Source organism: Stenotrophomonas sp. PI_27, assembly GCF_027854495.1.
Taxonomy (GTDB): domain Bacteria; phylum Pseudomonadota; class Gammaproteobacteria; order Xanthomonadales; family Xanthomonadaceae; genus Stenotrophomonas; species Stenotrophomonas pavanii.
Window position 1 is genome coordinate 1 of record NZ_JAJNOF010000019.1, and the last position, 56,816, is coordinate 56,816.

47 protein-coding genes, 1 other RNA gene, 1 pseudogene and 1 riboswitch (1 of these 50 running past the window's edge) are annotated in these 56,816 nt (G+C 68.0%); of the genes and pseudogenes, 17 read left to right on the forward strand and 32 right to left on the reverse strand.

All coding sequences use genetic code 11. The annotated features are described in order from the left end of the window. The first annotated feature begins 192 nt into the window (after nucleotides 1–192). From LRM18_RS18675 to LRM18_RS18685, 3 genes are all read left to right on the forward strand, one after another. Nucleotides 193–624 (forward strand): hypothetical protein, encoded by a 432-nt coding sequence (locus tag LRM18_RS18675; RefSeq protein WP_049468180.1) that lies wholly within the window; start codon nucleotides 193–195, stop codon nucleotides 622–624. Nucleotides 625–771: 147 nt separating this feature from the next. Then, a complete protein-coding gene (dusB, locus tag LRM18_RS18680) occupies nucleotides 772–1,767 on the forward strand; it encodes a tRNA dihydrouridine synthase DusB (RefSeq protein ID WP_057494388.1) in 996 nt (331 codons plus the stop codon). Nucleotides 1,768–1,852: 85 nt separating this feature from the next. Beyond that, nucleotides 1,853–2,680: a class I SAM-dependent methyltransferase gene (locus tag LRM18_RS18685; protein WP_005408109.1), complete on the forward strand. Its 828-nt coding sequence runs from the start codon at nucleotides 1,853–1,855 to the stop codon at nucleotides 2,678–2,680. Between the two features lie 644 nt (nucleotides 2,681–3,324). On the opposite strand, the gene LRM18_RS18690 is transcribed toward LRM18_RS18685, so the two are convergent. The 3 genes from LRM18_RS18690 to LRM18_RS18700 all read right to left on the reverse strand — a co-directional run bounded on the left by LRM18_RS18690 (nucleotide 3,325) and on the right by LRM18_RS18700 (nucleotide 7,023). Beyond that, nucleotides 3,325–4,371, reverse strand: a complete 1,047-nt coding sequence (locus LRM18_RS18690) for a metal-dependent hydrolase (protein WP_270955256.1) — start codon at nucleotides 4,369–4,371, stop codon at nucleotides 3,325–3,327. 139 nt (nucleotides 4,372–4,510) lie between these two features. Further along, nucleotides 4,511–5,311: a UDP-2,3-diacylglucosamine diphosphatase gene (locus tag LRM18_RS18695; protein WP_150827554.1), complete on the reverse strand. Its 801-nt coding sequence runs from the start codon at nucleotides 5,309–5,311 to the stop codon at nucleotides 4,511–4,513. Further along, entirely contained in the window at nucleotides 5,308–7,023 is a 1,716-nt protein-coding gene (locus tag LRM18_RS18700; protein WP_270955257.1) for a lysophospholipid acyltransferase family protein, read from the reverse strand. The genes LRM18_RS18695 and LRM18_RS18700 overlap by 4 nt, the downstream gene beginning before the upstream one ends. Nucleotides 7,024–7,357: 334 nt before the next feature. Here LRM18_RS18700 and metK point away from each other — a divergent pair, with 334 nt between their 5' ends. Further along, entirely contained in the window at nucleotides 7,358–8,569 is a 1,212-nt protein-coding gene (gene metK, locus LRM18_RS18705; protein ID WP_005408103.1) for a methionine adenosyltransferase, read from the forward strand. 140 nt (nucleotides 8,570–8,709) lie between these two features. Then, a complete protein-coding gene (locus tag LRM18_RS18710; RefSeq protein ID WP_049468190.1) occupies nucleotides 8,710–9,216 on the forward strand; it encodes an acyl-CoA thioesterase in 507 nt (168 codons plus the stop codon). 87 nt (nucleotides 9,217–9,303) lie between these two features. Here LRM18_RS18710 and ppc read toward each other — a convergent pair whose 3' ends face one another. Both ppc and LRM18_RS18720 read right to left on the reverse strand, forming a co-directional pair. Next, nucleotides 9,304–12,015, reverse strand: coding sequence for a phosphoenolpyruvate carboxylase (gene ppc / locus LRM18_RS18715; RefSeq protein ID WP_270955258.1), 2,712 nt, complete (start codon nucleotides 12,013–12,015; stop codon nucleotides 9,304–9,306). 172 nt (nucleotides 12,016–12,187) lie between these two features. After that, nucleotides 12,188–14,704 carry a prolyl oligopeptidase family serine peptidase gene (locus LRM18_RS18720; RefSeq protein ID WP_270955259.1) on the reverse strand — a complete coding sequence of 839 codons (2,517 nt, stop codon included), beginning with the start codon at nucleotides 14,702–14,704 and terminating at the stop codon, nucleotides 12,188–12,190. A gap of 120 nt (nucleotides 14,705–14,824) precedes the next feature. Then, nucleotides 14,825–14,908, forward strand: a riboswitch (S-adenosyl-L-homocysteine riboswitch). A 36-nt stretch (nucleotides 14,909–14,944) separates the two neighbouring features. Here LRM18_RS18720 and ahcY point away from each other — a divergent pair. The 3 genes from ahcY (at nucleotide 14,945) to LRM18_RS18735 (ending at nucleotide 17,524) form a co-directional block, all read left to right on the forward strand. Further along, the gene (gene ahcY / locus LRM18_RS18725) at nucleotides 14,945–16,390 is read left to right on the forward strand and encodes an adenosylhomocysteinase (protein WP_053462184.1); all 1,446 of its coding nucleotides are present in this window, start codon (nucleotides 14,945–14,947) and stop codon (nucleotides 16,388–16,390) included. A gap of 175 nt (nucleotides 16,391–16,565) precedes the next feature. Further along, nucleotides 16,566–17,039 carry a Cys-tRNA(Pro) deacylase gene (gene ybaK, locus LRM18_RS18730; RefSeq protein WP_057494302.1) on the forward strand — a complete coding sequence of 158 codons (474 nt, stop codon included), beginning with the start codon at nucleotides 16,566–16,568 and terminating at the stop codon, nucleotides 17,037–17,039. Beyond that, nucleotides 17,039–17,524, forward strand: a complete 486-nt coding sequence (locus LRM18_RS18735; protein ID WP_057494301.1) for a hypothetical protein — start codon at nucleotides 17,039–17,041, stop codon at nucleotides 17,522–17,524. The genes ybaK and LRM18_RS18735 overlap by 1 nt, the downstream gene beginning before the upstream one ends. A 75-nt stretch (nucleotides 17,525–17,599) precedes the next feature. Here the strand turns inward: LRM18_RS18735 and LRM18_RS18740 are convergent, their stop codons facing one another. Genes LRM18_RS18740 through LRM18_RS18755 form a run of 4 tightly spaced genes read right to left on the reverse strand, consistent with a single transcriptional unit; the run spans nucleotide 17,600 to nucleotide 20,933 of the window. Next, the gene (locus LRM18_RS18740; protein ID WP_270955260.1) at nucleotides 17,600–18,157 is read right to left on the reverse strand and encodes a DUF3228 family protein; all 558 of its coding nucleotides are present in this window, start codon (nucleotides 18,155–18,157) and stop codon (nucleotides 17,600–17,602) included. A gap of 50 nt (nucleotides 18,158–18,207) precedes the next feature. Continuing rightward, on the reverse strand, nucleotides 18,208–18,939 hold the full coding sequence (locus LRM18_RS18745) for a LytTR family DNA-binding domain-containing protein (RefSeq protein WP_270955261.1): 732 nt from the start codon (nucleotides 18,937–18,939) through the stop codon (nucleotides 18,208–18,210). Then, complete coding sequence (locus tag LRM18_RS18750; protein ID WP_270955262.1) at nucleotides 18,936–19,982, reverse strand: histidine kinase; 1,047 nt, start codon at nucleotides 19,980–19,982, stop codon at nucleotides 18,936–18,938. Before LRM18_RS18750 ends, LRM18_RS18745 begins: the two co-directional genes overlap by 4 nt. 24 nt (nucleotides 19,983–20,006) lie before the next feature. Next, entirely contained in the window at nucleotides 20,007–20,933 is a 927-nt protein-coding gene (locus LRM18_RS18755) for an alpha/beta hydrolase (RefSeq protein WP_270955263.1), read from the reverse strand. A gap of 203 nt (nucleotides 20,934–21,136) precedes the next feature. Here LRM18_RS18755 and metF point away from each other — a divergent pair, with 203 nt between their 5' ends. Both metF and LRM18_RS18765 read left to right on the forward strand, forming a co-directional pair. Then, nucleotides 21,137–21,964, forward strand: coding sequence for a methylenetetrahydrofolate reductase [NAD(P)H] (metF, locus tag LRM18_RS18760; RefSeq protein WP_049468206.1), 828 nt, complete (start codon nucleotides 21,137–21,139; stop codon nucleotides 21,962–21,964). A gap of 40 nt (nucleotides 21,965–22,004) precedes the next feature. Continuing rightward, a complete protein-coding gene (locus tag LRM18_RS18765) occupies nucleotides 22,005–22,586 on the forward strand; it encodes a DUF4124 domain-containing protein (RefSeq protein WP_270955264.1) in 582 nt (193 codons plus the stop codon). A 103-nt stretch (nucleotides 22,587–22,689) separates the two neighbouring features. Here LRM18_RS18765 and LRM18_RS18770 read toward each other — a convergent pair whose 3' ends face one another. The 3 genes from LRM18_RS18770 to LRM18_RS18780 form a co-directional block, all read right to left on the reverse strand. Beyond that, nucleotides 22,690–23,643, reverse strand: coding sequence for a Nudix family hydrolase (locus tag LRM18_RS18770; RefSeq protein WP_064237670.1), 954 nt, complete (start codon nucleotides 23,641–23,643; stop codon nucleotides 22,690–22,692). A 102-nt stretch (nucleotides 23,644–23,745) separates the two neighbouring features. After that, a complete protein-coding gene (gene secA, locus LRM18_RS18775; protein WP_049468212.1) occupies nucleotides 23,746–26,478 on the reverse strand; it encodes a preprotein translocase subunit SecA in 2,733 nt (910 codons plus the stop codon). A 267-nt stretch (nucleotides 26,479–26,745) separates the two neighbouring features. Next, entirely contained in the window at nucleotides 26,746–27,702 is a 957-nt protein-coding gene (locus LRM18_RS18780) for a M23 family metallopeptidase (protein ID WP_053462174.1), read from the reverse strand. 12 nt (nucleotides 27,703–27,714) lie between these two features. On the opposite strand from LRM18_RS18780, the gene LRM18_RS18785 reads away from it, so the two are divergent. After that, nucleotides 27,715–28,164, forward strand: coding sequence for a DUF721 domain-containing protein (locus tag LRM18_RS18785; RefSeq protein ID WP_032956682.1), 450 nt, complete (start codon nucleotides 27,715–27,717; stop codon nucleotides 28,162–28,164). Between the two features lie 281 nt (nucleotides 28,165–28,445). Here the strand turns inward: LRM18_RS18785 and lpxC are convergent, their stop codons facing one another. From lpxC to mraZ, 15 genes and pseudogenes are all read right to left on the reverse strand, one after another. Further along, complete coding sequence (gene lpxC / locus LRM18_RS18790) at nucleotides 28,446–29,357, reverse strand: UDP-3-O-acyl-N-acetylglucosamine deacetylase (RefSeq protein WP_049468216.1); 912 nt, start codon at nucleotides 29,355–29,357, stop codon at nucleotides 28,446–28,448. 205 nt (nucleotides 29,358–29,562) lie between these two features. Next, complete coding sequence (gene ftsZ / locus LRM18_RS18795) at nucleotides 29,563–30,804, reverse strand: cell division protein FtsZ (protein WP_049468218.1); 1,242 nt, start codon at nucleotides 30,802–30,804, stop codon at nucleotides 29,563–29,565. 169 nt (nucleotides 30,805–30,973) lie between these two features. Continuing rightward, nucleotides 30,974–32,209 (reverse strand): cell division protein FtsA, encoded by a 1,236-nt coding sequence (ftsA, locus tag LRM18_RS18800; protein WP_005408083.1) that lies wholly within the window; start codon nucleotides 32,207–32,209, stop codon nucleotides 30,974–30,976. 71 nt (nucleotides 32,210–32,280) lie between these two features. After that, nucleotides 32,281–32,955: pseudogene (locus LRM18_RS18805) on the reverse strand (cell division protein FtsQ/DivIB); the annotation flags it as partial. Beyond that, nucleotides 32,952–33,914 carry a D-alanine--D-alanine ligase gene (locus tag LRM18_RS18810; protein WP_049468221.1) on the reverse strand — a complete coding sequence of 321 codons (963 nt, stop codon included), beginning with the start codon at nucleotides 33,912–33,914 and terminating at the stop codon, nucleotides 32,952–32,954. The gene LRM18_RS18810 and the pseudogene LRM18_RS18805, both read right to left, overlap by 4 nt. After that, nucleotides 33,911–35,347, reverse strand: a complete 1,437-nt coding sequence (gene murC, locus LRM18_RS18815; RefSeq protein ID WP_049468223.1) for a UDP-N-acetylmuramate--L-alanine ligase — start codon at nucleotides 35,345–35,347, stop codon at nucleotides 33,911–33,913. Before murC ends, LRM18_RS18810 begins: the two co-directional genes overlap by 4 nt. 40 nt (nucleotides 35,348–35,387) lie before the next feature. Further along, nucleotides 35,388–36,476, reverse strand: coding sequence for an undecaprenyldiphospho-muramoylpentapeptide beta-N-acetylglucosaminyltransferase (gene murG, locus LRM18_RS18820; protein ID WP_064237667.1), 1,089 nt, complete (start codon nucleotides 36,474–36,476; stop codon nucleotides 35,388–35,390). After that, a complete protein-coding gene (ftsW, locus tag LRM18_RS18825) occupies nucleotides 36,473–37,798 on the reverse strand; it encodes a putative lipid II flippase FtsW (RefSeq protein ID WP_049468228.1) in 1,326 nt (441 codons plus the stop codon). The genes murG and ftsW overlap by 4 nt, the downstream gene beginning before the upstream one ends. 1 nt (nucleotide 37,799) lies before the next feature. After that, on the reverse strand, nucleotides 37,800–38,885 hold the full coding sequence (gene mraY, locus LRM18_RS18830) for a phospho-N-acetylmuramoyl-pentapeptide-transferase (RefSeq protein WP_033834434.1): 1,086 nt from the start codon (nucleotides 38,883–38,885) through the stop codon (nucleotides 37,800–37,802). Further along, nucleotides 38,875–40,269, reverse strand: coding sequence for a UDP-N-acetylmuramoyl-tripeptide--D-alanyl-D-alanine ligase (murF, locus tag LRM18_RS18835; protein ID WP_053462171.1), 1,395 nt, complete (start codon nucleotides 40,267–40,269; stop codon nucleotides 38,875–38,877). Before murF ends, mraY begins: the two co-directional genes overlap by 11 nt. Then, nucleotides 40,266–41,774 (reverse strand): UDP-N-acetylmuramoyl-L-alanyl-D-glutamate--2,6-diaminopimelate ligase, encoded by a 1,509-nt coding sequence (locus LRM18_RS18840; RefSeq protein WP_053505689.1) that lies wholly within the window; start codon nucleotides 41,772–41,774, stop codon nucleotides 40,266–40,268. The genes murF and LRM18_RS18840 overlap by 4 nt, the downstream gene beginning before the upstream one ends. Next, nucleotides 41,771–43,615 carry a penicillin-binding transpeptidase domain-containing protein gene (locus LRM18_RS18845; RefSeq protein ID WP_270955265.1) on the reverse strand — a complete coding sequence of 615 codons (1,845 nt, stop codon included), beginning with the start codon at nucleotides 43,613–43,615 and terminating at the stop codon, nucleotides 41,771–41,773. The genes LRM18_RS18840 and LRM18_RS18845 overlap by 4 nt, the downstream gene beginning before the upstream one ends. Further along, entirely contained in the window at nucleotides 43,612–43,875 is a 264-nt protein-coding gene (gene ftsL, locus LRM18_RS18850) for a cell division protein FtsL (protein ID WP_005415286.1), read from the reverse strand. Before ftsL ends, LRM18_RS18845 begins: the two co-directional genes overlap by 4 nt. Beyond that, on the reverse strand, nucleotides 43,872–44,840 hold the full coding sequence (gene rsmH / locus LRM18_RS18855; protein WP_270955266.1) for a 16S rRNA (cytosine(1402)-N(4))-methyltransferase RsmH: 969 nt from the start codon (nucleotides 44,838–44,840) through the stop codon (nucleotides 43,872–43,874). The genes ftsL and rsmH overlap by 4 nt, the downstream gene beginning before the upstream one ends. Nucleotides 44,841–44,854: 14 nt before the next feature. Beyond that, on the reverse strand, nucleotides 44,855–45,301 hold the full coding sequence (gene mraZ, locus LRM18_RS18860) for a division/cell wall cluster transcriptional repressor MraZ (protein ID WP_004143635.1): 447 nt from the start codon (nucleotides 45,299–45,301) through the stop codon (nucleotides 44,855–44,857). A 324-nt stretch (nucleotides 45,302–45,625) separates the two neighbouring features. Between mraZ and LRM18_RS18865 the strand changes: the two genes are divergently transcribed. Next, nucleotides 45,626–46,402 (forward strand): NRDE family protein, encoded by a 777-nt coding sequence (locus LRM18_RS18865; protein WP_270955268.1) that lies wholly within the window; start codon nucleotides 45,626–45,628, stop codon nucleotides 46,400–46,402. Between the two features lie 429 nt (nucleotides 46,403–46,831). Next, nucleotides 46,832–47,311 (forward strand): DM13 domain-containing protein, encoded by a 480-nt coding sequence (locus LRM18_RS18870; protein ID WP_182067956.1) that lies wholly within the window; start codon nucleotides 46,832–46,834, stop codon nucleotides 47,309–47,311. A gap of 127 nt (nucleotides 47,312–47,438) precedes the next feature. Here LRM18_RS18870 and rnpB read toward each other — a convergent pair. The 4 genes from rnpB to rsmI all read right to left on the reverse strand — a co-directional run bounded on the left by rnpB (nucleotide 47,439) and on the right by rsmI (nucleotide 50,644). Further along, nucleotides 47,439–47,790: RNase P RNA component class A (gene rnpB / locus LRM18_RS18875), an RNA gene on the reverse strand. 80 nt (nucleotides 47,791–47,870) lie between these two features. Beyond that, nucleotides 47,871–48,680 carry a PDZ domain-containing protein gene (locus LRM18_RS18880; RefSeq protein ID WP_270955269.1) on the reverse strand — a complete coding sequence of 270 codons (810 nt, stop codon included), beginning with the start codon at nucleotides 48,678–48,680 and terminating at the stop codon, nucleotides 47,871–47,873. Between the two features lie 118 nt (nucleotides 48,681–48,798). Further along, complete coding sequence (locus LRM18_RS18885) at nucleotides 48,799–49,434, reverse strand: DUF6058 family natural product biosynthesis protein (RefSeq protein WP_270955270.1); 636 nt, start codon at nucleotides 49,432–49,434, stop codon at nucleotides 48,799–48,801. Nucleotides 49,435–49,825: 391 nt separating this feature from the next. After that, nucleotides 49,826–50,644 (reverse strand): 16S rRNA (cytidine(1402)-2'-O)-methyltransferase, encoded by an 819-nt coding sequence (rsmI, locus tag LRM18_RS18890; protein ID WP_270955271.1) that lies wholly within the window; start codon nucleotides 50,642–50,644, stop codon nucleotides 49,826–49,828. Nucleotides 50,645–50,725: 81 nt separating this feature from the next. Here rsmI and LRM18_RS18895 point away from each other — a divergent pair, with 81 nt between their 5' ends. The 4 genes from LRM18_RS18895 (at nucleotide 50,726) to LRM18_RS18910 (ending at nucleotide 54,906) form a co-directional block, all read left to right on the forward strand. Beyond that, nucleotides 50,726–52,447 (forward strand): penicillin-binding protein activator, encoded by a 1,722-nt coding sequence (locus LRM18_RS18895; protein ID WP_049468247.1) that lies wholly within the window; start codon nucleotides 50,726–50,728, stop codon nucleotides 52,445–52,447. Then, the gene (locus tag LRM18_RS18900) at nucleotides 52,437–52,805 is read left to right on the forward strand and encodes a YraN family protein (protein ID WP_270955272.1); all 369 of its coding nucleotides are present in this window, start codon (nucleotides 52,437–52,439) and stop codon (nucleotides 52,803–52,805) included. The genes LRM18_RS18895 and LRM18_RS18900 overlap by 11 nt, the downstream gene beginning before the upstream one ends. 110 nt (nucleotides 52,806–52,915) lie before the next feature. Next, the gene (locus tag LRM18_RS18905) at nucleotides 52,916–53,524 is read left to right on the forward strand and encodes a metal-dependent hydrolase (RefSeq protein ID WP_270955273.1); all 609 of its coding nucleotides are present in this window, start codon (nucleotides 52,916–52,918) and stop codon (nucleotides 53,522–53,524) included. Then, on the forward strand, nucleotides 53,521–54,906 hold the full coding sequence (locus LRM18_RS18910) for an FAD-linked oxidase C-terminal domain-containing protein (RefSeq protein ID WP_206632189.1): 1,386 nt from the start codon (nucleotides 53,521–53,523) through the stop codon (nucleotides 54,904–54,906). The genes LRM18_RS18905 and LRM18_RS18910 overlap by 4 nt, the downstream gene beginning before the upstream one ends. 79 nt (nucleotides 54,907–54,985) lie before the next feature. On the opposite strand, the gene LRM18_RS18915 is transcribed toward LRM18_RS18910, so the two are convergent. Beyond that, nucleotides 54,986–56,816: the 3' portion of an acyltransferase family protein gene (locus tag LRM18_RS18915; protein WP_270955275.1), read on the reverse strand. 191 nt of this gene lie beyond the right edge of the window; only the last 1,831 of its 2,022 coding nucleotides appear in the window; the start codon falls outside the window, past its right edge; it ends in the stop codon at nucleotides 54,986–54,988.

The following is a 56,816-nucleotide window of genomic DNA, read 5'->3' on the forward strand; positions in this document are numbered from 1 at the left end:
GCCGGGCTCTCGGCACCCAAGGTGCCAGATCGGCAAGAGATAAGATCCACCCCACGCGTGGATGAGACGGCCCGGGGGCGCAGGCACCCGGGCCTTTCTTTTGCCCATCCCCCGCTCCTGCGACCGCCGGTCGCATTGCCGGTCCCCTGGCCTGCGCCCACCATCGGCGCAGCTTCCTTGCACGGGCAGGACATGGACGGATTCCCCTGGTTGCTGGTCGCGGCCGCCGGCAGTGCCATCGCGGCCCTGCTGCACATCGGCTGCATCGCCTTCGGCGCCGCGTGGTACAGGTACTTCGGCGCCGGCCCGCGCGTGGTCCGGCTGGCACACGCCGGGCACTGGTGGCCGCCGCTGATGACCGCCGGCATTACGGCCATGCTGGTGGCCTGGACGCTGTACGCACTGGCCGCCGCGGGCTGGCATTCGCCGCTGCCGGCTAGCCGCTGGGTTCTGCCCGCCATCGGTGCCTTGCTGCTGCTGCGCGCCACGATGGGCTTCGGCCTGGCACTGTTCCGCCCCGGCTACAACGGCGTGCGCTTCTGGGTGGTCAGCTCGCTGGCCTGCCTGGGCCTGGGCCTGGCCTTCACCCTGGGCGCCCACCAGGCCTGGCAGCGCCTGGGTTAGCCGCCCACCATCGCGCGGCCCTTGGGGCGACGGAAGCAACCGTCAAGCATCTGCTGATGCCGGTACGGCATGAGGTCGGTGCCGATCGGCCTGAACCGGACCGCGCCCGGCACGGTCGGGCCGCCGCTTGCGCCCTACAATGGGCGCATGCAGATCGGCCCGTACACCATTGCCCCCAACGTCGTGCTGGCGCCCATGGCCGGCGTCACCGACAAGCCCTTCCGCCTGCTGTGCAAACGGCTGGGCGCGGGGCTGGCCGCCTCGGAAATGACCATCAGCGACCCGCGCTTCTGGACCACGCGCAAGTCGATCCACCGCATGGACCATGACGGCGAGCCGGCGCCGATCAGCGTGCAGATCGCCGGTACCGAGCCGCAGCAGCTGGCCGACGCGGCCCGCTACAACGTGGACCATGGCGCGCAGATCATCGACATCAACATGGGCTGCCCGGCCAAGAAGGTGTGCAACGCGTGGGCGGGCTCGGCGCTGATGCGCGACGAGCAGCTGGTGGCGCGCATCCTCGAAGCCGTGGTCAACGCAGTGGACGTGCCGGTCACGCTGAAGATCCGCACCGGTTGGGACTGCGACCATCGCAATGGCCCGCTGATCGCGCGCATCGCCGAGGCCAGCGGCATCGCCGCGCTGGCCGTGCATGGCCGCACCCGCGACCAGCATTACACCGGCCAGGCCGAGTACGCCACCATCGGCGAGATCAAGGCCGCGCTGCGCATTCCGGTGATCGCCAACGGCGATATCGATTCGCCGCAGAAGGCGGCCTACGTGCTGCAGCAGACCGGGGTGGATGCAGTGATGATCGGCCGCTCCGCGCAGGGCCGGCCATGGATCTTCCGCGAAGTCGCGCACTACCTGGCCACCGGCGAGGAACTGCCACCGCCGTCGTTGGCGGAAGTGCGCGACATCCTGCTCGGCCACCTGCATGCCCTGCACGCGTTCTACGGCGAGCCGCAGGGCGTGCGCATCGCACGCAAGCACCTGGGCTGGTATGCCAAGGACCGGCCGGAAAATGCCGCCTTCCGCGCAGTGGTCAACCGCGCCGAAGACCCGCAGAGCCAGATCGCTCTGACCACCGAATACTTCGACCGCCTGATCGCCGGGGAACCGGCGTTGTCATCTGCTGCCTGAGCGTACTGCCACGCCGTCGAGTCGAGCTTGCCCGACAGAATTTCCAGAGCCGTCGAGCATGCTCGACGCTACAAGAGCCCGCCCCATGACCCCGCCGATTTCCTCCCCGACTTACCTGCACGGATTTTCCGGCACCGAACAGCAGCGCCTGATGACCCAGGCCCGGCTGCTGGAATCGAGCATCTTCGGCCAGATCGACTACAGCGGCGCGCGGCGCCTGCTGGAAGTCGGCAGTGGCGTCGGTGCGCAGACCGAGATCCTGCTGCGCCGCTTCCCCGAGCTGCACGTGACCGGCGTGGACCTGAGCGAAACGCAGCTGGCCACCGCGCGCGAGAACCTGGCGCGCACGCCGTGGTGCAGCGACCGCTACACCCTGCAGCAGGCCGACGCCGGCGAGCTGCCGTTCGAGGCACGCAGCTTCGACGCGGCGTTCCTGTGCTGGGTGCTGGAACACGTGCCTTCACCAGCGCGGGTGCTGAGCGAAGTGCGCCGCGTGCTGGCACCGGGTTCGCCGGTCTACATCACCGAGGTGATGAATGCCTCGTTCCTGCTCGACCCGTACTCGCCGCACATCTGGCGCTACTGGATGGCCTTCAACGACTTCCAGTACGACCACGGCGGCGACCCGTTCGTCGGCGCCAAGCTGGGCAACCTGCTGCTGGCCGGCGGCTTCCGCGACGTGCACACCGAGATCAAGACCATCCACCTGGACAACCGCGAACCGGCGCGTCGCAAGACGATGATCGCGTTCTGGGAACAACTGCTGCTGTCGGCGGCGGACCAGCTGCTGCAGGCCGGCTCGGTGGACGAGGAAACCGTGGAAGGCATGCGCCGCGAGTTCCGCCTGGTGCAGAACGACCCCAATGCGGTGTTCTTCTATTCGTTCGTGCAGGGCCGCGCCACGGTGTATTGAGCCGACGCGGCACTAATGGTCCCGCATCCACGCATGGCGTGGATCTACTCAACGGCGCCGGCTGCGGGCGCTGATCGACGCAGTAGAGCTACGCCATGCGTGGCTGCCACCGCCGATGTCCCTTCATCCACGCATGGCGTGGATCTACTCAACGGCACCGGCTGCGGGCGCTGATCGACGCAGTAGAGTCACGCCATGCGTGGCTGCCACCGCCGATGTCCCTTCATCCACGCATGGCGTGGATCTACTCAACGGCGCCGGCTGCGGGTGCTGATCGACGCAGTGGAGCTACGCCATGCGTGGCTGCCACCGCCGATGTCCCTTCATCCACGCATGGCGTGGATCTACCCAACGGCGCCGGCTGCGGGCGCTGAACGACGCAGTAGAGCCACGCCATGCGTGGCTGCCACCGCCGATGTCCCTTCATCCACGCATGGCGTGGATCTACTCAACGCCACCGGCTGCGGGCGCTGATCGACGCAGTAGAGCCACGCCATGCGTGGCTGCCACCGCCGATGTCCCTTCATCCACGCATGGCGTGGATCTACTCAACGGCACCGGCTGCGGGCGCTGATCGACGCAGTAGAGCCATGCCATGCGTGGCTGCCACCGTCGATGTCCCTTCATCCACGCATGGCGTGGATCTACTCAACGGCACCGGCTACGGGCGCATGCCAGATCCGCTGCCACATCGCGGCCAGCCGGCGACCGGCGTCGGCGCGCGCGGCCGGGCTGCGGTAATCCATCCGCACCTGCTCGGGAACGATCGCCCGCCACTGCCCGTCGGCCTGCTCGGCCACGACGAAGTTGAAGGTGTAGTCCGGCTCCAGGCCCATGCGCAGGTCACTCAGCACCAGCCGGCCGTCCACCACCCGTGCACGCATGAAGCCACGGTTGAACCACTGCAGCTGCTGCACCGCCGGGATGTCTCCCGCTTCGCGCAAGGCCTGCACGTTGGACGCATGGCCTTCGAACCGCATCGGCCCGTGGTCGGCCACCAGCGAGCGATCACCCACCACGTAGCCGTTGGGCGTCATCGCCACCACCCGCCACAGCAGGGTGTTGAACGGCATCGGCACCGAGAAGCGCGGCGCATCGCCCAGGCCCATCGCGGCCAGGCTCTGCTGTGCGGCACGGTCGACCTGTGCCTTGGCGATCAGGCCCCAGCCCAGGTAGCCACTGCTGATCAGCAGCGCCACGCCCAGCACCTTGCCCACCCACGGCCGGGCGCGGCCAAACCAGGCCAGCACGCAGCCCAGCAGCAGCCACACCGTGTAACCCGGGTCGATGATGAAGACACTGGAACCCATGGTCGGATGTGGCCGCAACGGCCACCACAGCTGCGTGCCATACACGGTGAACGCATCCAAAAGCGGATGGGTGACCAGCGCCAGCTGGATCGCCCAGAACCAGCGCACCGGTGACTGCGCGACACGGCCGTTGCCGAAGCGTTTGAACAGCCACCAGACCAGCGCCGCCACCCAGGGCAGCACCAGCAGCGAATGGCTGAAGCTGCGGTGCTCGATCATGTTCACCACCGGGTCGGCGGCGGTGAAGCCGAGCCACAGGGCGTCGAGGTCCGGCAGGGTGCCAAGCGCGGCACCGGCCAGCAGGGCCGCGCGGCGATGGCCGGGCGGAGCGATGGCAGCAGCGACGGCGCCGCCGAGCACGATCTGGGTCAATGAATCCATGGCCTGATGCTAGCCGCTTGCGGGCGCGCCGTCTCACTCCCGAACACCGCCTCTGTAGAGTCGACTGCCAGTCGACTGCTCTTCCGTCAGGTTGCGGAAACCGCGCGCTACGCGCGACAGTCGACGCTACGGAAACGGGTCATGCTGCCTGCGACAAGCGCGCGCCTGGCAGTTCCGCCAGGGTCTGGCCGTTGTGGTCCAGCAGGCGCAGCGCGCCATCATGGTCTTCGGCCAGTGCGGTCAGGCTCTCCACCCAGTCACCATCGTTGGCATAGACTAGGCCATCGCGTTCGAGCAGTGCGGCACGATGGATGTGGCCACAGACGATGCCGTCCAGGCCACGCCGGCGCACGTCGTCCAGCCCGGCCTGCACGAAGCGCTCGATGTAGCGTTCAGCGGCGCCGCTGCGCTTCTTCAGGAACTCCGACAGCGACCAGTAGCGCATGCCCAGCCGCCGCCGCACTGCATTCAAGGCCTGGTTGCCGGTCAGGATGCGGTAGTACAGCCAGTCGCCGAACTTTTCCTGCAGGCCGCCGAAGTGGGTCACGCCGTCGTACTCGTCGCCGTGCGCGACCAGCAACCGGCGGCCATCGGCGGTCACGTGGATGGCGCGGCGGCGCACCTGCATGGCCGGCAGCATCACCCCGCAGACGTGGCGCAGCGATGCGTCGTGGTTGCCGGGAATATAGATGATCTCGGTACCGGCACGGCGCAGCGCGTGCAGGGCCTGGATGACGTCGCTGTGCGACTGCCGCCAGTGGGCGCGGCGATGCGCCATCCACCACAGGTCGATGATGTCGCCGACCAGGTACAGCCGTTCGCAGCGCAGCTGCGACAGGAACCGTGCCAGCTCGGTGGCATGGCAATGACGTGAACCCAGGTGCACGTCGGAGACGAACACTGCGCGCCGGTGCGGCGACAGGTTCGCCAGCGTGCTCATGCCGGCGTCCCCGCGTCGCGCAGGTAGCGTTTGCGCTTGTTTGGCCGGATCGCGCACAGGTCCACTTCGATCAGGCCGTCGATCGAATCGCTGAAGTCCGGGTCGACGCCGAACGCAAGGAAACGTGCGCCGCCGGGTTCGCACAGATCGGTGTACTGCCGGTACAGCGTCGGCACGCCGGTGCCGAGCGCGGCCAGGTTGGCCTTGAGCACATCGAAGGCTGCGCCTGCATCCAGCTCGCCGAAACTGGGCGGCGCGGCGAAGTACTGGAACGGACGGTTCGATTCGGCCAGGCCGGCAATGCCGCTGTAGTAGCGCTGGTAGTACGCCACCAGCTGCTCGCGTGCCTCGCGCGGCAGCGCCGCGCTGATCGACACGGCGCCGAACAGGTAGCGGATGCCGGGCCGGCACTGCAGGTAGGCGCCGATGCCCTGCCACAGGTAATCCAGGCTGCGGCTGCCCCAGTAGTCGGGCACCACGAAGCTGCGGCCCAGTTCCAGGCCCTCGGCGATGTGGGTGATCGCATCGTCGGAATAGCGGAACAGGGACGCGCTGTAGAGCCCGGACAGGCCGTGCCGGGCCAGGGCCTGCGCACCGCGCATGATCCGGTAGGCACCGGCGATGCGCTGCGCGGCCGCGTCCCAGATCACGATGTGCTCGTACCGTGGGTCGTAGTCGTCCAGGTCGCGGCTGCGCCCGGTGCCCTCGCCGACCAGGCGGAATGTCAGCTCGCGCAGGCGGCCCAGCTCCAGCAGCAGCGGGGAACCGGCGGGGCAGGTGGCCAGCAGGATCTGCTTGCCATCGGCGGTCTGGCCCAGCTGGGTCGCTGCGGCAATGCCGGCGGCGACCCGCGAAGGCGGCACCGGCGCCGCCAACGGCTCGGGACCGGTGAACGCAGCGGCAGGGTCGGCCGCGCCGTTGCGGCCCAGCGCGTAAAGCGCACGGCGCACGGCCAGCAGCTGCGCGCCCGGGTCACCGCCCTTGCCCAGCTGCATCGGCTCGCCGATGCTCAGCCGCAGCGGGCGGCCACGACGGGTGAACATCTCACGTGCCAGCAGCGCGGTACCGGCCGGCTTGAACAGGGTCGAGGCGCCGTAGAACAGCGCCGAGTTGCGCGCCTCCACCCGTACCGGCAGCACCGGTGCCCCGGCGGCGCGGGCAAAGCGGACGAACCCGCGCTGCCAGCGGCCATCGCGGATGCCGCGCAGCGACAGGCGCGAGACCTCGCCGGCCGGGAACACGATCACGCACTGCTCGGCGGCCAACGCCTGCTCCACCGCATGCAGGCTGCCGCGCTGCGCCTTGCCGCCGAGAATGCGCACCGGCAGCAGCAGATCCTGCAGCGGTGCGATCGCCCCCAGCAGGTCATTGGCCACGATCCGCACGTCGCGGCGTATACGGCCGACCGCGTCCAGCAGCGCCAGCGCATCCAGGGCTCCGGAAGGGTGATTGGCGACGATCAACAGGCGGCCGGTGGCCGGAATCCTGGCCAGCGCGGCCGGATCCACCTGGTACTGGCCACCGATGAATTCCAGGCCGGCGGCGACGAAGCCGAAGCCGCGCAATCCCGCACTGCGCTGCAGGAAGGCTTCGATCTGGTCCAGCCGCGACCAGCGGCCGACGCTGCGCAGCAACGGCCGCGCCAGTTGGCCGCGACGGCCGTGGAACCAGTCGGGGAAACGTTGCTGGAGGCGCTGTTCGAGTTCCTGCATGGCGGATCCACGGATGCCCGGCGGCCGGATTGGCCGACAGCCTGCGCCCGCCAGGCGGCAGCCAGATGGCGGTTTCGGGGCAGAACGATGACGCCTGCCCCACCCTGCCGACGGACCCGCGACCTGCGCGGCCGGCCCCGGCAGCCCCCGCCCCGCTGTCACGCTGGTGGAACACTGGGCCCCGCGCCCGGGGCCCAATCCCGCTGGGACAGGCCCTGCAGGCCGACACGGGCTTAACCACCGGCAACCGGTACAGGTTCACAATGCACAGGCGGCGCACCCCGTGTATCATGCGCGCCCATCTTTCCATCCGAATCAAGGGATATTACGCCTGATGTCCAGCTATCTCTTCACCTCCGAGTCGGTCTCCGAAGGCCATCCGGACAAGGTTGCCGACCAGATCTCCGATGCGGTGCTGGACGCGATCCTGACCCAGGACCAGCGCGCCCGCGTGGCCTGCGAGACCATGGTCAAGACCGGCGTTGCCATCGTGGCCGGTGAAATCACCACCAGCGCCTGGATCGACCTGGAAGCGCTGACCCGCAAGGTCATCACGGACATCGGCTATGACAGCTCCGACGTCGGCTTCGACGGCGCCACCTGCGGCGTGCTGAACCTGATCGGCAAGCAGTCGCCGCACATCGCCCAGGGCGTGGACCGCAAGAAGCCGGAAGAAATGGGCGCGGGCGACCAGGGCCTGATGTTCGGCTATGCCACCAACGAGACCGACAGCTACATGCCGGCCGCGATCCACCTGTCGCACCGCCTGGTCGAGCAGCAGGCCAAGATCCGCAAGAAGAAGAACTCGCCGCTGTCGTGGCTGCGCCCGGACGCCAAGAGCCAGGTCACCCTGCGCTATGAGAACGGCGTGGTCTCGGCCATCGACGCCGTGGTCCTGTCGACCCAGCACGCCCCGGGCATCAAGCAGAAGGACCTCATCGAGGCCGTCCGCGAAGAGATCATCAAGCCGGTGCTGCCGGCCAAGTGGCTGCACAAGGGCACCAAGTTCCACATCAACCCGACCGGCAAGTTCGAGATCGGCGGCCCGGTGGGCGACTGCGGCCTGACCGGCCGCAAGATCATCGTCGACACCTACGGCGGCTGGGCCCGTCACGGTGGTGGCGCATTCTCCGGCAAGGACCCGTCCAAGGTCGACCGTTCGGCGGCCTACGCGGCCCGCTACGTCGCCAAGAACGTGGTCGCCGCCGGCCTGGCCGACCGTTGCGAAGTGCAGGTCTCCTACGCCATCGGCGTGGCTGAGCCGACCTCGATCTCGGTCACCACCTTCGGCACCGGCAAGATCAGCGACGACAAGATCGAGAAGCTGATCCGCAAGCACTTCGATCTGCGCCCGTACGGCATCATCAAGATGCTGGACCTGATCCACCCGATGTACCAGCAGACCGCGGCCTATGGCCACTTCGGCCGCAAGCCGAAGGAGTTCAGCTACCTCAACGGCGAAGGCGAGACCGTCAACGCCACGGCCTTCTCCTGGGAGAAGACCGACCGCGCCGCCGCCCTGCGCGCCGATGCGAAGCTGAAGTAAGACAGACGAAGGGCCGCGCAAGCGGCCCTTCTCTTTTCTGGTAGAGCCGGCCGCTGGCCGGCTTTTTCATGGCCTCCGGAAACAATCGCGCGGTTGCCGGCCAGCGGCCGGCCCTACCCGGTTGCCGATACAATCGCCCCATGTCGACCGAACTGAAAACCCACCAGCTGTCCATGACCGTGCTGATGTCGCCGGAGATGGCCAATTTCTCCGGCAAGGTCCACGGCGGTGCCATCCTGCGGCTGCTCGACCAGGTCGCCTACGCCTGCGCCAGCCGTTACGCCGGCAGCTACGTGGTCACCCTGTCGGTGGACCAGGTGATGTTCCGCCAGCCCATCGCGGTGGGCGAGCTGGTCACCTTCCTGGCCTCGGTGAATTACACCGGCACCTCGTCGATGGAGATCGGCATCAAGGTGGTGGCCGAGGACATCCTCAAACGCAGCGTGCGCCACGCCAACAGCTGCTTCTTCACCATGGTGGCGGTGGATGAGGAAGGCCGGCCGACGCCCGTCCCGTCCTTGCAGCCGGCAACGTCCGACGAAAAACGCCGCCAGGCCGCAGCACAGATCCGCCGCCAGCTGCGCCAGGAAATGGAGCAGCGCCATCTGGAACTGCTGGCATCGAATCCGCCGTCGCCGGAAGAATGAGGTAGTGCCGGCCGCTGGCCGGCAACCTCGTGCGTGCCGCCAAACATCATGAGGTTGCCGGCCAGCGGCCGGCACTACCGCGACACCTCAACCGGTGTTCTGCACGCCCTGCGAAACGCCGTTCACGCACGCCACCAGCGCGCGCAGCAGATCGTCATCCTCGCGCCCGCTGGCCCGCCAGCGCTGCAGCAGGTCGACCTGCAGCACGCTGATCGGGTCGACGTAGGGATTGCGCAGGCGGATCGACAATGCCAGACGCGCATCGTGGTCCAGCAGCGTCTGCTGGCCCATCAACGCCAGCAGCCAGTGCCGGGTGAGTTCCAGTTCGCGCTGCACCTGCGGGAAGAACCGGCCGTGCAGGTCGCCCGACAACCGCGAGAACTGCTCGGCGATGGTGATATCGCCCTTGGACAGCACCATCGCGATGTCGTCCAGGAAGGTGCGGAAAAACGGCCAGTCTCGCGCCATGTCGCGCAGGGTCTGTTCGTGGCCGGCATCGACCGCCGCCTGCAGGCCGCTGCCCACGCCGTACCAGCCGGGAATGACGGCACGCGCCTGGCTCCAGGCGAACACCCACGGAATCGCACGCAGGTTGCCCAGCGCGGCATCCTGGCCGAGCCGACGCGACGGCCGCGAGCCCAGCGTCATCCGCTCGATCACGTCGATCGGCGTGGCGGTACGGAAGTAATCCATGAAACCGGCCTGGCCAACGAAGGCGCGATACACCTCGCTGCTGGCAGAGGCGACCGCGTCCATCACCGGCCGCCAGTCGTCCTCGCGGGGTTCGGCGGCACGCGGGCGCAGGCTGGCGCGCAGCACCGCACCGGTGGCCTGTTCCAGCGACCGCAGCGCCAGCGCACGGATGCCGTACTTACGGTGGATCACCTCGCCCTGCTCGGTCACCCGCAGGCGGCCATCGATGCTGCCGCGCGGCGACGCATCGACCGCATGCGTGGTCTTGCCGCCACCGCGGCTGATCGAGCCGCCACGGCCATGGAAGAAGGTCAGGCGGATGCCCGCCTCGGCTGCCACCTCCAGCAGTTCCACCTGCGCACGTTGCAGGCCCCAGCGCGAGGCGGCGATGCCACCGTCCTTGCTGCTGTCCGAATAGCCGAGCATCACCATCTGCACGTCCTCGCGCGCACGCAGGTGAGCGCGGTACACCGGATCGGCCAGCAGGTCACGCAGGGTCGCCGTGCCGCGCTTGAGGTCGTCCACCGTCTCGAACAGCGGCGCGATGTCCAGCGGGACTGATCCATTGCCTTCCACCAGCCCGCCACGGCGCGCCAGCGCCAACACCGCCAGCACGTCGCTGCGGTCGTGTGCCATCGAGATGATGTAGCTGCCCAGCGCGTCACCACCGTGGCGCGCACGCGCATCAGCCAGTGCGGCGAACACCGCGTCCAGGCGCCGGTTGCCTTCGTCGTCGCCCTTCGGCAACGGGGCCTCACCGCTGGCATGCGGGGCCAGCAGGCGCGCGCGGCCCAAGGCATCCAGATCCTCCCACGCCGCGTCGCCGCCCAGCACTGCGGCCAGCGCGCGCGCATGCACGCTCGATTCCTGGCGCACGTCCAGCCGTGCCAGATGGAAGCCGAAGGTCTTCACCCGCCACAGCAGGCGTTGCACAGCGAAGCCACCGGCATGTTCACCGCGGTTCGCGCGTAGGCTGTCCAGGATCAGCTGTACGTCGTCGATCAGTTCGTCGGGACCGGCATAGGCGCCTTCGCCATCCTCCAGCGTAGCCTGCAGGCGTGCGCGCATGCGGTCGTTGAGCAGGCGGTACGGCATGTCCGCATGGCGCGGCCGCGACTGCACCTGCGGCAGCAGCTGCTGGTAGTGCGCCACACGCGCCTGCAGCGCCTCGCTCACGCCCACCCGCTCGGTGGACTGGCTGAGCAGGCTGGCCAGCTGCAGCAGTTCCTTCTGGTAGCGCCCCAGCACTGCCTGCCGCTGCGCATCCAGCGTGTTGCGGATGGTGTGCGCGTCCACGTTCGGGTTGCCGTCCATGTCGCCGCCCACCCAGGTACCGAAGCGCAGCAGGCGCGGCAGCGGCAGTTCCTCGCCGTAGGTATCACGCAGCGCCTGCTGCAGCGATTCGTACAGCACCGGAATCACCCGGTACAGCACCTGCACCAGGTAGAAGCCGACGTGCTCGCGCTCGTCGTCGACGGTGGGCCGCACCGGCGAGGAGTCGGTGGTCTGCCACGAAGCGGTCAGCGCCATGCGGAAGCGCGCGGCATCGGCGGCGGCTTCCCCCGGCGTGCGCTGGCCGTCGAGGTTGTCGACCAGGCTGGCCACCATCAGCTGCTCTTTTTCCAGCAGCGCGCGGCGCACGGCTTCGGTCGGGTGCGCGGTGAACACCGGCTCGATGTCGATGCGCGGCAGCCACTGCGCCAGTTCGTCCAGCGTCACGCCCTGCGCCTTCAGGTGCTGCAGCGCATCCTGCAGGCCATCGGGCTGCGGCGCGGTGGTGCCCGCGCGCTGGTAATCGCGGCGGCGGCGGATGCGATGCACGCGCTCGGCGATGTTGACCACCTGGAAGTAGGTGCTGAACGCCCGCACCATGGTTTCGGCCTGCTGCGGCGTGCGCCCGGCCAGCCCTTCGGCCAGCTCCGACAGCGGCGCCTGGTTCTCGCGGCGGGCGATGGCGCGGGTGCGCACGTCCTCGACATCATCGAGGAACGCGGCCGATACCTGTTCGACCAGCAGGTCGCCGACCAGTGCGCCGAGCCGGCGCACGTCATCGCGAAGCGGAAGATCGGGAGAAGCAAACTCGATGCTGCTGCGGTACTCGTTCATCGGCGACGCACAGGCCTCGGTCAACGGATCCAGACCCCAAGCCTATCCCAGATCGGGCGTCGTGCTGCGATGCAAAAATGGTTTCATCTGGTAGTGCCGGCCGCCGGCCGGCAACCTCAGGCGGCGTGGGTCCATGAGGTTGCCGGCCAGCGGCCGGCACTACCCGGTCCCGTCAGCGCTTCTTCTTCGCCGTGCCCTGCGCGGCCGGGCCGATGGTCTGCTCCAGCCAGCGCTCGCTCTCGGCCAGCATGGTCATGATCGATTCGCGTGCGCGGTAGGCATGCGATTCGTTGGGCAGCATCACCAGCCGCGCGGTGCCACCCAGGCCCTTCACCGCGGCGAACATGCGCTCGCTCTGGATCGGGAACGTGCCGGAGTTGTTGTCGTCCACGCCGTGGATGAACAGGATCGGATCCTTGATCCTGTCGGCGTAGTTGAACGGCGCCATCTTCTGGTAGACGTCCTGTGCCTGCCAGTAGTTGCGCTCCTCGGCCTGGAAGCCGAACGGCGTGAGCGTGCGGTTGTAGGCGCCGCTGCGTGCGATGCCGGCCTTGAACAGGCGGGTGTGTGCCAGCAGGTTGGCCGTCATGAACGCACCGTAGGAGTGGCCGCCAATGGCGATGTGATCGCGATCGGTCACGCCACGGCGCACCACCTCATCCACCGCGGCCTGCGCGTTGGCGACCAGCTGTTCGATATAGGTATCGTTCGGCTCCTTGTCGCCCTCGCCGATGATCGGCATCGACGGACTGGCCAGCACCACGTAGCCCTTGGCCAGGAACGCCTGCGGGCCCCAGTAACTGATCGCATTGAAGCGGTACGGCGAATCGGTGACCTGGCTGGCCGCGGCCGCGCTCTTGAACTCGCCCGGATAGGCCCACATCAGCAGCGGGCGCGGACCATCGCGCCTGGGGTCGTAGCCCGGCGGCAGCAGCAGGGTCGCGGTCAGGTCGACGCCGTCCTTGCGCTTGTAGCGGATCTGCTCCTTCTGCACGCCCTTCAGCTGCGGCAGCGGATGGGCAAAGTGGGTCAGTGCGCGCGGCGCGGCGCTGGCATCGGCCAGCGACTGCACGAAGAAATTGGCCGGCTCGTCCGGGCTCTCACGGCTCAGCAGCAACGAGCTGCCCTGGTTGTCCAGCAATGCCACCGGCAGCGAATAGCTCGGCGCCTGCGAGTGGAACAGGCGCGTTGCCTTGCCCGTGGCGAGGTCGAAGCGATCCACGAACGGACGGTCGCCTTCGGGCGACGCGCCGGCGCCGGCCAGGTACAGGCTGCCGCCATCGGGGCTGGTCTGCAGCAGCGAACGGCCGCGCTCGTCGCTGGCCAGCAGCGGCCGGCCCGGATCGGCGTAGCGGTCCTGCGCATCGCGATCCCACAGCAGGCGCGGTTCGGCGCTGGCAGTGTCCGGGGCGATCAGCCAGGTCTTGGTCCTGCGGGTCTTCCACCACGATTCGGTCAGCACGGCCAGGTCACCGCGGCCCCAGCTGATGCCGGCCAGGCGGCTGCCCAGCTGGGCCAGCGTCACCGGCGGCTTGTCGAACGGCGCGGCCTGCATCAGCACCGCGTCGCGCACCTTGGCGTCCCTGTTCGGGTCGCCACCATCCTGCGCTTCGGCCCAGACCAGGGTGGCATCGGCATCCCCCCGCCAGCTGATGTCGCGCACGCCGGTCACTTCGGCATCGTTGCCGGTCGGCAGGCCTTCCACCAGCGGCCGCACCGCCACGGTGTGCACCAGCGTGCCGCTGGCGCGGTCGATCACTTCGATGCGGCGCGGGAAGCTGCTCACCGGCACCACATAGGAATACGGGCGCTGCACCGGCTGGCGCAGCACGAAGCGGCCATCGGGCGACACCGAGAAGCCCATGAAGATGCCGGCCGCACCGATCGCGCGGGTGCGCCCGTCCAGGCTGACTTCCACCGGCTGGGTGGTGGCGTAGTAGTCGAACTGGCGCGCATCGGCTTCGTTCTTCAGCAGGTCCTGGTAGGTCCGGATCGACACGACGCCGCCGTCCTGGCGGGTCTGCTGCACGGCCGGGCCGGTCGGGATGCCGTCGGCGGCCGGGGCGGGCCCCAGGTTCGCCGGGCGGGTGAACACCACCAGCCCCCGACTGTCCGGCAACCACTGGTAGCCACTGCCGATGACAGTGTTCAAGCCCGCAACCAGGCGGCGGGCGCTGCCGGCGGCCACGTCCACCAGCCACAGTTCGTTGGCGCCGCTGGTGGCGTCGACCTGGTTGAAAGCGAGCCACTTCTGGTCCGGCGACCACATCAGGCTGGCGATCGACAGCGTGGCCGGCAGGCCGCTGATCGGCCGTTCCTTGCCATCGGCCACGTTCATCAGCCACAGCTTCTCGCCGAAGCTGAAGCGGCTGTCGGAGAACGTGCGCGGGTTGATGCGCAGGCCGGCCAGCTTCAACTCCGGTTGCGCCACCACCTGGATCGACGGCAGCGACGGCATCTGCATCATCGCGGCCACGTCCCGGCGCGGCGACAGGAACAGCGACGGCGCGCGCGGCGCATCGACCACCGCCTGCAACGCCGCCGAGGGCAGTTCGTAGCCGGTGACGCCCTGGGCCTGCGCTGCAGCAGGCTGCGGCGCCACCGCCGAGGCCAGCGGGGCCACTGCCAGCAGTCCCATCGACAGGACCAGGCCGGTCCAGCGCCGCGTACGGCGCGCGTGCATGCTCATCGTTCCACCTGTGTGATGCGTGAAAACACCGACCTTAACAGCCCATGCACGCTTGCCCACCTGCCGATGGTTGGGTCATCCGGATGTCACGCCGAGGCCGCGATATAATGGGGGTTCTCCCCTGCCGAGGGGCGCTGCGACCGGATCCCCCGAGGCCCGGCCAGGCTCGGTAAGGTGGCTTTGTAACAACGGCGCCCGGCCAGATGCGAGCACCCGCTCGCCCACAACCGGAGCACATCAATGAACGCTGTTGCCAAGACCTTCTCCACCGAAGGTGATTACAAGATCCGCGACATCACGCTGGCCGACTGGGGCCGCAAGGAACTGGACATCGCCGAGCACGAGATGCCGGGCCTGATGTCGATCCGCCGCAAGTACCAGGCCGAGCTGCCGCTGAAGGGCGTGCGCGTGACCGGCTCGCTGCACATGACCATCCAGACCGCGGTGCTGATCGAGACCCTGAAGGACATCGGCGCCGACGTGCGCTGGGCCTCGTGCAACATCTTCTCGACCCAGGACCACGCGGCCGCCGCCATTGCCGCCACCGGCACCCCGGTGTTCGCCTGGAAGGGCGAGACCCTGGAGGAGTACTGGGACTGCACCCTGGACGCGCTGACCTTCACCCTGGCCGACGGCACCCTGACCGGCCCGGAGCTGGTGGTGGACGACGGTGGTGACGTGACCCTGCTGATCCACAAGGGCTACGAGCTGGAAAACGGCAGCGACTGGGTCAACACCGCCTCGTCCTCGCACGAAGAACAGGTCATCAAGAACCTGCTCAAGCGCGTGGCCAAGGAGCGCCCGGGTTACTGGGGCCGCGTGGTCAAGGACTGGAAGGGCGTCTCCGAAGAGACCACCACCGGCGTGCACCGCCTGTACCAGCTGGCCCAGGCCGGCACCCTGCTGATCCCGGCGATCAACGTCAACGACTCGGTCACCAAGAGCAAGTTCGACAACCTGTACGGCTGCCGCGAGTCGCTGGCCGATGGCCTGAAGCGCGCGATGGACGTGATGCTGGCCGGCAAGGTGGCCGTGGTCTGCGGCTATGGCGACGTCGGCAAGGGCTGCGCCGCCTCGCTGCGTGCCTACGGCGCGCGCGTGATCGTCACCGAGATCGACCCGATCTGCGCCCTGCAGGCGGCGATGGAAGGCTACGAAGTCAACACCATCGAATCGACCCTGGGCCGTGCCGACCTGTACGTCACCACCACCGGCAACCGCGACATCATCCGCATCGAGCACCTGAGCGCGATGAAGGACCAGGCCATCGTCTGCAACATCGGCCACTTCGACAACGAGATCCAGGTCGACGCACTGGTGTCCTACCCGGGCATCAAGCACGTCAACATCAAGCCGCAGGTGGACAAGTACATCTTCCCGAACGGCAATGCGATCTTCCTGCTGGCCGAAGGCCGCCTGGTGAACCTGGGCTGCGCCACCGGCCACCCGAGCTTCGTGATGTCCAACAGCTTCGCCAACCAGACCCTGGCACAGATCGACCTGTGGGCGAACAAGGACAGCTACGAGAAGAAGGTCTACCTGCTGCCGAAGAAGCTGGACGAGGAAGTGGCCCGCCTGCACCTGGAGAAGATCGGCGTGAAGCTGACCACCCTGACCCAGGACCAGGCCGACTACATCGGCGTGCCGGTGGAAGGCCCGTTCAAGCCGGACCACTACCGCTACTGATGCCTACGGGGTGCCGGTCAGCGGCCGGCACTACCGGTGCATGCGAAGAACGGAACGGGCGCCTGCGGGCGCCCGTTCTGCGTTTGCGTGCGGCCGGACACCGCGCATCCTCACCCGGAGCGGCAACAATAGCCTCGGTCAAGGCAACGCCCCTACGCCACGCTACGATGCCTGCATGACCCCGGCCATCAACCTGCTCAAGCGCGAGAAGATCGCCCACACCGTGCGCAGCTACGTGCACGACGCCCACGCCGAATCGTATGGCGGCGAAGCCGTCGACAAGCTCGGCCTCGACCCGGCCCAGGTGTTCAAGACTCTGCTGGCCAGTACCGAGGCCCACGAACTGCTGGTGGCGATCGTGCCGGTGGCCGGCCAGCTCGACCTGAAGGCGCTGGCCGAAGCGGCCGGCTGCAAGAAGTGCGAGATGGCCGCCGCCGACGCCGCACAGCGCGCGACCGGCTACCTGGTCGGCGGCATCAGCCCACTGGGGCAGAAGAAGCGCCTGCGCACGTTCCTGGATGCCAGCGCGCAGGCGTTGCCCACGCTGCACGTCAGCGCCGGCCGCCGAGGCCTGGAAGTGGAACTGGCGCCGGCCGACCTGCTGCGCCTGACCGCTGGCCACTTCGCCGCCATCGGCAAGGCACGCTGATGCGCTGGCCCTGGACTGCCCGCCCAATACCGCGGCTGGACGATGCGCAGGCCGATGTGCTGCTGCAGGACCTGCTGTCGCGCGACGCCGAGCGCATCACCGACGCCGCCCGCGTCGTCGCACGACTGTTCAGTGCACCGTCGCTGGACGCATTGGCCGCGCATGTGGACCTGATCGAACGCAGCTGCCAGGGCATCGCTTTCGGCGGCATGCTGATCAGCAACCAGGCGCATCTGGAGGCGGCCCTGAAACGGCTGCGTTACTGGCAGGCGCACGCAGGCTGCCTGTGCGCGCTCAATCCCGGCTACCCGTTCTTCGATCCGCGCCGCCTGATCGAACAAGGACAGATGCAGCTGCTCGCGTTGCAGGCGGCCGAGGAGGGTTGGGGCGATTGCCACATCGTTGCCTGCACGCACTGCGGCCAGCATTGGCAGGCCATCGACCGCGAGTACCACTACCCGTGGTGGGAGTGGAAAGCTGCCTGAAGGCCAGGCAGCCACGCATGGCGTGGCTTCACTGCGGCCCGTACATTTACGCGATGCGTGGATGACCAATGCCGCTCAGGGCCGCCAGTTGGCGTTGTTCTCCCAGAACGCAACGGCGCGCCGGTAGGCCTCGCGGTCCAGTGGTACGCCGGAACCGCCCTCTTCCACGCCCAGCGCATTGCGCATCATCGTGATCGGCGCCATCGGCACCTCTTCCGGTTCGGCGGTATAGATGCAACCGACGATGCCCCACTCGGCCTCGATCGGCGAGCCTTCCTTGGCCAGCTGCCCGGCGCTGTACAGGATCACCACCAGGTAGTTCGCACGCGGCGACTCCACGCCCTCGAACCAGCGCACCAGTACCGGCAGTTCGTCGCGATTGCGTGCCTCGTAACCACTGCGCAGCAGATGGCGGTTGGCCTCGGTGATCGGCACGGTCAGGCAGCGCGTGCTGGTCCAGTTCTCGTAGACGAACAGTTTGCAGAACGGTGCATAGCCGTCCAGCACCTTCAGCGGCGCGTGCGCGTTGAGGTGCGCCTCGAACTGTTCGGCAGTGCAGTCCTGGATCGTGTTGCCACGCGGTACGCGCGGGAACAGGCGGGGACGGGCGAAATCGGTGAGGACGATGGACATGGCGCGGCGTGATCTGGGAATCCGCTGCACAGGGTAACCGCTGGCAGCGCCTACAGCGCCATCCGCTCGCGCAGCTCCCGCGCCTGCCGCCGCGACACCTCCACCTCGCTGCCATCCTCCAGCGTCAGGTCGTAGCCATCGCCGATGCTGGGCGCTATGCCGCGGATACGGCGCAGATTGACCAGCGTGTTGCGGTTGGCACGGAAGAACAGCTCCTGCGGCAAGCGAGCCTCCAGCGCGCTCAGGCTGCGGGTCAGCAACGCGTTCTGGTCGCGGAACCACAGCCGCGTGTAGTTGCCGTCCACCACCAGCCTGCGGATCTCCGAGACCGCGACGAACCAGCAGCGTTCGCCCTCGCGCACGAACACCTGGTCCTGCGCAGCCAGCGTGCTGCGCAGTGCCGGCGCCCCGCTCGCCCCTACGTTGCGCTCGCGCGCGCGCTCCAGTGCTTCCAACAGGCGCGGTGCCTCCACCGGCTTCACCAGATAGTCCAGCGCGTTGGCCTGGAACGCGCGCACCGCGTAGCTGTCATAGGCGGTGACGAAGACCACCGCCGGCACTGCCTCCAGGCCCTCCAGCACTTCGAAGCCGCTGCCGGAAGGCATCTGCACGTCCAGCAGCACCAGGTCCGGCGCCAGCGCGGCGATCGCCTCGCGTGCGGCGGGCACGTCGTCGGCTTCGCCGACGCACTGCACCCACGGCAGCGCCGACAACAGCGTACGCAGTTCCTGCCGCGCCAGCCGCGCATCATCCACGATCAACACGCGCAGCATGCCACTCATTGTGGAATCTCCAGCAGGGCCTGTATGCGGTCACCGACCGGCTGCAGCACGAATCGGCCACGCGTGCCCAGCTGCGCACGCAGGTAGGCCAGGCCGACGCCATGGCCATGGGCGGGTTCGCTGCCGGTTGCACGTGGATTCTCCACCTGCAACCGCAGCACGTCATTGTCCAGCGTGGCGCGGATCTGTATCTCGCCGCCGCCGGGGCGGCTGGCGATACCGTGCTTGATCGCGTTCTCCACCAGCAACTGCAACGCCATCGCCGGCAGCTGCGCCTGCGTGGCATCGGCATCGATCTGCTGCCGCACCTGCAGGCGCTGTTCGAAATGGACCGCCTCGATGGCCAGGTAATCGTCGACCACCGCCAGTTCCTCGGCCAACGTCACCTGCTCGCTGCGGTTGTGCGCCAGCGCCTGGCGCAGCGTGCGCGACAGCCGCGTGACCATGTCGCGCGCACGCTCGGGATCTTCCAGGATCAGCGCGCGCAGGTTGTTCAGCGCATTGAACATGAAGTGCGGATTGAGCCGCGCACGCAATGCGTCACGTTCCAGCGCACTGCGTTCGGCTTCGGCGCGCAGGCGTGCCAGTTCGGCGCCGCGTACGCGGCGAAGGCTGTGCAGGCTTGCCCAGAGCGCGGTCCACAGTGCCAGCATCACCGCCGTGGTGTACCAGTAGAGCAGCAGCGCCTTGGGGCTGAAGTCGGCCACCTGGCGACCGATGTCCACCCATCCCCAGGCCAGCGCTGCGTGCAACGCGATGTTCACCAGCAACTGTGCCAACGCAGCGCCTGCGCCCACCGACAGCGCCAGTCGCAGCAGCAGCCCGGCGGTCCCGCGCGACCACCAGCCGGCGCGCAGGGCCAGGGCGCGGATGCCGCCGCTGCACGCGAACAGGGTCAGCGCCAGGCCGACCGTGATCAATGCACCCGCACTTCCGGCGTCGGCGAGGTAGGCATGCCGCAAGCCAAGTCCCGCGACGCCATAAAGCGCCCATACCAGTGCATTGAGCAGCCAGAAGCGTACCGTCGAGGAGGAAGCCGGCATGTCCATTCCGAGGCGTGGTGAAACTCAGGGGTGGCGGTCGAGGAAGGCCTGCACCTGCCCGTGCAGCCAGCGCGGATCATCCCACATCAGGAAGTGGAAACCCTGCGCGCTCATTGCGATCTGCACGCCCTGCAGCTTCGCGTACTGGGCCTGGAAGACGGCGCGGGTGCTTTCCTCGGTGCCGCCCATCGGCTGGTAGCCGGCCCAGCTGCCGAGCACCAGTGTCGGTGCGGTGATCGACGCAATGCTGTCGCGAAGGTCGGTGGTCATGACCGCATGCATGGCATCGGCCGTGGTCTGGCGGTCGCTGGCTTCGCCCCAGCGTCCCAGTTCGGCCTGGCGCTGCGGATCGCGGGTCATGCCCGGCAGGCCCGCCTTCAACTGCGCTTGCCATTGCACTGCGTCCGCGGCCAGCATGCCCTTGCGCAGCTGGGCAGCCATTGGCCGTACGCTGGCCGCCGTGGCCTGCGGGTCGCGTGCCGCAGGCAGGAACGGCAAGGCATCGACCACCATCAGCGCACCGACCGTCTTCGGCTCGGCCTGCGCCATCTGCAGGCCCAACAGGCCCCCCAGGCTGTGGCCGATCACCGCCGGATGGTCCAGCTTCTGGTCATGCACATAGGCCAGCAGCTGGTCGCGCATGGCCGGAAGGAAATCCGCCGGCCGCGGGTCTGCCGGCGCGGCGCCGGCAAACCCCGGCAGCTGCACCAGGTGGCACTGGACATCCTTGAGGGCCCGGCAGGTCCCGCGCCAGACCTCGGCGCTGCTGTTGAGACCGGGGATCATCAGCAGCGGGCGGCCCTTGCCGACTACCTCGACCTGCACCTTGCCAGCGCTCGCGCCGGTGGCGGCATGTGCGGAACCGGAGCCCAGCACGGCCATCGCCATGCCGATCATCGCCAGTCGGGCCAGGGCGTTCATTGCGTACCAGAGTGCCAGCAAGATCTTCATCGTCTGCTCCTTCGTCGGGTGGGTGCTGCCGGGATGGGAACAGCGTGGCGCCGGCGCGGGGCCGCCGGTTGCGATTCCGGAGCGACGGCCGGTCGCCGCCGCGAACGGTCGCGTACCCCGGACGAGCCGCCCTCACACCGCAATCGCACATTCATCTTGATGAAGCGATATACTGATCCGCACCCGCCGCCGCCGCCCGTGCCATGACTGCCATCAGCTTCGAGTTCTATCCGCCCAAGACCGACGAACAGCGCAGCCAGCTGGACCGCGCCGCGGCCAGGCTGAAGGACTACAGCCCCGAGTACGTGTCCTGTACCTTCGGTGCCGGTGGCTCGACCCTCAGCTACACCTCCGAGACCGTGCGCCACCTCAACCAGCACCACGGCTTCGAGGCGGCACCGCATCTGTCCTGCGTCGGCGGCACCCGCCAGGAAATCCGCGAACTGCTCAAGCTGTACCGCGCCATCGGCTGCCATCGCCTGGTCGCGCTGCGTGGCGACCTGCCCTCCGGCATGGGCTTCCCCGGCGACATGCGCTATGCCGCCGAGCTGATCGAGTTCATCCGCGCCGAGCACGGCGATGCCTTCCGCATCGAGGTCGGCGCCTACCCGGAGACCCACCCACAGGCCTCCGATGCACTGGCCGACCTGAAGCACTTCAAGGCCAAGATCGATGCCGGCGCCGACGCGGCGATCACCCAGTATTTCTACAACCCGGATGCGTATTTCCATTTCGTCGATGCCGTACGCCGGCTCGGCGTGCAGGTGCCGATCACGCCCGGCATCATGCCGATCGCCAACTTCAGCCAGCTGCGCCGCTTTTCCGAACAATGCGGTGCGGAAATTCCGCGCTGGATCAGCCGCAAGATGCAGGCCTATGGCGATGACGCCGAATCGGTGCGCGCGTTCGGTACCGAAGTGGTGGCCAGGCTGTGCCAACGCCTGGTCGAGGGGGGCGCGCCGGGCCTGCACTTCTACACCTTGAACCTGGCCAAGCCGACCACGTCGGTGTTGAAGCTGCTGCACGGCTGAAAGCACGCCATCTGGCCACGATCGGCGCTACCCTGCGGCGATGAACCGGCTTTCCTTCCTGTTGCTGCTGTGGTTGTGCTCGGCATCGAGCGTTGTCCATGCGCAGTCCACGCGCTTGAACCGCTGCACCGATGCGCAGGGCCAGAGCGTGTATACCGACCGGCCCTGCGACAGCGTCGGCGCCCGATCACGATTGCCACCGCCCGCGCCCGCCGGCAACACCCCGCCGCGCGACACCCTGGGTGCGCGCTGCCCGCGGCGGCTGAGCGAACTGGTGGAGGCGCTGCGTACCGGCATCGTCAGCAACGATGTGAACCGGCTGTCCTCACTGTACCTGTGGGGCGCGGTTTCCGACGCGGGCGCACAGCGCATCCTCGGCCAGTTGGAATCGTTGGCGCGGCGGCCGCTGGTGGACGTGGTGCCGGTGTATCCGTCACAGGGGCTGGTGGCCTCGCAGGAGGACGGTCAGAGCGCTGCGGCGCAGGAATCCGACCCCGAGCCGCCTGCGGCGCGCCATCCGATCGGCCTGCGCTTGGAACAGACGCTGCCCGGCAGCGTGTCGCGCGCGTCGACCGTGCTGGGGTTGCGGCGGCAATACGGGTGTTTCTGGATCACGTTGTGATCGGAGGAGCCGGACCTTTTCCAGCGAAAAGGGCTCTGACCCCGGATCTCGGCCATGGGGTCAGAGCCCTGCTGCGCAGGGATCTGACCCCGCGTGCGCGGCGTTACGTTGGCCACAGCCCGCGGATGGCGGCGATGCCCTGCCCGCCATGGCGGCGGGCTTCGGTGATGTGTCCCGCGGCCATGCCGCCCAGGGCGTAGATTGGCAGCGACACCTGCGCACGCAGTGCGGCGAAGGCCTCCCAGCCCAGCGGCACTGCCCCGGGGTGGCTGGCCGTGGCCTGCACCGGGCCGAGCACTGCGAAGTCGCAGCCCAGCCGCTGCGCCGCCTGCAACTGGTCCAGGTCATGGCAGGACGCGGCGACCAGCTGCCCCTCCGGCAAGGGCCGTTCCTGCAGGTCATGCAGCTGCTCGCTGCCCAGGTGCACCCCCACGCCCAGTGAGCGTGCCAGCGCGATATCGCGGTTGAGCAGCCACTGCACGCCGCGACGATGCGCGCGCACGGCCTGTTCGATCATCGCCTGCCGTTGCGGGTGTTCCGGCGGCAGCCGCAGCTGGATGCGCTGCTGGCCCGCCGCGACCGCGCGCTGCAGGCAGTCATGCCAGTGCTGCACGCCGCTGGCATCGTCGGCCGGGGCCGGGGTGATCAGGTAGCGGTCCGGTTGGCGCAAGGCGGCCACCACCGGCAGGTCGGCCGGCGGCATCGAGTAGCGGCCCAGCTTGTCCTGCGCCACCCAGGTGATCGCCTGGCCCTCGCGGCCACGCGGGGTGCCCTTCCAGCTGCGCACATGGCGCACTTCCAGGGTCAGGTGCTTGTCGGGGTAGCGCTGCGGCACGTCCATCAGCCACGGCCCGACATCGGCCTCGATGCCCAGCTCCTCGCGCAGTTCACGCACCAGCGCCTGTTCGGAGGTCTCGCCGGATTCGCGCTTGCCGCCGGGGAATTCCCACAGGCCGGCCATGTCGCGGTTCTCGGTACGGCGGTTGAGCAGCACGCGGCCACGGGCGTCGGTGATGACGGCAGCCACGACATGGATCGATCGGGTGGGGGAAACCATGGGGGCAGCATGCCCAGAACAGGGCGACCAGCGCAATCACGAATCCGCGCCGGATTGCCCGCGCCAAAGCAGAAGGCCCCGCTTGCGCGGGGCCTTCCGGGGTCAGCTCAGCTGGCCGTGGCAGTGCTTGTACTTCTTGCCACTGCCGCACGGGCACGGATCATTGCGGCCGATCTTCGGCTCGTCGCGCTGCAGCGTGGCCACGCCCTGCTGGGCGGCTTCCACCTGCGCGGCTTCCTCGTCGGCGCTGTAACCGCCGGCATCCTGGTGCTGGAACTGCGACTGGCTCAGGCGGGCCTGCGCCTGCTGGCGCTCGGCCGCTTCCAGCGCCTGCACTTCCTCGTCGCTGCGGATGCGCACGCGGGCCAGCAGGGTCACCACTTCGCGCTTGACGTTCTCCAGCATGTCCGAGAACAGCTCGAAGGCTTCCTTCTTGTATTCCTGCTTCGGCTGCTTCTGCGCGTAACCTCGCAGGTAGATGCCCTGGCGCAGGTAATCCATGCGTGCCAGGTGCTCCTTCCAGCTCTGGTCCAGCACGGTCAGCATCACGTGCTTCTCCAGCGCGCGCATGGTCTCTTCGCCCAGGCCGGCTTCCTTCTCGGCGAAGTGCTGGTTGACGCGCTCCTGGACCTTGGCGGCGATGGCCTCGGCGTCCAGTTCCTCGTGCGCCTTGACCAGGTCGGTCAGCGACATCTGCAGACCGAAGTCCGACTCCAGGGTCGCTTCCAGGCCACGCAGGTCCCACTGCTCGTCGATCGAGTTCGGCGGCACGAAGCGCGCGACGGTGTCGAAGATCACGTCGTCGCGGATGCCGTCGACGTTGGCCTTGACCGACTCGGCGTCCAGCAGCTCGTCGCGCTGGGCGTAGATCACCTTGCGCTGGTCGTTGTTGACGTCGTCGAAGTCCAGCAGGTTCTTGCGGATGTCGAAGTTGTGGGCCTCGACCTTGCGCTGCGCCTTTTCGATCTGGCGGCTGACCAGACGGTCCTCGATGACGTCGTCTTCCTTCATGCCCATCATGCGCATGGCCTTCTGCACCCAGTCGGAAGCGAAGATGCGCATCAGGTTGTCTTCCAGCGACAGGTAGAAGCGGGACGAACCCGGGTCACCCTGGCGGCCCGAACGACCGCGCAGCTGGTTGTCGATACGACGCGATTCGTGGCGCTCGGTACCGACGATGTGCAGGCCGCCGGCCGCCTTCACTGCCTCGTGGCGCTTCTGCCATTCGGCCTTGACCGCCGCCTTCTGCTCGTCGGTCGCGTCCTCGCCCAGGGCGTGGATCTCGGCTTCCAGCGAACCGCCCAGCACGATGTCGGTACCGCGGCCGGCCATGTTGGTGGCGATGGTCACTGCGCCCGGACGGCCGGCGTTGGCGACGATGGTCGCTTCGCGGTCGTGCTGCTTGGCATTGAGCACCTCGTGCTTCACGCCCGCCTTGCTCAGGTGCTCGGACAGCATTTCCGAGGTTTCGATCGAGGTGGTACCCACCAGCACCGGCTGGCCGCGCTTGGCGCATTCTTCGATGTCGGCCAGCACCGCATTGAACTTGCCCTTGCGGTTGAGGAACACCTGGTCCGGGCTGTCCTTGCGGATGGTCGGGCGGTTGGTCGGGATCACCACCACTTCCAGGCCGTAGATGCTCTGGAACTCGAATGCTTCGGTATCGGCCGTACCGGTCATGCCGGACAGCTTCTTGTACATGCGGAACAGGTTCTGGAAGGTGATGCTCGCCAGCGTCTGGTTCTCGCGCTGCACCGGCACGCCTTCCTTCGCTTCCACCGCCTGGTGCAGGCCATCGGACCAGCGGCGGCCGGCCAGGGTGCGGCCGGTGAATTCATCGACGATGACCACTTCGCCGTCGCGCACGATGTAGTCCACGTCACGCTGGTAGATCGCGTGCGCGCGCAGGGCGGCGTTGAGGTGGTGGACCACGGTCAGGTTCTGCGCCGCGTACAGGCCTTCGGTCTCGCCGTCGAGGATGCCGGCTTCCACCAGCAGCTGCTCGGCGTGCTCCATGCCCGCTTCGGACAGGTGCACCTGCTTGCCCTTCTCGTCGACCCAGAAGTCGCCCTCGCCGTCTTCCGCTTCCTGCTTGACCAGGTGCGGCACGACGCGGTTGACGCGGATGTACAGCTCCGGGGAATCATCGGCCGGGCCGGAGATGATCAGCGGGGTACGCGCCTCGTCGATCAGGATGGAGTCGACTTCGTCGACGATGGCGTAGTGCAGGCCGCGCTGGTAGCGATCGGCCTTGGACAGCGCCATGTTGTCGCGCAGGTAGTCGAAACCGAATTCGTTGTTGGTGCCGTAGGTGATGTCAGCTGCGTAGGCTTCGCGCTTGTCGCTGTGCGGCATGCCCGGGTACACCACGCCCACGCTCAGGCCCAGCCAGTTGTACAGCTTGCCCATCTGCGCGGCGTCGCGACGGGCCAGGTAGTCGTTCACGGTGACCACGTGCACGCCCTTGCCTTCCAGTGCATTGAGGTACACCGGCAGGGTCGCCACCAGGGTCTTGCCTTCACCGGTGCGCATTTCTGCGATCTTGCCCAGGTGAAGCACCATGCCGCCGATCAGCTGCACGTCGTAATGGCGCATGCCCAGCACGCGGCGGCCGGCTTCGCGGCAGACCGCGAACGCTTCCGGCAGCACCTTGTCCAGGGCTTCACCGCCAGCGATGCGCTGCTTGAACTCCGGCGTCTTGGCCTGAAGCTGCTCGTCGGACAGCTTCTCGATCTCCGGCTCCAGCGCATTGATCTTGGCGACGATGCGGTTGAGCTGGCGCAGCTGTCGTTCGTTACGACTGCCAAATACGCGGGTAAGCAGGCTGTTGATCATTGAAGGAACCGGGTTGGATGGACACGACGCCCGGCCTCCCCCTGGGGATCCGTCCGCCGCAAACGAAACAGGGCGCCTGGCGCCCTGTCGATGGCAACACCCATTGTAGCTTGGGACGGGCGCGAGGGGTTTCAACCCTTTGGCGGCAATGGCATCCGAACCTTGCCGGTAATGCCGGCCGCTGGCCGGGTACGCGATGCCGCCGCAGATCATGAGGTTGCCGGCCAGCGGCCGGCACTACCAGATCAACCGGATCCGGCCCGGGCATCAGCCGCGGCTGATGCGGCCGACCGGCGTGTTGCCGCCGTCTCCGAGGAACTTGCGCGGGTTGACCACGTTGCCGTTCTCCCACACCTCGAAGTGCACGTGGGCACCGGTCGAACGGCCGGTGGAACCGGCCTTGGCCACTTCCTGGCCGGCACGGACCAGGTCACCGGCCTTCACCACCAGGCGCGAATTGTGCGCGTAGCGGGTGACGTAGCCGTTACCGTGGTCGACATCGACGACATTGCCGTAGCCGCCCTTCACACCGGCGAAGCTGACCACGCCCTCGGCCACGGCCATCACCGGATCACCGACCTTGGCGTGGAAGTCCATGCCCTTGTGGGTGGCGGCGCCGCGGCCGAACGGGTCGGCACGGGTGCCGAAACCGGAGGTCACGTAGCTGTTGCGGATCGGCATGCGCGAGGGCACGGCGTTCTGCTGCAGCTGGTGGTCGAACATCAGTGATTCCATCACCGACAACTGGCGGCCTGAAGCAGCGAAGCGCTGCTCCAGCACCTGTAAGTCGGCGTTGACGTCCTTGACCGGGATGTCGCTGGTCGGGCCGCCGGCGTCGCCATCACCGAGGCCGGGGGTCTCGTTGAAGTCGAACTCGCCATCTTCCAGCTTGCCCATCTGGGTCAGCCGTTCGCCGAGGGCGTTCAGGCGGGTGGCCTGCGCCTGCAGCTCGCCGAGGCGGGCGGCCAGCGCGTTGACCTGGGTCTGCGCATCGCGCTTGACCTTGGCCAGCTCCGCATCCTGGCGCTCGACCTTGGCCTGCAGGCGCGAATCATTCAGCGCACTGGCGCCAATGCCGCCGGCAAGGCCGATAATGCAGCCTACCCCGAGCACGCTGCCCAGCAGGGCGCGGGGGCGGTCCTCGAAATAGAACCGCAAACGCGTGATCGGCGACGCCTTGGCCTGTCCTTCACGCGTTTTGATTACGATCTTTTTGAATGCCATCAGTGAGTTTTCATGTCTGAGCCGAAATCCAGCGTTCGCCCCGCGTCAGTGCCGAAACCGGCGCTGGATGCGGTAATGGCGGACAAAAGCGGGAACCCGCTGCGTCGGGCCTTGTGGCTCGACGCGCTGGACCGGCAGTTGCGCCCCCAGTTGCCGCCACCTCTGCGCAGCCGCTGCCGGCTGGCCAATGTGGACGGGGAACACCTCGTTTTTCTCGTCGAATCGCCGGTCTGGCATGCCAAGTTGCGGCTTGCCGAAGCCCAGTTGCTCGACGCGGCCCGTTCCATCGGGCTGAAGGCCACCAGGGTGACCATCAAGACTGCGTCCACCACTCCCTCACGCTCCCCAGCGATCGACAACCGGAATGGCCCCCACGCAGTTTCAGCCGCCACGCACAAAGGGCTACGCGACGCCTTGGCTTGCCTGCAGGACGTTCCCTCGAAGCCGAAGAAGCGGTCCTGATGGCAACGGAGCATCCGGCTCCGCTCCCCGTCGCGCGTGTCACCACGGCGTGAAACATTTCGGGGGCCGGGTCGCATCCTAGCGGCCATCCGGGGGCCTGTCGTTAGATTGGAGTTAAAACTTCGTTAAATTCAGGCTTCCGATCCAACAGGTTCACAAAACCGTGATCTCGAACCGGGCTTGACACGATCCAAGCGCACTGAATGCGTCGGCGACGCCGGAAACAACAACGCCGCCCGGAAAGGCGGCGTTTTTATCTTTAAATTCAATGATCTACGGAATCAGGCGTAGGCCGGGGTGGCGTATTCAACCGGATCCGGGGTGGCCGGCGAGTCGAAGGTGACCCATTCCCAGGCGCTGGCGTCGGCCATCAAGGCCCGCACCAGCTTGTTGTTGAGCGCATGGCCGGACTTGAAGCCCTCATAGGCGCCCAGCACCTGGCCACCGGCCAGGTAGAGGTCGCCGATTGCGTCAAGAATCTTGTGGCGCACGAATTCGTCCGCATAGCGCAGGCCGTCTTCGTTGAGCACGCGGAACTCGTCCAGCACGATGGCGTTGTCCATCGAACCGCCCAGGCCCAGGTTGCGCTCGCGCATGTATTCCAGGTCGCGCATGAAACCGAAGGTGCGCGCCCGGGAGATTTCCTTGGTGTAGGCCAGCGTCGAGAACTCGATTTCCTGGCGCGACTGCTTGGCCGGGATCATCGGGTGGTCGAACTGGATGGTGAAGCCCAGCTTGTAGCCCTCGTACGGGGTGAAGCGGGCCACCTTGTCGCCCTCGGTCACTTCCACGGTCTTGAGCACGCGGATGAAGCGCTTGGGCGCATCCTGTTCGACGATGCCTGCCGACTGCAGCAGGAACACGAACGGGCCGGCCGAACCGTCCATGATCGGCAGCTCGGCCGAGGACAGTTCGACGATGATGTTGTCCACACCCAGGCCGGCCAGCGCCGACATCAGGTGTTCGACGGTCTGGATCTTGGCGTCGTTGCAGGTCAGGCCGGTGCACAGGGTCACTTCGGTGACCAGTTCGGCCTTGGCCGGCACCTCCACCACCGGGTCCAGGTCCACGCGGCGGAACACGATGCCATGGTTGACCGGTGCCGGGCGCAGGGTCATGTAGACCTTGTCACCACTGTGCAGGCCAACGCCGGTGGCGCGGATCGTGTTCTTGAGGGTGCGTTGCTGGATCATGGGGGATGGACCGGAAGTGACAAATTAGATTAACACGCGCACTCCCCTACCCTGGCTGAAACGCCAGTTGCAGCCACCGGCAGGACCCACCGGCACGCCGCTGGAAAGCGCGTGAAGCAGGGCGGCCGGGCCCATCCTGGCCCGGCGCCCGCGTTTTCAGGACATGGTGGCGCAACCCGGGGAGGACAACCCCGGGCCGCCCCGCTTAGTCCGCCTGGCGGCGCAGGAAGGCCGGGATGTCCAGGTAATCGTTCGGCAGTTCCGCCGCCGCCGGGGCCGATGCGGCCGGGGCCGACGGTGCGGACGCCGCCGCGGTGTCGCTGCTGGCACGACGCAGGCCCATGCCCATGCCCATGCCGCCGACGGCCTTGGACACGGCGTCGCCGCCGTTGTCGAAGTCGCCGAACTCCGGCTGGCCGGTCGTGGCATTGCGGACCAGCTTGATCGGTGCGCGCTCGCCCGGACGCTGGGTCTTGCTGGCCGAAACGCGGTTCAGGCCGGTGGCGACCACGGTCACGCGCACTTCGTCCTGCATGTCCGGATCGAGCACGGTGCCGACCACCACGGTGGCGTCTTCCGAAGCGAAGCCGTCGATGGTGCGGCCGATCTCGTCGAACTCGGCCATGGTGAAGTCGGCGCCGGCGGTGATGTTGACCAGGATGCCGTTGGCACCGGCCAGGTTCACATCGTCCAGCAGCGGGTTCTGGATCGCGGCTTCGGCAGCGGCCTGGGCACGGTCATCCCCACGGGCGGTGCCGGTACCCATCATCGCCAGGCCCATTTCGGACATGACGGTGCGCACGTCGGCGAAGTCGACGTTGATCAGGCCCGGACGCACGATCAGGTCGGCGATGCCCTGCACGGCGCCCTGCAGCACGTCGTTGGCGGCACGGAAGGCCTGGATCATGGTCGCGTTGCGACCCAGCACAGTGATCAGCTTCTCGTTCGGGATGGTGATCAGCGAGTCGCAGTGCTGGCTCAGTTCCTCGATGCCCTTCAGCGCCACCTGCATGCGGCGACGGCCTTCGAACGGGAACGGCTTGGTGACCACGGCCACGGTCAGGATGCCCATTTCCTTGGCCAGCTGTGCCACCACCGGCGCAGCGCCGGTGCCGGTGCCGCCACCCATGCCGGCGGTGATGAACACCATGTCCGCGCCCTGCAGCGCATCCATGATGCGCTCACGGTCTTCCAGCGCGGCCTGGCGGCCGACTTCCGGGTTCGCGCCTGCGCCCAGGCCCTTGGTCACGTTGGTACCCAGCTGCAGCTGCAGCTTGGCACCGCAATTCTTGATGGCCTGCGAGTCGGTGTTGGCGGTGATGAATTCCACGCCATCCACCGCCGAGTTGACCATGTGCGCCACGGCGTTGCCGCCGCCGCCGCCCACGCCAACCACCTTGATCACCGCATTGGGTGCCATCTTTTCGATCAGTTCAAAATGCGCCATGTCCGTGTCCTCGTTGTATCCGCTTGTCGGTGGCATGGACGGTCGGGCCTCCTGCCTTCGCGTGTCATGTTGCCGTTGCGGCTGTGTGGGTTGTGTAGTGCGTTGCTGCGTTGTGATGCGGGTACTGCGGGTGTTGCACCGGGGTGACCCGGGTGTTGCGGGTTCCGCGTCAGAACTCGCCGCGGAACCAGGTCTTGAGTTTCTTGAACATGCTTCCAGCGCGCCCGGTCGGCAGCGACGGCCGCCGCGGGTGCTCGATCTGGCTGCCCATCAGCAGCAGGCCCACGCCGGTGGCGTGTACCGGGTTGCCGACCACTTCGCCCAGGCCGGTGACGTGCTGCGGGATGCCCACGCGCACCGGCATCTGCAGCATTTCCTCGGCCAGTTCGACCACGCCTTCCATCTTCGACGCGCCTCCGGTCAGCACCATGCCGGCGCGCACCAGTTCCTCGAAGCCGGAGCGGCGCAGTTCGGCCTGCACCATCTCGAAGATCTCCTCGTAACGGCCCTGCACGGCCTGCGCCAGCGAGTGGCGCGGCATGCGGCGCGGCGGACGATCACCCACCGACGGCACCTGGATGCTCTCTTCGGCGGTGGCCAGCTGGGCCAGGGCGCAGGCATAGCGCACCTTGATCTGCTCGGCTTCCGGGGTCGGCGTGCGCAGCATGTGCGCGATGTCGTTGGTCACGTGGTCGCCGGCGATCGGCAGCGAGGCCGTGTGGCAGATCGCGCCCTGCACGAACACGGCGATGTCGGTGGTGCCGGCGCCCATGTCGACCAGCACCACGCCCAGCTCGCGCTCGTCGGCGGTCAGCACCGCCACGCTGGAGGCCAGCGAGGACAGCACCAGGTCATCCACCTGCAGGCCGCAGCGCTGGACGCACTTGCTGATGTTGGCCGCGGCCGACTGCGCACACACCACCAGGTGCGCATGCACCTCCAGGCGTACGCCGGTCATGCCCACCGGATTGCGGATGCCTTCCTGCGAATCGTCCAGCACGTACTCGCGCGGGATCGCGTGCAGGATCTTCTGGTCGGCCGGGATCGCCACCGCCTTGGCCGCATCGAGCACGCGATCCAGGTCGCCCCAGGTCACTTCGCCGTCGCGGATCGGCACGATGCCCGGCGAGTTCTTGCACTGCACGTGGTTGCCGGAGATCGAGGCGTACACCGAACGGATCTCGCAGCCGGCCATCAGCTCGGCTTCTTCCACCGCACGCTGGATCGACTGCACGGTCGATTCGATATCCACCACCACGCCACGCTTCAGCCCGCGCGATTCGTGCGAGCCGATGCCGATCACTTCGATCGGGTTGCCCGGCGAATACTCACCCACCAGCGCCACCACCTTGGAGGTGCCGATGTCCAGGCCAACGATCAGCGATTTGTCACCCTTGCGATTCATGTCCTTTCCTGCGTGCTTCTGGCCGGGGTCGCCGGCGTTTTCGCCGGCGTGGCCGGGGTACCCCAGCTCAGCGTGAAACCATTGGTGTAGCGGAGATCGGCGCGCTCGATCGGCGCGTCCTGACGGTTGAGCTGCGGCAGCACCTTGACGAAGCGCTGCATGCGCGAGCGGGCGTCGTCACGGCCGACCACCACTTCGGTGCCGTTGCTCAGCACCAGCGACCAGCTGCCGCGCGCATCCATCGTCACCCGGCGCACATCGACGCCGGCCGGTGCGAACAATGCACGTGCGTCGCTGTACAGCTTCATCACTTCTCCGGTCTGGCTGTCCGGGCCATCCAGTTCGGGCAACGCCAGGTCGGACAGCTTCTTCGGCGTGGGGAACAGCTTGCCCTGCTCGGACACCAGGCGGTCGGTGCCCCAGCGTGCGAACGGCTTGTGCTCGACCAGGGTCACTTCCAGCACGTCCGGCCACTGCTTGCGTACCTGGGCACTCTCCACCCAGGGCAGCTTTTCCAGGGCATCCTGCGCATCCTGCAGCTTGACCGCGAAGAACCCGGCGCGCGCATAGGGCAGCAGCACCTGCTGCAGCTGCTCGGCCGGTACCCGCTTGAACTCGCCATGCACGCGCAGCTTCGCCAGCGGCCAGCGCTCGGCGCCGACCCAGCCATTGACCACGGCCACCACCGGCAGTGCAACCACCGACAGCGCCAACAGCCAGACGAAGATGCGCAGCAGCGCGTTCATGCGTGCGCGGCCTCCAGGGTCTGTTCCAGCACGCGCCACACCAGTTCCTCGAAACCGATGCCGGCCTGGCGCGCCGCCTTGGGTACCAGCGAATGGCTGGTCATGCCCGGCGCGGTGTTCACTTCCAGCAGGAAGAAACGGCCGCTGGCACGGTCGCGCATCACGTCCACGCGGCCCCAGCCACGGCAGCCGGCGGCGCGGAACGCGGCCAGCGCGATGCGGCGGATCTCGTCCTCGGCATCGCCTTCCAGGCCCGGGCACAGGTACTGGGTGTCCTCGGCGATGTACTTGGCGTTGTAGTCGTACCACTGGCCCTTGGGCACGATGCGGATCGACGGCAGCGCGACGTCGCCCAGAATGGCCACGGTCAGTTCGTCGCCGACCACCATCTGTTCCATCAGCAGCTGGCCGTCGTAGCGCGCGGCCAGGGCCACGGCCTCATCCAGGCCCGCCTCGTCGGTGACCCGGCTGATGCCCACGCTGGAGCCTTCGTTGGCCGGCTTCACCACCACCGGCAGGCCCAGCTCGGCGGCCAGCGCATGCACGTTCGAGGCGTCGACCTTGCGGTACTGCGGGGTCGGCAGGCCCAGCGACAGCCACACCTGCTTGGTGCGGATCTTGTCCATGCTCAGCGCCGAGCCCAGCACGTCCGAGCCGGTATACGGCACGCCGAAGGCGTCCATCAGGCCCTGCACGATGCCGTCCTCACCGCCACCGTTGTGGCCGTGCAGGATGTTGAAGACGCGGTCGATGCCACCGGCGGCCAGCGCGCTGGCCAGCGCCGGGATGCCATCCACGGCAAACGCATCGACGCCGCGCGACTGCAGGGCTTCGAGCACGTTGCGGCCCGAGTCCAGCGACACCTCGCGTTCACTGGAGCTGCCGCCGAGCAGCACGGCGACGCGGCCGAACACGGCCGGGTCGGTCACGCGCAGCGGCGGGAAGGTCAGCGTACTCACGCCTGGCCCTCCCCCTTGAAGCCTTCCACTGCGATGTGGGTAGCCACGGCACCGATGTCGCCGGCCCCCATCATCAGCAGCAGGTCACCGTCCTGCAGTACATCCGGCAGCACGCTGGCCAGCTCGGCGGCCTTGCCCACCACCACCGGCTCGCTGCGGCCGCGCGCGCGGATGGCGCGGGCCAAGGCATGCGAGTCGGCACCGGCAATGGGTTCCTCACCGGCCGGATAGACCTCGCTCAGCACCAGCGCGTCGACGCTGGACAGCACCGCGGCGAACTTGTCGAACTGGTCGCGGGTACGGCTGTAGCGGTGCGGCTGGAAGGCCACCACCAGGCGCTTGTCGGTCCAGCCCCCGCGGGCGGCGGCGAATACCGCCTCCAGCTCGCTCGGGTGATGGCCGTAGTCGTCGATGATGCGCACCTTGGCACCGCTAGCGGTGGTCACTTCGCCCAGGTCGTTGAAGCGGCGGCCGACACCGGCGAAGCCTTCCAGCGCGCGCGCGATCGCGTCCGGGGCAACGCCGAGCTGCCAGCCCACCGCCGCGGCGGCCAGCGCGTTGAGCACGTTGTGCCTGCCCGGCAGCGCCAGCACCACTTCCTGGCTGGTGCCCTGCGGCAGGCGCAGCGTGAAGCGCATGCGCGAGCCTTCCTGCACCACGTTCTCGGCGCGCACGTCGGCCTGCGGGCTCATGCCGTAGCTCATCACGTGGCGCGGGGTCTTGGCAGCCAGTGCCGCCACTTCCGGATCATCGATGCACAACACCGCCAGGCCGTAGAACGGCAGGCGCTGCAGGAACTCGGCGAACGCCGCCTGCACGCGGGCGAAATCGTTGCCGTAGTTCTCCAGATGATCCGCATCAATGTTGGTGATGATCGACATCAGCGGGTTCAGGCGCAGGAAGCTGCCATCGCTTTCGTCGGCCTCGGCCACCAGCCACTGGCCGCCACCCAGCTTGGCGTTGGCACCGGCGGCCAGCAGCTGGCCACCGATCACGAACGTCGGGTCCAGGCCACCTTCGCTCAGCACCGCTGCGGTCAGGCTGGTGGTGGTGGTCTTGCCATGCGTACCGGCCACGGCGATGCCGCGGCGGAAGCGCATCAGCTCGGCCAGCATCGCCGCGCGCGGCATGATCGGAATGCGCTGGCTGCGCGCTTCCATCAGCTCCGGGTTGTCCTCGCGGATGGCGCTGGAGACCACCACGCAGTCGGTGCCCAGCACATTGGCTGCCGAGTGGCCGCGCATGATGCGCGCACCCAGGCTGGCCAGGCGGCGGGTCGCCACGTTGTCCGCGTTGTCCGAGCCGGACACTTCGTAGCCCAGCGTCAGCATCACTTCGGCGATGCCACTCATGCCGGTGCCACCGATGCCGACGAAGTGCACGCGCGGGAACGCGCGCACCAGGTCGTTGGTGTCGTGCAGGCGACGGATCATGCGCGGCCTCGCGCAGGGCAGGCGCGGTGGCATGCCTTCTTCATACAGCTTCCTCGAGAATGATATCGGCGATGCGCTCGGCGGCATCGACCTTGGCCAGGGCACGCGCGGCTTGCGCCATCTGCATGCGGCGGGCGGGATTTTCGGACAGATCGCGCAGCAGTGCGGCGATGCCGTCGGCCAGCGTTCCGTCCTGCTTCAGCAACACCGCCGCGCCGCGCTCGACCAGGTACTCCGCATTGCGGGTCTGGTGATCGTCGACGGCAGCGGGGAATGGCACCAGCACGCTGCCGACACCGACCGCGCACAGCTCGGCCAGGGTGGACGCGCCGGCGCGGCAGACGACCAGGTCAGCCCAGGCGAAGGCCTCGGCCATGTCGGCGATGAACGGGGTGATCTCAGCCTGCACGCCGGCCTTGGCATACGCCTCGACCGCTTCGGCATGCATCTTCTCGCCGCTCTGGTGGCGCACCTGCACCGGCACGTCGGCGCCCAGCGCGGCGATCGCCTGGGGCACGCCGGTGTTGAGCGCACGCGCGCCCTGGCTGCCCCCGACCACCAGCACGCGCAGCGGGCCGTGACGGTCGGCGAAGCGCTGCTCCGGCGGCGCAATGGCGGCGATTTCCGCACGCACCGGGTTGCCGACGAATTCCTCGCGCTGGGCAAAGGTGCCCGGGAAACCGGTCAGCAGGCGGCGCGCATAACGCGACAGGATGCGGTTGGTCAGGCCCGGCGCACGGTTCTGCTCATGCACGATCAGCGGCAGGCCATGCAGGCGCGTGGCCATGCCGCCGGGACCGGAGGCGAAGCCACCGAAGGCGACCACCGCGCGCGGCTGGCGCTTGCGGATGATCAGCCCGGCCGCGCGCAGTGCACGCATCAGCCGCCACGGTGCCGCCAGCAGGGCCAGCTTGCCCTTGCCGCGCAGGCCGGTGATGGCCAGCGTATCGATGGCAATGTCGTGCTGCGGCACCAGGCGCGTTTCCATCGCGCCTTCGGCCCCCATCCAGGTCACCGGCACGCCACGCCCACGCAGCACGCGGGCCACGGCCAGGCCGGGGAAGATGTGGCCACCGGTGCCACCGGCGAGGATCATCACCGGACGCGCGCTATCGGTGGCCGCGCTCATGACAGCCTCCCGAAGGTCGGTTCGATGCGCGACTGCAGTCGGCTGGTGCCGCGCGCGGCGTTCGCTGCAGCAGGTGCGGGCGCGACCGGCGCGGCGCTCAGCGGCACGCCGGTGGCCATCGGTGCGGCCGGCGCGTCCACCGGCTCGGCCGCGGCGTCTTCGGCGCCACCGATGCGCACGGCCTGGCGGCGCTCGGCGCGCTTGAGTTCATACGACACGCGCAGCAGCAGGCCCATCGCCACGCAGGTCATCAGCACCGACGAACCGCCGGAGGAGATCAGCGGCAGGGTCAGGCCCTTGGTCGGCAGGATGCCCAGGTTCACGCCGATCGAGACGAAGGTCTGCATGCTGATCCACAGGCCGATGCCGAATGCGATGTAGCCGGAGAAGTGGCGCTTCATTTCCACGCAGCGCATGCCCAGCCAGAAGGTGCGGCCGACCAGCAGCGCATACAGCGCCACGATCACGCAGGTGCCCAGGAAACCGAATTCCTCGGCGGTGACCGAGAAGATGAAGTCGGTGTGCGCTTCCGGCAGGTAGTACAGCTTCTGCACGGAATTGCCCAGGCCGACGCCGGTCCATTCGCCACGGCCCACTGCCATCAGTGCGTTGGACAGCTGGTAGCCGTCGCCCTGCTGGTCAGCCCACGGGTCCAGGAAGGAGGTGATGCGGCGCATGCGGTACGGCTCGATGATCGCCAGCGCGCTCATGCCGACCAGGCCGATGATCACCGGCATCGACATGCGCGGCATGTTGACCCCGCCCAGCACCAGCATGCCGGCGGTGATCGCCAGCAGCAGGGTCGAGGAACCGAAGTCCGGCTGCAGCAGCAGCAGCACCACCAGCGCGCCGGCCACGCCCAGCGGCTTGAGCATCGCCGGCCAGGTCGCATTGACCTCGTCGCGGAAGCGCACCAGGTAGCTGGACAGCCAGACGATGTAGAGCACCTTCACCGCCTCGACCGTCTGGAACTTGGAAATGCCCAGGTTGATCCAGCGGCGTGCGCCGTTGACCGTGCTGCCCAGGCCCGGCGCGAACACCGCCAGCAGCAGCACGAAGCAGCCCAGCAGCAGCATCTGGTTGTACTGCTCGATCGACTTCAGCTCGGTGCGGGCGGCGATGACCGCCAGCACGATACCCACCGCCAGGAAGATCAGGTGGCGGTTGAGGTAATAGAACGGGCTGCTCATCAGCGCGATCGAGCTGGAGGCCACCATCACCACGCCGACACCGGTGAGCGCGATGATCGCGCCCAGCAGCCACTTGTCGTAGCTGCCTTCGATGGCTTCAAGACGTGTTGCCTGGCGGGACAGGTCGTTCATCTCAGCGCACCTTCAACGTGGCCAGGCCGATCAGCACGAGCACGACGGAGATGATCCAGAAGCGCACGATCACGCGCGGCTCCGGCCAGCCCTTCAGTTCGAAATGGTGGTGGATCGGCGCCATGCGGAACACGCGCTTGCCGGTCAGCTTGAACGATGCGACCTGGATCATCACCGACAGCGTCTCGATGACGAACACGCCGCCCATGATCACCAGCACCAGCTCCTGGCGGGTGATCACCGCGATCGTGCCCAGCACCGCACCCAGCGCCAGTGCACCGATGTCGCCCATGAACACCATGGCCGGATAGGTGTTGAACCACAGGAAGCCCAGGCCCGCGCCGGCGATCGCCGCGCAGATGATGACCAGCTCGCCTGCGCCCGGTATCTGCGGGATCTGCAGGTAGTTGGCGAACACCACGTTGCCCGAGGCGTAGGCGAACACGCCCAGCGCGCAGGCCACCAGCACGGTGGGCATGATCGCCAGGCCGTCCAGGCCGTCGGTCAGGTTCACCGCGTTGGAGAAACCGACGATCCAAAAGTAGGCGATCGCCACGAAGCCAATGCCGGCCAGCGGCAGCGCGACCGACTTGAACATCGGGATGTAGAACGTCAACGCCGCCGGCACGTCGGCCGTATAGAACAGGAACAGGCCCGCGGCCAGGCCGAAGATCGACTGCAGCAGGTACTTCCAGCGCGACTTCAGGCCGTTCGGGTCACGGCGGACGATCTTGATCCAGTCGTCATACCAGCCGATGGCGCCAAAGCACAGCATCACCGCCAGCACCAGCCACACGTAGCGGTTGCGCAGGTCGGCCCACATCAGTACCGACAGGGTGACGGTGAGCAGGATCAGCGAACCGCCCATGGTCGGCGTGCCGGCCTTGGAGAAATGGGTCTGCGGACCGTCCTTGCGGATCGGCTGGCCGCCCTTGAACTGGGCAAGCTTGCGGATCATCGCCGGGCCGAGCCACAGCGACAGGAACAGGGCCGTCAGCGCGGCAAGGATGGCGCGGAACGTCTGGTAGTTGAACAGCCCGAACAGGCTCTCCAACTGCTGCAACCATCGAGCCAGTTCATACAACATGCGGGGATTCCTCTCCTTGCGCCAGCAGCGCTTTGACAATCGTGTCCATGGCGCTGCCACGGGACCCCTTGACCAGGCAGCGCACGCCGGCGTGCAGCTCGTCCTTCAGCGCCTGCGACAGCGCGTCATGGGTGGCGAAATGACGGCCACCGTCGCCGAAGGCGGCAGCGGCGGCAGCGCTGAGCGGACCCAGCGCATACAGGCGCTTGAGCCCGGCGGCGCGTGCGCGGAGGCCCGCCTGCGCATGCAGCGCTTCGGCATCCGGGCCCAGCTCGCGCATGTCGCCCAGCACCAGCCAGCCCTCTTCCGGCGCGGCGGCCAGGGCATCGATGGCCGCTGCCAGCGAACCGGGGTTGGCGTTGTAGCTGTCGTCCACCAGCACCGCGCCATTGCGCAGCTGATGGGCGATCTGGCGGCCCGGCACCGGCTGGGCCTCGGCCAGGCCTGCCGCGATGCGTGCCAGGTCGATGCCGGCGGCCAGCGCCAGGCTGGCGGCGGCCAGTGCATTGCTGACGTTGTGGCGGCCCGGCAGGCCCAGCACCACGCGGGCTTCGCCGGCCGGCGCGACCAGCGTGAACTGGCTGCCCTGCGCACCGGCGCGGATATCGCGCGCGGTCACGTCTGCCGAATGCTCCAGGCCAAAGCGCAGCACTCGGCAGCGCGCCGGGGTGCCGACAAAATGCTGTTCGAACCAGCGGCCGTACGCATCGTCGGCATTGATCACCGCCACGCCATCGGCGGGCAGCGCGGCATAGATCGCGCCCTTGGTCACCGCCACGCCGAGCAGGCTGCCCATCCGCTCCAGGTGCGCCGGGGCGATGTTGTTGACCAGCGCGTAGCGCGGGCGGGCGATGTCGGTCAGGTAGGCGATGTCGCCCGGCTTGCCGGCACCCATCTCGTAGACGGCATAGTCGGCATCTTCCGGTGCATCGATCACCGCCAGCGGCAGGCCGATCTCGTTGTTGCGGTTGCCCGGATTGGCGTAGACCACCTTGTGCGCGTGCTGGGCCACCTGCTGCAGGATCGACAGCAGCAGGCTCTTCACGCTGGTCTTGCCGTTGCTGCCGGTGATCGCGAACACCTCGGTGCCACGGTCACGCTGCATGCCGGTGGCGATCCTGGCCAGCGCCAGTTCGCTGTCGGCCACCAGCACCTGCGGCAGTTCGATCGGCAGCAGGCGCTCGACCAGCAGCGCACTGGCACCGCGCGCCTGCGCGTCGGCCGCGAAGTCATGGCCGTCGAAACGCTCACCGCGCAGCGCGACATACAGGCTGCCGGGGCCCAGGTTGCGGGTGTCATTGCTGACCGCATCGATGGCCACGTCGTCGCCGTGGATCTCGCCGCCGGCCCAGTGTGCGATCAGCGAAAGCAGGGTGCGCTTCATGCGGCGCCCTCCCCGGCCTGTGCCTCTAGAACACCGGCCTTGGCCGCCAGTGCAGCCGCGGCCACTTCGGTGTCGTCGAAGTCATGGCGCACGCCATTCACTTCTTGGTACGGCTCGTGGCCCTTGCCGGCGATCAGGATGATGTCGCCGGCACCGGCGCGCTTCACCGCCAGGCCGATCGCGCGCGCGCGGCTGCGCTGCACGGTCACGGCATCGGCGTTCTGGAAGCCGGCCAGGATGTCGGCCACGATCACGTCGCCATCTTCGCCACGCGGGTTGTCGTCGGTGACGATGACCTGGTTGGCCAGGCGCTCGGCGATCGCCGCCATCTGCGGGCGCTTGCCGGTATCGCGCTCGCCACCGCAGCCGAACACGCAGAACAGCGCGCCGTGCAGGTGGCCCTGCAGGCTGTCCAGCGCCTGCTCCAGCGCGTCCGGGGTATGTGCGTAGTCGACCACCACGGTCGGCAGGCCGTTCTCGCCGCCAAGCCGGTTCATGCGGCCACGGATCGGCTGCAGCGCCGACAGCACTTCGGCGATACGCGGCAGCGGCTGGCCCTGCGCGTGCAGGGTACCGGCCACGGCCAGCAGGTTGTCCACGTTGAAGCGGCCCAGCAGCGGCGACTGCACCGCAGCGCGCTGGCCGTCGATGACCAGTTCGAAGGCGATGCCACGGCCGTCAAGCTGCAGCGCCTCGGCGCGCACGCTGGCGTCCTCGGCACCGCGCGAGCTCAGCCCGATCGGCTGCACGCTGGCCGGCAGGCCCGCGAACAGCTGGCGGCCGAAGGCATCGTCCAGATTGATCACCGCCGCCTTCAGGCCCGGGCGATGGAACAGCCGCGCCTTGGCCGCGCCGTAGCTGGCCATGTCGCCGTGGTAATCCAGATGGTCGCGGGTGAGGTTGGTGAACACCGCCACGTCGTAGTGCACGGCGTCCACGCGGCCCTGGTCGAGCGCATGCGAGCTGACTTCCATCGCCACCGCGCGCGCACCGGCGTCGCGCAGCTGGGCCAGCAACGCATGCATCTGCAGCACCAGCGGCGTGGTGAAGCCGGTCGGCTCGACGGCACCATAAAGTCCGGCGCCCAGCGTGCCGATACTGCCACTGGGCGTTCCGAGCAGGTGCCAGGCCTGGGCCAGCAGCTGCACGGTGGAGGTCTTGCCGTTGGTGCCGGTCACGCCGACCATCGCCATTGCCCGTGACGGTGCGCCATGGAACTGGTCGGCCATCGCGCCCATGCGCGCGCGCAGGCCCGGCACGGCGATCGCATCGGCCGGTGCCGGCAGATCGGCCGGTGCCGGCGGTTCGAACAGGATGGCACTGGCACCGGCAGCGCGCGCCTGCTCGACGAAGCCCAGGCCGTGCGCGCCGAAACCGGCGATGGCGACGAAGGCGTTACCGGGGCGCACGGCACGGCTGTCCAGCACCAGGCCGGTCAGAACGGGATCATGACCCGCCAGGGCCACGTCCGGAAGCAACTGCGAAAGCAACATCGAAGGACTCATTGCGTGCCTCCCGTAGCGGGCGGCGTCTGGGCTTGCCCGCTCGGCAGCGCAGCGTCGAATTCAGCGGCGGCATCGACCGGCAGCGCGGTCTCGGCCGGCGGCGCAGGCAGGATCGAAGCCGAATGGCCGACCTTGCCGGACTGCTGTGCGGCCAGCCACGACTGCAGGTCGTCCAGCGGCACGTCCATCAGGCGCAGGGTGCCTTCCATCACGTTGTGGTAGACCGGCGCCGAGACCAGGCCGCCGTAGAACTTGCCGGCCTGCGGGTCGTTGATGACGATGACGGTGGCAAAGCGCGGGTTGGTGGCCGGCACCACGCCGGCGAACAGCGCGTTGTAATGGCCGCGCTCGTATCCGCCCGGACCGGCCTTGCGCGCGGTGCCGGTCTTGCCGGCCACGCGGTAACCCAGCACGGCCGCCTGCTTGGCACCGCCCTGGGTGACCACCGTTTCCATCATCGCCACCACCTGCCGGGCGACGTTCTCGTCGATGATCTGCTGGCCCTCGTTGCGCTGGCCCTTTACGAAGGTCGGCGCGATCAACCTGCCGCCGTTGGCCAGCGCCGAGTACGCAGTGGCGATCTGCAGCGGCGTGACCGACAGGCCGTAGCCATAGGACATCGTGGTCTTGGTGGTACCCGACCAGCGTGCCGGACGCATCACCACACCGGCCGATTCCCCCGGGAAACCGCTGTGCGGCGCCGAGCCATAGCCGAAGCGGCGCACGCCGTCGTAGAAGGTCTGGTCCGGCATCTTCGCCGCAACCTTGGCCGCACCCACGTTCGAACTGCGGGTGATCACGCCGGTCACGTTGAGCACACCGTTGTTGCGCGGCACGTCGCGGATGGTGAAGCGGCCCAGGGTCATATAGCCCGGGTTGGTATCGATGATGGTGTCCTTGGTCACCGCCCCGGCCTGCAGCGCGGTGGCGATGGTCAGCGGCTTCATCGTCGAACCCGGCTCGACCAGGTCGGTCACCGCGCGGTTGCGGCGCGTATCGGGGATCGCGCCGGTCAGCGAGTTCGGGTTGTAGGTCGGCAGGTTGACCATGGCCAGGATCTCGCCGGTGGTCACGTCCATGATCACCATCGAACCGCCGGCCGCCTTGTTGGCCACCAGCGCGTTGCGCAGTTCCTTGAAGGCCAGGTACTGGATGCGACGGTCGATGCTGAGGGTCAGGTCCTTGCCCGGCTCGGCGGCGCGCAGCAGATCGCTTTCGACGGTCTCGCCCTTGCGGTTGCGGATCACCCGCTTCGCACCGGGCTTGCCGCGCAGCCATTCGTCGAACGCCAGTTCCAGGCCTTCCTGGCCGCGGTCGTCGATATTGGTGAAGCCCAGCACGTGCGCCATCGCCTCACCCTGCGGGTAGAAGCGGCGGAACTCGCGCTGCGCGGCCACGCCCGGGATCTTCAGCGCGACCACCTTCTCTGCCTCGTCCGGATTGATCCGGCGGCGCAGGTACATGAATTCCTTGTCCGACTTCTGCGACAGGCGGCTGCTCAGCTCATCCACCGACATGCCGACCGCCTGGGCCAGCTCCGGGATGCGCTCGGGCGAACGCAGCAGGTCCTGCGGGTTGACCCAGATCGAGGCGACCGGGGTGGACACCGCCAGCGGTTCACCGTTGCGGTCGGTGATCATGCCGCGCGAGGTCTTGATCGGCAGCTCGCGCAGGTAGCGGGCCTCGCCCTGGCGCTGGTAGAAGTCGCTGTTGATGATCTGCACGTAGGCCGCGCGGCCGACCAGCGACACCGAGCACAGGCCGAGCGCCAGCGCGACCCAGCGCAGGCGCTGGCGCAGGTTGAAGGCGTTGCGCGGGCGGTTGCGGCCGGTCTTGCTCATGGGCGCACCACCACGATGTCAGCCGCCTCGGGGAACTTCATGCCGAGCTTCTCGCGGGCAATGCGGTCCACGCGGTTGGCTTCGGCCAGGGTGGCCTGTTCCAGCTGCAGGCGGCCGAACTCAAGATTGATGTCATCGCGCTTGCGCTCGGCACGCGACAGCTCGATGAAGGTCTGCCGGTGGCGGTGGCGCACGAACACCACGCCGATCGCCGAGGCGACGGTGCAGGCCAGCAGGATGATCAGCAGCAGCCGGCTCATGCATCGGCCTCCCGCTTCTGTGCCACGCGCAGCACGGCGCTGCGGGCACGCGGGTTGGCGGCCAGCTCTTCTTCGGTGGCCTTGATGGCGCCGCCGATCAGGTCCAGCGTCGGCACGAACGCAACCGCCTCGGGCAGCCGGCGGTTGGCCGGCGGCGCCTTGGCCAGGCGGTTCATGTACTGCTTGACGATGCGGTCTTCCAGCGAGTGGAAGCTGATCACCGCCAGGCGGCCACCGGGCTTGAGCCGTTCCACCGCCGCATCGAGCCCGGCTTCCAGATCGGCCAGCTCGCGGTTGATGTGGATGCGGATGGCCTGGAAGCTGCGCGTGGCCGGGTGGATCTTGTCCTTCCCACGCGGCATCACCGAGGCGATCAGCTCGGCCAGTTCGGCGGTGCGGGAGAACGGCTGCTTCTCGCGGCGGGCCACGATGGCGCGGGCGATGCGCCGGCTCTGCCGCTCTTCGCCGTAGGTCCACAGCACATCAGCGATCTCGCGCTCTTCCACGCGGTTGATCCACTGCGCGGCGCTTTCACCGCTGTCCGGGTCCATGCGCATGTCCAGCGGGCCGTCCTTGCCGAAGCTGAAGCCACGTTCGGCCACGTCCAGCTGCGGCGACGACACCCCCAGGTCGAACAGCACGCCGTCCAGGCCTTCGGCCGTCGCATCCCACTGCAGCAGCTGGGCGAAGCTGCCACGGAAGATGGACACGCGCGGGTCCGGCGCGAAATCGCGCTCGGCAACGGCGATGGCTTCCGGATCCTTGTCCATGACCAGCAGGCGCCCCTCGGGACCGAGCTGGGTGAGCACGCCACGTGCATGACCGCCACGACCGAACGTGCCATCCAGATAACGTCCGTTTTCGATCACCCTCAGGCCTTCAAGGACCTGGGTGTACAGGACCGGCAGGTGCACCGCCGGCGACTGCGACACCGGAAGGTGACCGGCCTGCGCTTCTGGGCGCATCCGGGCACCCCGGCTCACAACTTCAGGTCGAGCAACCCATCACCCAGATCCTCGTCAGACAACGTCTGCTGGATCAGGGCCCGATGCGCCTGCTCGCTCCACAATTCGAACTTGTCGCCCATGCCGAGCAATACCGCCTTCTTCTCAATGCCCACCGCACCGCGGTGGCTGGCGGGGATGCTGATGCGACCGTTGCCGTCCAGTTCCAGATGGGCGGCCGAGCCGACCAGCTTCTGCTGCAACAGGCGCACGACGCGCTGGGTGTTGGGCTTGGACATCACATCGTCGCGGACCCGCTCCCATTCCGACTCTGCGTACAGCCACAGGCAGCCGGCTTCGAACGGGTTGTAGGTCAGCACGAGACGGTTGTTGCTGGCGCGCGCGACGAGGTCGCGGTAAGCGGTGGGAACCGCCATGCGCCCCTTGTCGTCAACTGTGATGGCCGTCTCGCCCTGGAACACGACGCCTGCACCTTGTCCTTCGCCCGGTGAAACATTGAACCACGAAAACCCACAAAACACCCGGATTTCCCTCTGATGCCCACCTTAGCAGCGGGCGGAGGGTTGTCAACAACTTTTCAGCAGGGAAATCGCCAGCCGCATCAATGGCTTGCAACAACCTTTAGAGAATTGTTCAAGGCTTATCCACAAGTTGCTGATCCGTCTCAATTTTTGAGATTGAACGGAAGTTCAGGGGCGTGGACAGGGCGTGAAACATCAGCCGCGCATTCATCCGGAGCGGGCCGGAAACGGCGCCAGACTGCGCAAACCGTGCACAATGAAGCCATGTGCCTGCTCGCTCTTGGCTGGATGCACCACCCGCGCTGGCGGCTGGTGATGGCCGGCAACCGTGATGAGTTCCACGCCCGTCCGACGGCGGCGCTGGCCCCCTGGCAGGATGAGACGTCGGTCATCGGCGGTCGCGACCTGCGCTCCGGCGGAGGCTGGGCCGGGGTTGGCGCCTCGGGCCGGATGGCGGTGGTGACCAACGTCCGCGACCCGCTGGCCGCCCAGACCGGTCCTTCACGCGGGGCACTGGTGGCCGACTTCCTGCGCGGCCGCGACCCGGCGGCCGTGCATATCGACCGCCTGGCGACCGTGGCTGGCGCCTACGCCCCGTTCAATCTCCTGCTGGCCGATAGCGACAGCCTGGAGTACCTGGGCAACCATCCCGCCGAACGGCAGACCCTCGGTCCGGGCGTACATGGCATGTCCAACGGCGCGCTGGACGCCCCCTGGCCGAAGACCCGGCGGCTGATGGCGGCCCTTGAAGCCTGGCTGCAGGAAGACGGGGTCAGATCCCTTTCGCAGCGCGAAAGGGATCTGACCCCGCTCTGGGCCGCGCTGGCCGACGAACACCGCCCCGCCGACAGCGACCTGCCCGACACCGGCATCGGTCTGGAGCGCGAGCGCTGGCTGAGCCCGGCCTTCATCCGCGGCGACGACTACGGCACCCGCGCCAGCACCGTGCTGCTGATCGATGGCGACGGCCACGGCGAGATCCACGAGCGCCGCTTCGGCCCGCAGGGTGTCCCCAGCGGACAGAGCCACGTCATTTTCTGACCCGGTCATGACGGCCCTTGGCCGGATGCTCTTGGCGGGGGGGGTAGTGCCGGCCGCTGGCCGGATTCGGTTGCCAGCGTGGTAGTGCCGGCCGCTGGCCGGATTCGATTGCCAGCGTGGTAGTGCCGGCCGCTGGCCGGCAGCGCTGCGATGTCTGGACAGACAGGACGTTGCCGGCCAGCGGCCGGCACTACCCGCACGCGTGTCGTCATTGAAGTGACGGTCGTCGTCAGCGCACCACGCCTGAAACGTCATTCAGCTTCCAGCGCCGACCGCGATCCGCCCGTGCCACAGGGTTCCGGCATCGCAGCCCGCCCACTGTGTCCTTTTCGCATTCGGCACTGTGTCTATAAATGTCGGCCCTCACCTCCCAGGGTGGTCGCGCCCGGCCTTTCGCCGCGCGATCGACCGCAACCACAAGGAGGCCCCATGCGCCGCATCCTCATCCTGCTCGCCACCCACCTGCTCACCCTCGGCCTGGGCTTCGGCCTGGGCGTCTACCTCCTGCCGATCCTGATCGCCCCCGATGACCCGCCGGTGGAACAGGTACAGGCCGCCATGAAAGACGCCACCTACCGCACCACCTTCCGCCGCGACCTGAAGGGCAGCGACGCAGTGCACTGGGCCGAAGGCAAGGTCAGTGTCAGTGCCACCCAGGTCGCCTTCGACGGGAAGATGGGACCGGGCCCGGATTACAAGGTGTACCTGGTGCGCGACTTCGTCGACAACAAGGCCGACTTCCTGAAGATCAAGGCGCAGGCCCAGCGCATCGGCGAAGTGAAGACCTTCAACCGCTTCCTGGTCGAGGTGCCCGCGAACGTGGATGTGGACGACTACACCACCGTCGTGGTGTGGTGCGAGCGCTTCTCGCAGTTCATCTCGGCCGGGCAGTACCGTACGCCGGACTGAGGACCGCGCGACGTCGAGCTAGTGCCGGCCGCTGGCCGGCAGCACTCTGTCCGCCGCTGCGGGCATCGTGAAGCTGCCGGCCAGCGGCCGGCACTACCGATGCGCGGTTCATGCATATCGAAGAAAGAGGCGGAGCCGGCCGATAAGCCGGGTTCTGTCGTGGACAGTCATTCCTCTAGGCGTTACGTCACCGCAACGCTCAAGCAACCTACCCGGATCCAACGCGGGCCGCGCCAAAGGATCCCTATTTGGTCTTGCTCCAGGTGGGGTTTGCCGTGCCGGTCTGTTGCCAGACTCGCGGTGCGCTCTTACCGCACCATTTCACCCTTACCGGCCTTCCGAAGAAGACGTAGGCGGTATCTTTCTGTTGCACTTTCCGTCGGCTTGCGCCGCCCAGGCGTTACCTGGCACCTTGCCCTATGGAGCCCGGACTTTCCTCGGCACCCCCGAAGGGATGACGCGACTGTCTGGCCGACTCCGCCAGCGCATATTCTAGCGTACGCACGCCCTTCCTGCCGTGCCGATCGCGGCGTCCGGTTCATCCACGCGTGGCGTGGCTCTAGCGGCCCTTCGCCCTCGCCATCACCGCCGCCCGCGACTCCAGCACCACCCCGACGATCAATTCCCGCACCTGCGGTTGCAAACCGTCCCCTTCAATGCGGCGGACGCGCACGTCCACGCGATCGCCCGGCGCGTGGGCTTTCAACGCTTGGCCGATACCGAAGACGGTCTTCACTCGGGTACCCGCCACGGCGAGCACCTCATCCCCCTTGCGCAGGCCGGCGCGATGGGCCGGACCTTCGTCAGGCTCGGATTCGATCACGGTCGCGCCCCCCATTTGAACGCCGAGGACCGGGCGCAGCGCATCGCTACGCGAATCCCCTTCCCCGGCCTGCTCGCGCGCCAATTCGGTGGCGCCCAGCAGTGCATCGTCCAACCCCGCATCGAAATGGGGCGCGTTGTCCACGAATGCGGCGCATTGCCACGACGCGCGCTCGGGCACCGGCTCGCGCCCCGCACGCAGGGCCTGCCGCAGGTCGCGCCATTGCGCTGCGCTGACGTACCGCTGCTGGCTGTTCACCAATTGCTGGTAGGCCGCCTCGATCTGTGCGTGGTTGTCGGCCCCCACCTGCAGACATCCCTCGTAGTTCTCCAACGCGTCACGTGCCGCGCGATAGGTCAGGTAATTGCTGTAATCGCGGACCGACTGCAGCCGATTGAATTCGACCAACCCCGGATCGAACAGCAGGTAGCCAACATAGTCCGGGCCCAGATCGGCTTCGGTAATGGCCGCAGGTGGCGGCCCTTCAGCTGCAGGAGCTGGCACGTCGGCCAGAGCGAACAGCAGGAACAGTCCCTTTTCCAGCATCTGTCTTCCCTCCCTCAAGTAAATTTGAGAGCTTCACTCCTTCACCTCCGGAATTCCGCCGCTCACTCGCATTGCAGCGTCCCAGGCTGTGAATGACCCATGCAGGCCTGCACGCTTTTCAGGACTTTTCGTCCAGCTCCCGTCGAAGATCGTCGACCCATCGCTTTCTGCTGCTACGGTCATACTCGGCCGGCGAGAACGGCATCGACGCACGCGCATAATCGTCGATCAATGCCAGCAGCGCCTGCCTGTCGACACGCGCGTCGAGAGGAGCGTGGGTGTCACTTGCGAGTGCGACCAGTTGTTCCTGGAGCAGCTCCTTTCTTGCGATGCCGGCGCCGGTGGACGGATCTGCGATACACAGACCGAAGGTCCCGTTGAAGAAGTGCGGGAGCAGCAGTTGCACCTTGTCGTGCGCAGCGTTGGCATCCCCAAGCACGGCTGTCATGTAGCCCTCGAGCTCCTGCAGCAGAACGTCGACCACAGCCGCCCGCTCACTGCCCGGTGGTGCATCATCGGCAATGCGTATCCAGCGTGCGCAATCGGTACGGAAGTACTCCCCCACAAGGTCTTCGCTGATGGGAATGGAGCCGAACACTGCAGATCGGATGGTGCCACCCTCGCAGGTGTAGGTGGGCTGCGGCACCGCACCCACTGCAATCAGGCGACTGAGTCTTTCTTCTGACACATTGCAGAATGCGGCGAACGCATCCTTTGGCAGGAAATGAGCTTGAAGGTAGGCTGTCAATGCCATCTCGAACAATTACTCCCAAGGGGGGATGAAGAGGCGTGTGCCGGAGCGTCTTCGTCCAGGACAGACATCCCGAGCACCGGTCCTCACGCCTCAGAGGCCTCGGAAATGGGGTCACACTACGGACACCCTTCCGCATCGGGAGTATCCGCACGGGCTCCACTGATCTCAATGTCGCTCTGCAGGACGTCCCGTAATACCCAAGGCTGCTGGGTTCGTACGATCATCAGTGGGTCGGTCATTGCTGCTCATCACGACATTGCCTGTCCCCGGATTCGTCCCTCAGCCGCGCACGTGAGCACGTTCACGCGCCAGAGGTTGGCGCCCCTCCGGCGGATCCGAGCCGTTTCGCATTTCGCGCCGCGCGCTCCGGGACATGGCCCGGAGCGATCCATCAACTGCCGTACAACGCCTTGCGCGGCGCACCGGTCAGTTCCGCGGCCAGCTTCGCGGCGGTCGACGGCGGCAGGTGCTCGCTCAGCTTCGCGTAGACGCGGCGGCCGTGTGCCAGCTGCGCCTCCTCGTCATCGCCGGCGCCCTGCACCATCACCACGAACTCGCCCTTGCGCTGGTTCTCGTCGGCCTCGACCTTCGCCAGCAGGCCCGCCAGGTCGCCATCAAGCACGGTCTCGAACAACTTGGTCAGCTCGCGGGCCAGCACCGCCGGGCGCTCGCCGCCGAAGATCGCCGCCATGTCGGCCAGCGATTCGGCGATGCGGTGCGAGGATTCGTAGAACACCATCGTGCGCACTTCGCCGGCCAGCGCCAGCAGGCGGTCGCGGCGGCCGCTGGCCTTGGCCGGCAGGAAGCCCTCGAAACTGAAACGGTCGCTGGGCAGGCCGGCCACGCTCAGCGCGGCGATGGCGGCGCAGGCGCCGGGCACCGGGCTGACCTTGATGCCCGCCGCGCGCGCGGCACGCACCAGGCGGAACCCCGGATCGCTGACCAGCGGCGTACCGGCGTCACTGACCAGCGCCAGCGACTCGCCGGCCTGCAGGCGCGAGACCAGGCGCTGCGCCAGCGCCTCCTCGTTGTGTTCGTGCAGGGCCACCAGCGGCTGCTGGATGCCGAAATGGGACAGCAGCTGGCCGCTGCGGCGGGTGTCCTCGGCACAGATGGCCGCCACCGAGCGCAGCACCTCCTGCGCGCGCGGGCTCAGATCGGCCAGGTTGCCGATCGGGGTGGCGACGACGTACAGGGTTGGGACACTCATTTCAGCGGTACTCACGGGGCAAGGGTAGAATCGTAGCGTGTACCCGGCCAAGGCCGCTGCCCTCATCGCATGGACCCGATCATGAACAAGCCCGCCGCACGGATCTCCGCCCTGTCGTTGTCGCTGATGCTGCTGGCCGGTTGTGCCACCACCAGCCTGACCAGCACCCCCGATTCGCCGGCCCAGGGCCAGGCGCTGGCGCTGATCGAACAGGGCAAGCCGCGCGACGCCGCACTGCAGCTGGAAGGCCTGGCCGCCACGCTGCGTGGCGGTGCCCGCAGCAACGCACTGGCCGATGCGGCCTGGGCCTGGCACCTCGCCGGTGACAGTGCCCGCGCGCGCAGCCTGCTCGGCCAGCTCACCGCCCGCCAGCTGTCCGGCGCCAGCCTGCAGCGGTACCAGCTGACCAGTGCCGAGCTGGCCCTGGCCGACAAGCAGCCGGCGCAGGCGCTGGCCCTGCTGAAGGACCATGGCGACAACGTGCTGCCGGCCCTGCGTACGCGCTGGTACCTGGCCCGTGCCGGCGCCCTGCAGGGCACCGGCGATGCCTTCGGCGCCGCCACCGAGCGCGCCCGCGCCCATGCCAGCCTGACCGGCAGTGCGCGCAGCGATAACCAGGCCGCCATTGCCGGCCTGCTCGGCACCCTCGACGACGCCACCCTGCGCAGCCGCGCCGCCGCCCTGCCGGCCAACGACCCGCTCTACAACTTTGCCGGCCGCGCACTGATCGCGCGTGGCCTGCCGCTGCCGCGCCCGTTCGACCGCGATGGCGCGGCCCAGTTCGACACCAGCAAGCGCCCGCCGGCGATGAGCGACGGTTACCGCCCGCCGGCCAAGCTGGCCGTGCTGCTGCCGCTCAGCGGCCGCCTGGCCACCGCCGCACAGCCGGTGCGCGATGGCCTGTTGAGCGCCTACTACGGTGAAAGCCGCCGCCGCCCGGACATCAACTTCTTCGACACCGCCGGCACCCCGGCCGGCGCCCTCGCCGCCTACGACAAGGCCGTTGCCTCCGGTGCCGACTTCGTGGTCGGCCCGCTGGGCCGCGACGAAGTGGACGCGGTGTACGGCCGCCAGCAGCTGCAAGTGCCGGTGCTGGCCCTGAACCGTGGCAAGGACGCACCGCCGGCCGGCAGCGCCGGCTTCTCGCTGGCACCGGAAGACGATGGCATCGTCGCGGCCGAGTACCTGCGCGGCCGCGAGCGCGGCAAGGCGCTGGTGATCAACAGCGCCGACGACACCGGCCGCCGTGCCGCCGCCGCCTTCGCCCAGCGTTTCGCCCAGCGCGGTGGCCAGGTCGTGGCCACGGTCGGCGTCAGCGATGCGGTGGGCGACGTCAGCGCCCAGGTGCGCAACGCCGGCCAGGTCGATGCCGTGTTCCTCGCCGTGCGTGCGCCGCAGGCCCGCCTGCTGGCGCCGCAGCTGGCGCTGGCCGGTGCCGGTGGCGCGACCCGCGTCGGCACCTCGCAGCTGACCGTCGGCAGCGGCAAGGTGGAAGAAGACGTGGCGCTGGACGGCATCGTCTACCCGAACGAAGCCTGGAACGTGCGCAGCGTGTCCGGCCTGCCGTCGGCCAGCCAGGTGGCCAGCACCCTGCCGAGCGCACGCGGTGCGGCCGGCCGCCTGTTCGCCTTCGGTGCCGACGCGTGGAAGATCACCGCCTACCTGGACAAGCTGTCCAACGAAGGCGGCCTGGACGGTGCCACCGGCACCCTGTTCCTGGACAGCAATGGCAACATCCTGCGCCAGCCGGCATGGTCGACCTTCAGTGGCGGCCGGCCGATGCCGATCGTCGGTGGTCGCTGAGCGCAGCCAACGGGGCTCGGCGGTGGAAGCCGCCGCCGAGCAGCACCTGCAACTGGCCGGACTGCAGCCGCGTGCACGCAACGTGCGCTATCGCGGCGGTGAACTGGACCTGGTGATGGACGATGCCGGCACCGTGGTGTTCGTGGAAGTGCGCTACCGTGCGCGATCGGATTTCGGCGGTGGCGCCGCTTCGGTCGATGCGCGCAAATGCCGGCGCCTGGCCCATGCCGCGCAGCTGTACCTGCAGGACCACCCGGCGCTGGCCAATGCGCCCTGCCGCTTCGACGTGGTCGAAGCCACCGGCGAACCGCCGCAGCTGCGTTGGCTGCGGGATGCGTTCCGATTGGATGACTGCTGATGGTTACTGTTTGCCGGCCAGCGGCCGGCACTACCCGTCGGGCCTGCAGCCGGCCAGCGGCCGGCACTACGCGTCGGACCCGCGGTCGGTACTACCATGGTGCGTGACTGATGCCGTCGATCATCACCCATGCCGCTGTGCCGCTGGCGCTGTGGTGCGCCGCTGATCGTGGCCGCATCCCACCGCGCCTGCTGGCGGCCGGCGTGATCGCAGCGATGCTGCCCGATGCCGATGTACTGGCCTTTGCGCTGCACATTCCCTATGCGGATGCCTTCGGCCATCGCGGCGCCAGCCATTCACTGCTGTTTGCGTTCGTGCTGGCGGCGGTAGCGGCGGTGTTGGCATTCTTTGGTAGCGGCCGACCTTGGTCGGCGGTTTCGTGCCAACCAAGGTTGGCACCTGCCAAGGCAGGGCCAACGGCGGCATCGACCGTACAAGCCGCTGTATTCGTGTTCATCTGTGCCGCCAGCCATCCACTGCTCGATGCGATGACCTCCGGCGGCCTCGGCGTCGCGCTGGCTTGGCCGTGGAGCGAACAGCGCTTCTTCGCACCGTGGCGACCGATCCGGGTTTCACCGTTTGCCCCACAGTTCTTCAGCGCACGCGGCCTGGCTACCCTGCTCTCCGAACTGCGCTGGGTGTGGCTGCCGCTGGCCGGCGCCGTTGTCGCCTGGAAACTGATCCAACCCGCTCCTGCTGCCCAGCGAGATCCGTCATGAGTACCGCACTGCCTGCTGCCCTGGTTGCCGAACTGTCCGCCCTGCTGGGCGCGGAGGGCTGGCGCATGGATGACCGCGCGCTGGAGGCCAACGCGCAGGACAACTCATGGCGCCGCCAGCGCCCGGCGGCGGTCGCGCTGCCGGCCGACATCGAACAGGTGCAGGCACTGGTGCGCGCCTGTCGCGCACATGGCGTGGCGCTGGTCGCGCGCGGCGCCGGCACCGGCACCACCGGCGCCGCCGTTCCACAGCCGGGCAGCATCGTGCTGTCGTTCACCCGCATGGACCGCATCATCGAGATCCGGGCCGGTGATCGCTGCGCAGTCGTGCAGCCGGGCGTGCTCAACGGCACCCTGCAGCAGGCCCTGGCCCCGCACGGCCTGTTCTGGGCACCGGATCCTTCCAGCGCCGAGATCTGCAGCATCGGCGGCAACCTGGCCTGCAATGCGGGCGGCCCGCGCGCGGTGAAGTACGGCACCAGCCGCGACAACGTGCTGGGCCTGGTGGCGGTGACCGGCACCGGCGAGGTGATCCGTTGCGGTGGTGCCTACACCAAGGACGCCACCGGCTACGACCTCACCCATCTGCTGGTGGGCAGCGAAGGCACGCTGGCACTGATCGTGGAAGCCACGCTGAAGCTGACCCCGTTGCCGGTCAGCCAGGCCGGGCTGCGCGTGCTGTACCGCGATGCCGATGCCGCCGCCGCCGCCGTATCACGCTTGATGTCGCAGCCTGTGGTGCCGACCCGCCTGGAGTTCATGGACGCGCGCAGCCTGGAACTGCTGCGACTCAATGGTGCTGACGTGCCGGAGGCCGGTGCGATGCTGCTGGTCGAGGCCGATGGCGACCACGACACCCTGCCCTATCTGCTGCAGGCCCTGGCCAGCGCCGCCGAAGGCGACGGCATGATCGAACTGGACGTGGCGATGGAAGGCCGCGCGCGCGACCAGTTGTGGGCGGCGCGCAAGGCGCTGTCGCCTGCGCTGCGCAGTGTGGCGCCGGGCAAGATCAATGAAGATGTGGTGGTCCCGGTGTCGCGCATTCCGGAGCTGGTGGCCGGCGTGCAGGCGCTGGCACGCGACTACACGCTGACCATCGTCACCTTCGGCCATGCCGGCAACGGCAACCTGCACGTCAACATCCTCTACCACCCGGACGATGCTGACGAGAACGCACGCGCGCAGGCCGCGCTGCCAAAGATCTTCGCGCTGACGCTGGCGCTGGGTGGCACGCTGTCGGGCGAACACGGCATTGGCCTGGCCAAGCGCGATTTCATGGCGCAGGCCTTCACCCCGGAAACGCTGGCGACGATGCGCGCGATCAAGGCCGCGCTGGACCCGGACGGCATTCTCAACCCGGGCAAGGTGCTGCCGCCGGCGTAGACCGAACGCTCTCCTGTAGAGCCGAGCCGTGCTCGGCTGCTCTCCCTCCAGATCGCGCAAGCCGAGCGTGGGCTCGGCGCTACACCGTCTTGTCGGCTGCTATATCGATCAGGGCTTGTCGGAAGCTGGGCAGCAGCACGCGGTTGCCATGGCCACTCAGGTGATCGTTGTCGAAGAACAGCGGTTCGCCCTCTTCCACCGCCGAACAGGTCTGCGGCCCGCACAGCAGCGGCAGCGGATCCCATACGGTCAGTGACGGGTAACGTGCCGCCAGGTCATCCAGCAGTGCCATCTGCGGCACGCGCAGCATTTCCAGATCCGCACGCGGCATGCTCAGACCGCCGGCACACGCCGGATTGCGGCGGTTGAACCAGTCCGAACAGCGGTACGCACCGGCCTTGAACAATGGCAGCGGTGCATCGATCACCACGTGTACGCCCAGCTTCTGCAAACGCCCCAGCACGCGATCGGCTTCGTCGCGTGCCGCCTGTGCATGCGCCGGCGTGCGCTCGGCCAGCAGCTGTTGATAGATCGGCGGTGCGTCCTGCTGCTGCCAGTCGAAGCCGCGCAGTTCCGGCATGCGCAAGGCCGCCAGCAGCACGATGTCACCCGGGCGCGCCTCGCGTTCGATGGTCGACAACGTGTCTTCAATGAAGTCCTGGCAGTTAGCCGGGCTGGCCCGTAGCAGGTTGACGAAGCTGCAGCCGCCGCGATCCTGCTGGCGCACCTCCATGCCGGTCTGCCGCGCGACCATGCTGGTCATGGTGCGATACGCCGCCGCGTGCGAATCACCGGCCACGAACAGGCGCCGCCCTTCGAGCGCCGGCGCACGCACCGGCTCCAGCGGTCGCCACGCCGGGTAGCGGCGCGCCTGCCATGCGTAGCCGTCGCGGGTGACGCTCAGCGAGACCTGCTCGTGGTACTCCACCGTGGCCCAGGCGCCGGCACCGCACAGCGCCACCAGTGGAAACGCCATCGCCAGCACCTTGGCCGGTACCAGCCGCAGCAGCGGCGCCGCACTGCGCAGCGGGCGCTCGATGACGTGGTAGGACGCGGCCGACACCGCCAGCAGCAGCACCGGATACAGCCACAGCGCAAAGCCATGCAAGCCATACGTCCAGCGCAGCAGCACCAGCAGCGGCCAATGCCACAGGTACAGCGAATAGGACAACCGGCCCAGGTAGGCCAGCGGTGCGCACCCCAGCGCACGGGCGATGCGCGATCTCCCCGCTGTCGACACGCTCGCCAACAACAGCAGGGTACCGGCCACGGTGGCCAGCACACCCGGTACTGGCATCGCCAGCTGCGGGGCAATCACCACGCCTGCGGCCAGCAGCGCCAGCCCGGCCGCTGCAACCGCGTCACCGTTCCGGCCCGGTGTGCGCGTACGCATCCACTGGTACAGCAGCGCGCCCGCGGCCAGCTCCCAGAACCGCGCCGGCAGCAGATAGAACGCTGCCGCCGGTGCCGTTTGCGCCTGCCAGCCCGCCCACGCCAGCGACAGCACGGTGAGCACCGGCAACAACCAACGCGACCACGGCCAGCGCTCACGCCCGCGCAGCCACACGAAGAACAACAGCGGGAAGACCAGGTAGAACTGCTCCTCCACGCCCAGCGTCCATGTATGCAGGAACGGATTGAGCTCAGCACCGGGTGAGAAGTAATCGTCCTGCTGGCCGGCCAGTACGATGTTGCTCAAGCCGACCAGCGCGGCCCAGCCGGTCTGGTCGAACTGCTCGTTGCGCCACGCGCGGGGAATGAACAACGCCGACAGCACGAAGGTGGCCATCAGCATCACCAGCAGCGCCGGCAACAAACGCAGCACGCGGCGCCGGTAGAAGTCGAGCAGCATCGCGCCCAGCGACGCAGGGGTGCGCGAGGCCAGCGACTGGCTGATCACGAAGCCGGAC

Bases quoted from the DNA above. Each gene is read 5' to 3' on its own strand.
- LRM18_RS18675 (WP_049468180.1), top strand. From the start codon at position 193: ATGGACGGATTCCCCTGGTTGCTGGTCGCGGCCGCCGGCAGTGCCATC.
- dusB (WP_057494388.1), top strand. From the start codon at position 772: ATGCAGATCGGCCCGTACACCATTGCCCCCAACGTCGTGCTGGCGCCC.
- LRM18_RS18685 (WP_005408109.1), top strand. From the start codon at position 1,853: ATGACCCCGCCGATTTCCTCCCCGACTTACCTGCACGGATTTTCCGGC.
- LRM18_RS18690 (WP_270955256.1), bottom strand. From the start codon at position 4,371: ATGGATTCATTGACCCAGATCGTGCTCGGCGGCGCCGTCGCTGCTGCC.
- LRM18_RS18695 (WP_150827554.1), bottom strand. From the start codon at position 5,311: ATGAGCACGCTGGCGAACCTGTCGCCGCACCGGCGCGCAGTGTTCGTC.
- LRM18_RS18700 (WP_270955257.1), bottom strand. From the start codon at position 7,023: ATGCAGGAACTCGAACAGCGCCTCCAGCAACGTTTCCCCGACTGGTTC.
- metK (WP_005408103.1), top strand. From the start codon at position 7,358: ATGTCCAGCTATCTCTTCACCTCCGAGTCGGTCTCCGAAGGCCATCCG.
- LRM18_RS18710 (WP_049468190.1), top strand. From the start codon at position 8,710: ATGTCGACCGAACTGAAAACCCACCAGCTGTCCATGACCGTGCTGATG.
- ppc (WP_270955258.1), bottom strand. From the start codon at position 12,015: ATGAACGAGTACCGCAGCAGCATCGAGTTTGCTTCTCCCGATCTTCCG.
- LRM18_RS18720 (WP_270955259.1), bottom strand. From the start codon at position 14,704: ATGAGCATGCACGCGCGCCGTACGCGGCGCTGGACCGGCCTGGTCCTG.
- ahcY (WP_053462184.1), top strand. From the start codon at position 14,945: ATGAACGCTGTTGCCAAGACCTTCTCCACCGAAGGTGATTACAAGATC.
- ybaK (WP_057494302.1), top strand. From the start codon at position 16,566: ATGACCCCGGCCATCAACCTGCTCAAGCGCGAGAAGATCGCCCACACC.
- LRM18_RS18735 (WP_057494301.1), top strand. From the start codon at position 17,039: ATGCGCTGGCCCTGGACTGCCCGCCCAATACCGCGGCTGGACGATGCG.
- LRM18_RS18740 (WP_270955260.1), bottom strand. From the start codon at position 18,157: ATGTCCATCGTCCTCACCGATTTCGCCCGTCCCCGCCTGTTCCCGCGC.
- LRM18_RS18745 (WP_270955261.1), bottom strand. From the start codon at position 18,939: ATGAGTGGCATGCTGCGCGTGTTGATCGTGGATGATGCGCGGCTGGCG.
- LRM18_RS18750 (WP_270955262.1), bottom strand. From the start codon at position 19,982: ATGCCGGCTTCCTCCTCGACGGTACGCTTCTGGCTGCTCAATGCACTG.
- LRM18_RS18755 (WP_270955263.1), bottom strand. From the start codon at position 20,933: ATGAAGATCTTGCTGGCACTCTGGTACGCAATGAACGCCCTGGCCCGA.
- metF (WP_049468206.1), top strand. From the start codon at position 21,137: ATGACTGCCATCAGCTTCGAGTTCTATCCGCCCAAGACCGACGAACAG.
- LRM18_RS18765 (WP_270955264.1), top strand. From the start codon at position 22,005: ATGAACCGGCTTTCCTTCCTGTTGCTGCTGTGGTTGTGCTCGGCATCG.
- LRM18_RS18770 (WP_064237670.1), bottom strand. From the start codon at position 23,643: ATGGTTTCCCCCACCCGATCGATCCATGTCGTGGCTGCCGTCATCACC.
- secA (WP_049468212.1), bottom strand. From the start codon at position 26,478: ATGATCAACAGCCTGCTTACCCGCGTATTTGGCAGTCGTAACGAACGA.
- LRM18_RS18780 (WP_053462174.1), bottom strand. From the start codon at position 27,702: ATGGCATTCAAAAAGATCGTAATCAAAACGCGTGAAGGACAGGCCAAG.
- LRM18_RS18785 (WP_032956682.1), top strand. From the start codon at position 27,715: ATGTCTGAGCCGAAATCCAGCGTTCGCCCCGCGTCAGTGCCGAAACCG.
- lpxC (WP_049468216.1), bottom strand. From the start codon at position 29,357: ATGATCCAGCAACGCACCCTCAAGAACACGATCCGCGCCACCGGCGTT.
- ftsZ (WP_049468218.1), bottom strand. From the start codon at position 30,804: ATGGCGCATTTTGAACTGATCGAAAAGATGGCACCCAATGCGGTGATC.
- ftsA (WP_005408083.1), bottom strand. From the start codon at position 32,209: ATGAATCGCAAGGGTGACAAATCGCTGATCGTTGGCCTGGACATCGGC.
- murC (WP_049468223.1), bottom strand. From the start codon at position 35,347: ATGATCCGTCGCCTGCACGACACCAACGACCTGGTGCGCGCGTTCCCG.
- murG (WP_064237667.1), bottom strand. From the start codon at position 36,476: ATGAGCGCGGCCACCGATAGCGCGCGTCCGGTGATGATCCTCGCCGGT.
- ftsW (WP_049468228.1), bottom strand. From the start codon at position 37,798: ATGAACGACCTGTCCCGCCAGGCAACACGTCTTGAAGCCATCGAAGGC.
- mraY (WP_033834434.1), bottom strand. From the start codon at position 38,885: ATGTTGTATGAACTGGCTCGATGGTTGCAGCAGTTGGAGAGCCTGTTC.
- murF (WP_053462171.1), bottom strand. From the start codon at position 40,269: ATGAAGCGCACCCTGCTTTCGCTGATCGCACACTGGGCCGGCGGCGAG.
- LRM18_RS18840 (WP_053505689.1), bottom strand. From the start codon at position 41,774: ATGAGTCCTTCGATGTTGCTTTCGCAGTTGCTTCCGGACGTGGCCCTG.
- LRM18_RS18845 (WP_270955265.1), bottom strand. From the start codon at position 43,615: ATGAGCAAGACCGGCCGCAACCGCCCGCGCAACGCCTTCAACCTGCGC.
- ftsL (WP_005415286.1), bottom strand. From the start codon at position 43,875: ATGAGCCGGCTGCTGCTGATCATCCTGCTGGCCTGCACCGTCGCCTCG.
- rsmH (WP_270955266.1), bottom strand. From the start codon at position 44,840: ATGCGCCCAGAAGCGCAGGCCGGTCACCTTCCGGTGTCGCAGTCGCCG.
- LRM18_RS18865 (WP_270955268.1), top strand. From the start codon at position 45,626: ATGTGCCTGCTCGCTCTTGGCTGGATGCACCACCCGCGCTGGCGGCTG.
- LRM18_RS18870 (WP_182067956.1), top strand. From the start codon at position 46,832: ATGCGCCGCATCCTCATCCTGCTCGCCACCCACCTGCTCACCCTCGGC.
- LRM18_RS18880 (WP_270955269.1), bottom strand. From the start codon at position 48,680: ATGCTGGAAAAGGGACTGTTCCTGCTGTTCGCTCTGGCCGACGTGCCA.
- LRM18_RS18885 (WP_270955270.1), bottom strand. From the start codon at position 49,434: ATGGCATTGACAGCCTACCTTCAAGCTCATTTCCTGCCAAAGGATGCG.
- rsmI (WP_270955271.1), bottom strand. From the start codon at position 50,644: ATGAGTGTCCCAACCCTGTACGTCGTCGCCACCCCGATCGGCAACCTG.
- LRM18_RS18895 (WP_049468247.1), top strand. From the start codon at position 50,726: ATGAACAAGCCCGCCGCACGGATCTCCGCCCTGTCGTTGTCGCTGATG.
- LRM18_RS18905 (WP_270955273.1), top strand. From the start codon at position 52,916: ATGCCGTCGATCATCACCCATGCCGCTGTGCCGCTGGCGCTGTGGTGC.
- LRM18_RS18910 (WP_206632189.1), top strand. From the start codon at position 53,521: ATGAGTACCGCACTGCCTGCTGCCCTGGTTGCCGAACTGTCCGCCCTG.